The sequence below is a fragment of the Campylobacter sp. 2018MI01 genome (genome assembly GCF_018501205.1).
GTDB lineage: Bacteria > Campylobacterota > Campylobacteria > Campylobacterales > Campylobacteraceae > Campylobacter_E.
On the sequence record NZ_JAHCZE010000006.1, the window covers coordinates 1 to 55,471 of the forward strand.

52 protein-coding genes, 2 tRNA genes, 1 other RNA gene and 3 pseudogenes are annotated in these 55,471 nt (G+C 28.3%); 29 read left to right on the plus strand and 29 right to left on the minus strand.

From position 1 onward, the window contains the following. From KJQ97_RS02095 to KJQ97_RS02110, 4 genes are all read left to right on the plus strand, one after another. Window positions 1-605: hypothetical protein (locus KJQ97_RS02095; RefSeq protein WP_214119804.1), on the plus strand; the 605-nt coding region annotated here is incomplete at its 5' end. Continuing rightward, window positions 592-1,842, plus strand: a complete 1,251-nt coding sequence (locus tag KJQ97_RS02100; protein WP_214117184.1) for an adenylosuccinate synthase — start codon at window positions 592-594, stop codon at window positions 1,840-1,842. The genes KJQ97_RS02095 and KJQ97_RS02100, both read left to right, overlap by 14 nt. After that, complete coding sequence (locus KJQ97_RS02105; protein WP_214119805.1) at window positions 1,839-2,255, plus strand: flagellar FliJ family protein; 417 nt, start codon at window positions 1,839-1,841, stop codon at window positions 2,253-2,255. Before KJQ97_RS02100 ends, KJQ97_RS02105 begins: the two co-directional genes overlap by 4 nt. Before the next feature lie 139 nt (window positions 2,256-2,394). After that, a complete protein-coding gene (locus KJQ97_RS02110) occupies window positions 2,395-2,898 on the plus strand; it encodes a tyrosine-type recombinase/integrase (protein ID WP_350028217.1) in 504 nt (167 codons plus the stop codon). Between the two features lie 582 nt (window positions 2,899-3,480). Here the strand turns inward: KJQ97_RS02110 and KJQ97_RS02115 are convergent. Together KJQ97_RS02115 and KJQ97_RS02120 are read right to left on the minus strand one after the other, a co-directional pair. After that, window positions 3,481-3,556: transfer RNA gene (locus KJQ97_RS02115), tRNA-Met, on the minus strand. Between the two features lie 10 nt (window positions 3,557-3,566). After that, window positions 3,567-3,641, minus strand: a tRNA-Gln gene (locus tag KJQ97_RS02120). 152 nt (window positions 3,642-3,793) lie between these two features. On the opposite strand from KJQ97_RS02120, the gene KJQ97_RS02125 reads away from it, so the two are divergent. After that, window positions 3,794-4,783 (plus strand): bifunctional 3,4-dihydroxy-2-butanone 4-phosphate synthase/GTP cyclohydrolase II, encoded by a 990-nt coding sequence (locus KJQ97_RS02125; RefSeq protein ID WP_214117180.1) that lies wholly within the window; start codon window positions 3,794-3,796, stop codon window positions 4,781-4,783. Window positions 4,784-4,838: 55 nt separating this feature from the next. Here KJQ97_RS02125 and KJQ97_RS02130 read toward each other — a convergent pair whose 3' ends face one another. The 7 genes from KJQ97_RS02130 to glmM form a co-directional block, all read right to left on the minus strand. After that, window positions 4,839-5,132, minus strand: coding sequence for a DUF2325 domain-containing protein (locus tag KJQ97_RS02130; protein WP_214117178.1), 294 nt, complete (start codon window positions 5,130-5,132; stop codon window positions 4,839-4,841). 87 nt (window positions 5,133-5,219) lie between these two features. Continuing rightward, window positions 5,220-6,020, minus strand: a complete 801-nt coding sequence (locus KJQ97_RS02135; RefSeq protein WP_214117176.1) for an adenylosuccinate lyase — start codon at window positions 6,018-6,020, stop codon at window positions 5,220-5,222. Window positions 6,021-6,141: 121 nt separating this feature from the next. Then, entirely contained in the window at window positions 6,142-7,452 is a 1,311-nt protein-coding gene (gene dcuC / locus KJQ97_RS02140; protein WP_214117164.1) for a C4-dicarboxylate transporter DcuC, read from the minus strand. Between the two features lie 144 nt (window positions 7,453-7,596). Then, window positions 7,597-8,328 carry an IclR family transcriptional regulator gene (locus KJQ97_RS02145; RefSeq protein ID WP_214117161.1) on the minus strand — a complete coding sequence of 244 codons (732 nt, stop codon included), beginning with the start codon at window positions 8,326-8,328 and terminating at the stop codon, window positions 7,597-7,599. 160 nt (window positions 8,329-8,488) lie between these two features. Continuing rightward, window positions 8,489-8,932 carry a protoporphyrinogen oxidase HemJ gene (hemJ, locus tag KJQ97_RS02150; RefSeq protein WP_214117160.1) on the minus strand — a complete coding sequence of 148 codons (444 nt, stop codon included), beginning with the start codon at window positions 8,930-8,932 and terminating at the stop codon, window positions 8,489-8,491. Continuing rightward, complete coding sequence (gene lspA, locus KJQ97_RS02155) at window positions 8,916-9,407, minus strand: signal peptidase II (RefSeq protein WP_214119806.1); 492 nt, start codon at window positions 9,405-9,407, stop codon at window positions 8,916-8,918. Before lspA ends, hemJ begins: the two co-directional genes overlap by 17 nt. Beyond that, complete coding sequence (gene glmM / locus KJQ97_RS02160; protein ID WP_214119807.1) at window positions 9,374-10,696, minus strand: phosphoglucosamine mutase; 1,323 nt, start codon at window positions 10,694-10,696, stop codon at window positions 9,374-9,376. Before glmM ends, lspA begins: the two co-directional genes overlap by 34 nt. A 99-nt stretch (window positions 10,697-10,795) precedes the next feature. On the opposite strand from glmM, the gene rpsT reads away from it, so the two are divergent. From rpsT to sdhE, 7 genes are all read left to right on the plus strand, one after another. Beyond that, a complete protein-coding gene (gene rpsT / locus KJQ97_RS02165; RefSeq protein ID WP_214117154.1) occupies window positions 10,796-11,062 on the plus strand; it encodes a 30S ribosomal protein S20 in 267 nt (88 codons plus the stop codon). A 6-nt stretch (window positions 11,063-11,068) separates the two neighbouring features. Further along, window positions 11,069-12,136: a peptide chain release factor 1 gene (gene prfA / locus KJQ97_RS02170; RefSeq protein ID WP_214117152.1), complete on the plus strand. Its 1,068-nt coding sequence runs from the start codon at window positions 11,069-11,071 to the stop codon at window positions 12,134-12,136. Continuing rightward, window positions 12,133-13,002, plus strand: coding sequence for a hypothetical protein (locus tag KJQ97_RS02175; protein WP_214117149.1), 870 nt, complete (start codon window positions 12,133-12,135; stop codon window positions 13,000-13,002). Before prfA ends, KJQ97_RS02175 begins: the two co-directional genes overlap by 4 nt. 60 nt (window positions 13,003-13,062) lie before the next feature. After that, window positions 13,063-16,614 (plus strand): pyruvate:ferredoxin (flavodoxin) oxidoreductase, encoded by a 3,552-nt coding sequence (nifJ, locus tag KJQ97_RS02180; protein WP_214119808.1) that lies wholly within the window; start codon window positions 13,063-13,065, stop codon window positions 16,612-16,614. 647 nt (window positions 16,615-17,261) lie between these two features. Beyond that, the gene (gene sdhA, locus KJQ97_RS02185; protein ID WP_214119809.1) at window positions 17,262-19,106 is read left to right on the plus strand and encodes an 8-methylmenaquinol:fumarate reductase flavoprotein subunit; all 1,845 of its coding nucleotides are present in this window, start codon (window positions 17,262-17,264) and stop codon (window positions 19,104-19,106) included. After that, on the plus strand, window positions 19,106-20,065 hold the full coding sequence (gene sdhB, locus KJQ97_RS02190) for an 8-methylmenaquinol:fumarate reductase iron-sulfur subunit (RefSeq protein ID WP_214117140.1): 960 nt from the start codon (window positions 19,106-19,108) through the stop codon (window positions 20,063-20,065). The genes sdhA and sdhB overlap by 1 nt, the downstream gene beginning before the upstream one ends. A gap of 3 nt (window positions 20,066-20,068) precedes the next feature. Then, window positions 20,069-20,929, plus strand: a complete 861-nt coding sequence (gene sdhE / locus KJQ97_RS02195; RefSeq protein ID WP_214119810.1) for an 8-methylmenaquinol:fumarate reductase membrane anchor subunit — start codon at window positions 20,069-20,071, stop codon at window positions 20,927-20,929. A gap of 9 nt (window positions 20,930-20,938) precedes the next feature. On the opposite strand, the gene KJQ97_RS02200 is transcribed toward sdhE, so the two are convergent. From KJQ97_RS02200 to KJQ97_RS02225, 6 genes are all read right to left on the minus strand, one after another. Further along, a complete protein-coding gene (locus tag KJQ97_RS02200) occupies window positions 20,939-21,838 on the minus strand; it encodes a LysR family transcriptional regulator (protein ID WP_214117135.1) in 900 nt (299 codons plus the stop codon). 400 nt (window positions 21,839-22,238) lie between these two features. Then, a complete protein-coding gene (locus KJQ97_RS02205; protein WP_214142703.1) occupies window positions 22,239-22,880 on the minus strand; it encodes a histidine phosphatase family protein in 642 nt (213 codons plus the stop codon). After that, a complete protein-coding gene (gene serA / locus KJQ97_RS02210; protein ID WP_214119811.1) occupies window positions 22,861-24,447 on the minus strand; it encodes a phosphoglycerate dehydrogenase in 1,587 nt (528 codons plus the stop codon). Before serA ends, KJQ97_RS02205 begins: the two co-directional genes overlap by 20 nt. An 88-nt stretch (window positions 24,448-24,535) precedes the next feature. Continuing rightward, window positions 24,536-25,351: a Gfo/Idh/MocA family protein gene (locus KJQ97_RS02215; RefSeq protein WP_214119812.1), complete on the minus strand. Its 816-nt coding sequence runs from the start codon at window positions 25,349-25,351 to the stop codon at window positions 24,536-24,538. Beyond that, entirely contained in the window at window positions 25,351-26,469 is a 1,119-nt protein-coding gene (locus tag KJQ97_RS02220; RefSeq protein ID WP_214119813.1) for a 5-methyltetrahydropteroyltriglutamate--homocysteine S-methyltransferase, read from the minus strand. Before KJQ97_RS02220 ends, KJQ97_RS02215 begins: the two co-directional genes overlap by 1 nt. Next, the gene (locus tag KJQ97_RS02225; RefSeq protein ID WP_214119814.1) at window positions 26,470-27,561 is read right to left on the minus strand and encodes a DegT/DnrJ/EryC1/StrS family aminotransferase; all 1,092 of its coding nucleotides are present in this window, start codon (window positions 27,559-27,561) and stop codon (window positions 26,470-26,472) included. It lies immediately after the preceding gene. 327 nt (window positions 27,562-27,888) lie between these two features. Here KJQ97_RS02225 and putP point away from each other — a divergent pair, with 327 nt between their 5' ends. The 6 genes from putP (at window position 27,889) to KJQ97_RS02255 (ending at window position 35,264) form a co-directional block, all read left to right on the plus strand. After that, complete coding sequence (gene putP, locus KJQ97_RS02230; protein WP_214119815.1) at window positions 27,889-29,409, plus strand: sodium/proline symporter PutP; 1,521 nt, start codon at window positions 27,889-27,891, stop codon at window positions 29,407-29,409. Between the two features lie 71 nt (window positions 29,410-29,480). Next, window positions 29,481-32,021, plus strand: coding sequence for an alanine--tRNA ligase (gene alaS, locus KJQ97_RS02235; RefSeq protein ID WP_214119816.1), 2,541 nt, complete (start codon window positions 29,481-29,483; stop codon window positions 32,019-32,021). Continuing rightward, window positions 32,015-32,473, plus strand: a complete 459-nt coding sequence (locus KJQ97_RS02240) for a hypothetical protein (protein WP_214117112.1) — start codon at window positions 32,015-32,017, stop codon at window positions 32,471-32,473. The genes alaS and KJQ97_RS02240 overlap by 7 nt, the downstream gene beginning before the upstream one ends. 9 nt (window positions 32,474-32,482) lie before the next feature. Then, on the plus strand, window positions 32,483-34,426 hold the full coding sequence (locus KJQ97_RS02245; protein WP_214119817.1) for a PBP1A family penicillin-binding protein: 1,944 nt from the start codon (window positions 32,483-32,485) through the stop codon (window positions 34,424-34,426). A 9-nt stretch (window positions 34,427-34,435) separates the two neighbouring features. Next, window positions 34,436-34,636, plus strand: coding sequence for a hypothetical protein (locus KJQ97_RS02250; protein ID WP_214119818.1), 201 nt, complete (start codon window positions 34,436-34,438; stop codon window positions 34,634-34,636). Continuing rightward, entirely contained in the window at window positions 34,590-35,264 is a 675-nt protein-coding gene (locus KJQ97_RS02255; protein ID WP_214119819.1) for a hypothetical protein, read from the plus strand. Before KJQ97_RS02250 ends, KJQ97_RS02255 begins: the two co-directional genes overlap by 47 nt. Before the next feature lie 101 nt (window positions 35,265-35,365). Here the strand turns inward: KJQ97_RS02255 and KJQ97_RS02260 are convergent, their stop codons facing one another. Further along, window positions 35,366-35,983, minus strand: a complete 618-nt coding sequence (locus KJQ97_RS02260; protein WP_214119820.1) for a hypothetical protein — start codon at window positions 35,981-35,983, stop codon at window positions 35,366-35,368. Window positions 35,984-36,051: 68 nt separating this feature from the next. After that, window positions 36,052-36,801 (minus strand): histidine racemase CntK family protein, encoded by a 750-nt coding sequence (locus KJQ97_RS02265; protein WP_214119821.1) that lies wholly within the window; start codon window positions 36,799-36,801, stop codon window positions 36,052-36,054. 53 nt (window positions 36,802-36,854) lie between these two features. Here KJQ97_RS02265 and rnpB point away from each other — a divergent pair. Together rnpB and KJQ97_RS02275 are read left to right on the plus strand one after the other, a co-directional pair. Beyond that, window positions 36,855-37,179, plus strand: an RNA gene (rnpB, locus tag KJQ97_RS02270) — RNase P RNA component class A. A 9-nt stretch (window positions 37,180-37,188) separates the two neighbouring features. Further along, window positions 37,189-37,554 carry a YbgC/FadM family acyl-CoA thioesterase gene (locus KJQ97_RS02275; protein WP_214117099.1) on the plus strand — a complete coding sequence of 122 codons (366 nt, stop codon included), beginning with the start codon at window positions 37,189-37,191 and terminating at the stop codon, window positions 37,552-37,554. Between the two features lies 1 nt (window position 37,555). Here the strand turns inward: KJQ97_RS02275 and KJQ97_RS02280 are convergent, their stop codons facing one another. Then, a complete protein-coding gene (locus KJQ97_RS02280; protein WP_214119822.1) occupies window positions 37,556-38,284 on the minus strand; it encodes an ATP-binding protein in 729 nt (242 codons plus the stop codon). Window positions 38,285-38,412: 128 nt separating this feature from the next. Between KJQ97_RS02280 and KJQ97_RS02285 the strand changes: the two genes are divergently transcribed. The 3 genes from KJQ97_RS02285 to KJQ97_RS02295 all read left to right on the plus strand — a co-directional run bounded on the left by KJQ97_RS02285 (window position 38,413) and on the right by KJQ97_RS02295 (window position 41,830). Further along, complete coding sequence (locus KJQ97_RS02285) at window positions 38,413-39,693, plus strand: aminotransferase class V-fold PLP-dependent enzyme (RefSeq protein WP_214117095.1); 1,281 nt, start codon at window positions 38,413-38,415, stop codon at window positions 39,691-39,693. A gap of 24 nt (window positions 39,694-39,717) precedes the next feature. Next, on the plus strand, window positions 39,718-40,656 hold the full coding sequence (locus KJQ97_RS02290) for a glycosyl transferase family 90 (protein WP_250325839.1): 939 nt from the start codon (window positions 39,718-39,720) through the stop codon (window positions 40,654-40,656). Window positions 40,657-40,750: 94 nt separating this feature from the next. After that, entirely contained in the window at window positions 40,751-41,830 is a 1,080-nt protein-coding gene (locus KJQ97_RS02295) for an NAD(P)/FAD-dependent oxidoreductase (protein WP_214119823.1), read from the plus strand. A 32-nt stretch (window positions 41,831-41,862) separates the two neighbouring features. Here the strand turns inward: KJQ97_RS02295 and KJQ97_RS02300 are convergent, their stop codons facing one another. Beyond that, window positions 41,863-43,149, minus strand: coding sequence for an adenosylmethionine--8-amino-7-oxononanoate transaminase (locus KJQ97_RS02300; protein ID WP_214119824.1), 1,287 nt, complete (start codon window positions 43,147-43,149; stop codon window positions 41,863-41,865). Window positions 43,150-43,197: 48 nt separating this feature from the next. Here KJQ97_RS02300 and KJQ97_RS02305 point away from each other — a divergent pair, with 48 nt between their 5' ends. The 3 genes from KJQ97_RS02305 to KJQ97_RS02315 are packed head-to-tail and all read left to right on the plus strand — an operon-like array spanning window position 43,198 to window position 45,552. Continuing rightward, window positions 43,198-44,304 carry an aminotransferase class I/II-fold pyridoxal phosphate-dependent enzyme gene (locus KJQ97_RS02305; protein ID WP_250325840.1) on the plus strand — a complete coding sequence of 369 codons (1,107 nt, stop codon included), beginning with the start codon at window positions 43,198-43,200 and terminating at the stop codon, window positions 44,302-44,304. Further along, a complete protein-coding gene (locus KJQ97_RS02310) occupies window positions 44,294-44,881 on the plus strand; it encodes a pimeloyl-ACP methyl esterase BioG family protein (RefSeq protein ID WP_214119825.1) in 588 nt (195 codons plus the stop codon). Before KJQ97_RS02305 ends, KJQ97_RS02310 begins: the two co-directional genes overlap by 11 nt. Beyond that, the gene (locus tag KJQ97_RS02315; protein WP_214119826.1) at window positions 44,878-45,552 is read left to right on the plus strand and encodes an SAM-dependent methyltransferase; all 675 of its coding nucleotides are present in this window, start codon (window positions 44,878-44,880) and stop codon (window positions 45,550-45,552) included. Before KJQ97_RS02310 ends, KJQ97_RS02315 begins: the two co-directional genes overlap by 4 nt. 5 nt (window positions 45,553-45,557) lie before the next feature. On the opposite strand, the pseudogene KJQ97_RS10000 reads toward KJQ97_RS02315, so the two are convergent. The 10 genes and pseudogenes from KJQ97_RS10000 to KJQ97_RS02355 form a co-directional block, all read right to left on the minus strand. Next, window positions 45,558-46,061 (minus strand): annotated as a pseudogene (locus KJQ97_RS10000) (methyl-accepting chemotaxis protein); the annotation flags it as partial. 354 nt (window positions 46,062-46,415) lie between these two features. After that, window positions 46,416-47,246 (minus strand): annotated as a pseudogene (locus tag KJQ97_RS10005) (cache domain-containing protein); the annotation flags it as partial. A gap of 222 nt (window positions 47,247-47,468) precedes the next feature. Beyond that, window positions 47,469-48,269, minus strand: a complete 801-nt coding sequence (locus KJQ97_RS10010) for a methyl-accepting chemotaxis protein (protein ID WP_442862431.1) — start codon at window positions 48,267-48,269, stop codon at window positions 47,469-47,471. A 57-nt stretch (window positions 48,270-48,326) separates the two neighbouring features. Then, window positions 48,327-49,163 (minus strand): annotated as a pseudogene (locus KJQ97_RS10015) (cache domain-containing protein); the annotation flags it as partial. A gap of 247 nt (window positions 49,164-49,410) precedes the next feature. Continuing rightward, the gene (locus KJQ97_RS02330; RefSeq protein ID WP_214119829.1) at window positions 49,411-49,608 is read right to left on the minus strand and encodes a hypothetical protein; all 198 of its coding nucleotides are present in this window, start codon (window positions 49,606-49,608) and stop codon (window positions 49,411-49,413) included. Window positions 49,609-49,651: 43 nt separating this feature from the next. Next, the gene (locus KJQ97_RS02335; protein WP_214119830.1) at window positions 49,652-50,647 is read right to left on the minus strand and encodes a DNA adenine methylase; all 996 of its coding nucleotides are present in this window, start codon (window positions 50,645-50,647) and stop codon (window positions 49,652-49,654) included. Further along, window positions 50,644-51,771 carry an EVE domain-containing protein gene (locus KJQ97_RS02340; protein WP_214117072.1) on the minus strand — a complete coding sequence of 376 codons (1,128 nt, stop codon included), beginning with the start codon at window positions 51,769-51,771 and terminating at the stop codon, window positions 50,644-50,646. The genes KJQ97_RS02335 and KJQ97_RS02340 overlap by 4 nt, the downstream gene beginning before the upstream one ends. Then, window positions 51,768-51,998 (minus strand): hypothetical protein, encoded by a 231-nt coding sequence (locus KJQ97_RS02345; protein WP_214117070.1) that lies wholly within the window; start codon window positions 51,996-51,998, stop codon window positions 51,768-51,770. The genes KJQ97_RS02340 and KJQ97_RS02345 overlap by 4 nt, the downstream gene beginning before the upstream one ends. 47 nt (window positions 51,999-52,045) lie before the next feature. After that, window positions 52,046-52,837, minus strand: a complete 792-nt coding sequence (locus tag KJQ97_RS02350; protein WP_214119831.1) for a TRM11 family SAM-dependent methyltransferase — start codon at window positions 52,835-52,837, stop codon at window positions 52,046-52,048. Between the two features lie 9 nt (window positions 52,838-52,846). Beyond that, entirely contained in the window at window positions 52,847-53,683 is an 837-nt protein-coding gene (locus KJQ97_RS02355) for a biotin synthase (protein ID WP_214117065.1), read from the minus strand. A 53-nt stretch (window positions 53,684-53,736) separates the two neighbouring features. Between KJQ97_RS02355 and bioD the strand changes: the two genes are divergently transcribed. The 3 genes from bioD to KJQ97_RS02370 all read left to right on the plus strand — a co-directional run. Continuing rightward, the gene (gene bioD / locus KJQ97_RS02360) at window positions 53,737-54,333 is read left to right on the plus strand and encodes a dethiobiotin synthase (protein WP_250325841.1); all 597 of its coding nucleotides are present in this window, start codon (window positions 53,737-53,739) and stop codon (window positions 54,331-54,333) included. 2 nt (window positions 54,334-54,335) lie between these two features. Further along, window positions 54,336-54,896 carry a LemA family protein gene (locus tag KJQ97_RS02365; protein ID WP_250325842.1) on the plus strand — a complete coding sequence of 187 codons (561 nt, stop codon included), beginning with the start codon at window positions 54,336-54,338 and terminating at the stop codon, window positions 54,894-54,896. Continuing rightward, window positions 54,893-55,471 (plus strand): hypothetical protein (locus tag KJQ97_RS02370; protein WP_214119832.1); only part of this gene is annotated, 579 nt, incomplete at its 3' end. The genes KJQ97_RS02365 and KJQ97_RS02370, both read left to right, overlap by 4 nt.

The following is a 55,471-nucleotide window of genomic DNA, read 5'->3' on the forward strand; positions in this document are numbered from 1 at the left end:
TAGGTATATTTGATAAAGAATTTAAATGTATTAGTGCTAATAAAGAACTAAGAAATTTATTAAATACTCAAAATGTACCTAAGATATATTTAAAAGACTTGTTAGCAAAAGAACAAGATAAAATTATTGCAAATATATTAGATGGCAAAACTTGTTCTATTAAGGATATTGTTTATTTAAAAGACTTTAATAACATATTGCATCCTAATAAATTAAGCTATGTTGTAACTAAGAATTCTTTAGGTGAGAATTTATATTGTTTAATTTTTAGACAAGAATACGACCCAGCAGAATTGGATAATTTTGTTGTATTTTGTAAAAATAGAATTGTAAATAATGAGAATTTAGATATTTTGTATTGCGAATATTACTATAAAGTAATTGGCAATAGAATTAACAATAATGAATCTTTTGATAATTTAGATTTTGATAAATTCTTAAATAATATTAGAAATTTTGATTTTACTAATGAAGAATTGGCTATTAAAGCAGATTATATGAGTAGATTAGTATCTTTAGTGAAAGAAAAAAATAGAGATAAAATTATGCAAATGTATGAAAACGGAAATAATATTTTTATAGGAGATATATATGAGCAAAGCTGACATATTAGTAGGTATTCAGTGGGGAGATGAAGGTAAAGGCAAAGTTGTAGATAAATTATGCGCTAACTATGATTTTGTATGTAGGAGTGCAGGAGGACACAACGCAGGTCATACTATTTGGGTTGATGGAGTTCGTTATGCTTTACATTTATTACCTAGTGGTATTTTGCATCATCGTTGTAAAAATGTAATAGGAAATGGGGTTGTATTAAATCCTGAAGTTTTAATTACAGAAATGGCTCAATTTGATAATTTAGAAGGTAGATTATTTATTAGCGATAGAGCTCATCTTAATTTAAGCTATCATGCACAAATTGATATTGCTAAAGAAAAATTTAAAGGTGATAATGCAATAGGAACGACTGGTAAAGGAATAGGACCTTGCTACGCTGATAAGATTTCAAGAAGCGGGCATAGAGTAAGTGAGTTGCTTGAACCTGAAAAACTTTGTAATGCAATTTTGAAAGATTTTGTGATAAATAAACCATATTTTGATACTTTAGGTGTAAATGCTCCTGATGCAAATGAGCTTTTAGCTAATCTTAAAAGATATAAAGAAATGTTAGCGCCATTTATTTGTGATACTACAAGACTTATATGGAAAGCTTTAGATGAAGATAAAAAAGTCTTATTAGAGGGTGCTCAAGGTAGTTTATTAGATATTGACCACGGAACCTATCCTTATGTAACTAGCTCAACAACTATTGCTGCAGGAGCTTTAAGTGGTTTAGGATTAAGCCCTTATGAAGCAGGCAAATCAATAGGAATAGTAAAAGCTTATACTACAAGAGTTGGACACGGACCTTTCCCTACAGAAGATAAAACAGAGCAGGGCGAAAGAATAGGCGAAATAGGAAAAGAAATAGGTGTTAGCACAGGTAGAAAAAGACGCTGCGGATGGTTTGATGCAGTAGCTGTAAGATATACTGCTAGATTAAACGGGCTTAGCGAACTTGCTTTAATGAAATTAGATGTTTTAGAAAATTTTGATAGCATTAAGATTTGTAAAGCATATGAATATAAGGGCGAAATAATTGATTATGTTCCAGCTGATTTAGAAAATGTAAAACCAATTTATGAAAGTGTTGATGGCTTTGGTAAAATTTATGGAATTAGAAGATACGATGATTTACCTGTAAATGCGAAAAAATATATCTCAAAAATTGAAGAATTAGTTGGTGTAAAAATAAAAATGATTTCTACTTCTCCTGAGCGTGAAGATACAATCATTTTATGAAATTTAAACAAATATTAAGTGTAAAAAAGCAAGCTTTACAAAATGCAGAGCTTGCTTTAAATAAAGCAAAACTTAAAAAAACTGCAATTGAACAAGAATTTGAATTAGTAAAAAAAGAATTAGACACATATCCAGAACCAAAAACTATACTTGAAATAAAATTAGCAAATGAAGCGATTTTTTTTAATTTAAATAAACAAAAAGAATTACTAGAAAAAATTGGTTTATGTGAAAAAGAGATAGTGCATTTTACTCATTTGTATAAAAAAGCTTCGCTAGATTATGAGAAAATAAAATACTTACACGATGAAGAAATTAATAAAAAGAAAAAAGAATTTGAAAAAAAACAAGCATTAGAGTTAGATGAAATTGCAACAATGAGATTTTTTGCAGCTAATCAAGATATAAATTAAGTTTAAGGTTTTTAGTAAGATATTTGATAAATTATTAAAAAAGGCTGTAAATCAAAAATAGCTTTATTTTAGATATACAACCGATATTCAAAAGAATATAATTAAAGCAATTGTTAATAATAAAGATAAATATAGTAATATTTTTTTATACGGAAGAAGAAAAAACGAAGTATTAAGCCTTAAGTGGAAAGATATAGATTTTATAAATGAAAGCTATATAATACGCTCCGAAAATTGTAAAATCTCGAAAACTATGGAATATTCTTTAACCCCTTTATTAAAATATAGATTAAAAGAGCATTATAAAAATACTCTATTTAACTCACCTAAAGATTATGTATTCACAAACCCAGATACGGCAAATAAATATATAGATTTGCGTAGAGCTTGGAATAACTTTTTAAATAAAAACAATTTACCAAAAATGAGACTTCACGACATAAGGCATTTAATAGGAACTTATGCTATTAATCATTTAGGACTTAGTATGGAAAGCGTAATGCTTACACTAGGACACGCTAACATTACTACTACTCATCATTATTTAACACGCAATAAAAACCTTTCAAAAATGGTAATTAATAGCATTTTAGAAAGTATCATTATTCCTAATAATAATGATGATTTACAGAAAGCCGAGTAAATAAAAAAACTTCAATTGGGGTTATTAGGGGTTTACCCCTAATTAACAACGAACACGCCAAAGCGTGTGAGTGGAAGCATTGAAAAACGAAGTTTTTCACACTCTACCTATTCTAACGCATAAAAACGCCCTTTATTTCAAAAATCTACTAAAAACAATGATAACTCTTTCTTATCAGCCCTTAATAACTTTAAGCTTAATTACGCTTATTTAAAAGCTATATCTTAGAGTTTATAAAATATAATGCTAAATTATATAAAAAGAGCAATAAAGGGCGTGAGTTATGGCGGGGGGCTTTAGCCCAACGCCGTAACGAACCCCGCCTTGTCTTATTTATACAAATTTGCGAGATTTTAAAAATTCGCCCCTTAAATGCCTATCACATAGGCATTTCAACCTTATTAAGTTTCACTTAAGAAAAGCAATAAACCAACATAAAAAAACAACATTTTCAAAGTAAAATAAAACTAAACTATTTTAAGAATTTTTTAAGTTCAAAGATGTTAAAATTATAAACATTTATATAAAAAAGAAGTCTGATAAAGATTTATATATTAAATAAGTATTCTAATTATGCTAAAATGGTTGCGAAAGAGGGATTTGAACCCCCGTCCTTCGGGTTATGAGCCCGACGAGCTAACCACTGCTCTATTTCGCGACAAAAAAAGTGGATGGGGTAAAGGGATTCGAACCCCTGAATGACAGGACCAAAACCTGTTGCCTTACCGCTTGGCGATACCCCAATGCAAATTAAAAGCGTGATTATATATCAAAAAAATATATTTGTCAAGTAAAATTTTTAAAAAAATAATTTTTACTTATTTTTTTGTATTTCTAAACATTTATATATTATTTTTACATACACTTAATTAAAATAATTATTAAAAGGAAAAATATGTCTTTTGTTAGTATAGAAGAAGGTATAAAAGAATTAAAAAAAGGAAATATGTTGATAATGCTAGATGCTGAAGATAGGGAGAATGAAGGTGATTTGATTTTTCCAGCAGAATTTAGCACACCAGAAAAGGTGAATTTCACATTAACACATGCTAGGGGCGTTGTTTGTGTAGCACTAGATAAAAAAATTGCAGAGCATTTTGAATTACCGCTAATGGTTCCTAAAAATACTTCTAATCATGAAACGGCATTTACTATTACGGTGGATATTAAAACGGCAAGTACAGGTGTTAGTTCTAGCGAAAGAGATGCTACTATAAAATTATTTGCAAATAAAAATGCAGTTGCAAGTGATTTTGTAAGACCTGGTCATATTAATCCGTTAATAGCAAAAGATGGCGGTGTATTAGTTAGAACAGGGCATACGGAAGGAACGGTTGATATGTGTAAATTAGCTGGTCTTACTCCTGCTTGTGTAATTTGTGAAATTATGAATCCTGATGGAACAATGGCTAGGCGTGATGATTTAATAGAATTTGGCAAAAAGCACAATATAAAATTAGTAACTATTGAAGACTTAATCAAGTATAGATTACAAAATGAAAGCTTAGTATCAAAAATTAGTGAAGAAAAAACTAAATTACTATGTAAAGATGTTAAAAAGATTGTATATAAAGATTTTTTAGGAGATATTCACACTATTTTTGCTTTTGCAGGTAAAAATGAAAAAAGTCTGATTAAGTTTTATAAGAGCTCTAAAGATATTAATATTTTAAATGCTACTAAATTAGAAGAAACTTTAAAATCAATAGATGATTTAAGTAAAGAAGGTGGTATGTTAGTATTTATGGAAGGCTTAAAAAGTGATGATAAAAATTATGGCATAGGAGCACAGATTTTAAAAGATTTAGGTATTAATAAGTTTAAATTTTTAGGCAATCAAGAACAATTTGCAGCTTTAAGTGGCTTTGGCTTAATTATTGAATAATTAAAATATTTAGAATTTGAAATTAAATAATTGATTTCAAATTCTATTTTAAAACTTACTTATTTAAACCCAAAACCTTGCAGTATTCACAATACACACAACTAACAGAACGCTTAGCACATACTAAAGGAATATTTCTTTTTTTAGCTTGACTTTTTATTTTTTTCATAGTGTTATGATTTAAAAAACTTGTAAGCATAACAACACAGCCAGTATCTTGTGGAATGCTTTGACGATTTACTCTATTTTCATTTCTAGCATCCCAATGAGTGATTGTTTTTGCACCTAAGTCATGTAAAACTGCTTTAATAGGGGTAATCTCATCTGCACCAATAACCAAAACTGACATAAAACTCTCCTTAAAAATAATTTTGAGTATGATACTCAATTAACCTTTAAAGAAACTGATAATTATTATAAATTTCTAATAATTATATTAACTTACATTTTTATACAATGGTTTTAGGCTTTCATATGCGATATTTATTTCTTCAAATTTTTCTTTTAAAACTCTTTTTACTTCTTCACTTTTTTCCGAGTGAAAATCAGGATGATAAACTTTACTTAACTTAAGATATTTATTCCTTACAACATCAAAACTAGCTCCTACTTCCACTCCTAATGTTTTAAAATGTTCTTCTAAAAGCATACAAACATTTAAAAACCTATTGTCTTTTTTCAGCTCATTTTTAATTTCTTTTTTAAATTGCAAATAAGCCAATTCGCTTAGACTAAAGCTTACGCAGTAATTTAAATGCTCGTTGCAAGCACATAGTTTATCTAATAAACTTAAGGTATTTTCATCTTTATAAGTGATGATAAATTTAGTTTTTAATATTTTTATATCGTGCTCTTTAAAATAATTAGAAAGATAAATTATTAAATTTTTTTCAAGATTTGAGAAATTTAAAATTATATCTTTTCTCATAAAATCAAGCTTACAATTTATCATTGCTTTTAGGCTATTTACACTTACTAGATTTAGTTTAAATTTTTTATAATATGCGGTATTTATATTTTGAAGTTGTTCGTTATTGTATTTTTTATTCAATATTGATAGTAATTTTAAAAAATATCTTCTTTGTGGAATTTCATTTTCAACATAAAATGATATTAATTTGCTTTTCTTTCCGATATTTTGTGAAAAATTTTTATTAATTATTTCTTTCATTTCTTTAAAAAATGAAAAATCTTGAGTATTTATACTAATTGATTCTAAATTCTGTACAACTTGCATTTATAACCTTTATTAAGTTTTTTATAAATAAGCAATTTGTATTCCAAATATAATTGTAGTGATTTTCAAAAGAACTTTTGCAAAAGGAAATAATATTAATTTTCCTTTTGCAATGTAGAATTTAAATAGCGATTAATACATATACTATTGCTGCAATAATTGTTGGTATTGCATTTCTTTTAGCTAGTTCAATTGGATTAACCTTCGCATAAGTCGCACATATAATAGCAGCTCCTGCAATAGGGCTCATACTTCTTCCAAGTCCAGCTACAGCAGTTACAACAGAGCCAAGGTGCATAGGGTCTAGTCCGATATCTGCTGCTTTTATCGTTACAGCTTGATTAAATGCTATTCCGGCAGCATCTCCGCTACCTGTTATTAAGGCTAGGGCAAAAGTTCCAACAGAACCTATGAAAGTTGCAATATTTGGGTTTGATTTCATAAAATCAATTAATTGTTGAACAAATCCCATAGCTTCAAGCCCTGCAACGAATATCCCCGCACAAATAATGATTCCATATACATGTGAAAATCCTTCACCCATACCAGCACAAAATTTCTTCATAACTTCACCAGCTTTTACATCTTTAAAGCAAGTAATAAATGCTAATAATGAGCCAATAATCATTGCATGACCAATGCCAACTTTTGGAACTTTAAGTGCAAAAGTAGCTTCATACCATTCTTTAAAATGCGAATTGCTAAGAACTAAAAGTATAGCAACAGGAACAATTGGAACAATAGCTTTTATAGGATTGATTTTGAAATCTTTATCATCATTGCTTTCATCTTCAAGAACATAACCTTTATATTCTTTTAAAAGTAAGCCAACAATCATCAATCCAAAAGCACAAATTACAGCACTTACTCCAAAATAAAACGCTTCATAATGAATTACTTCCATTACATTTACTTTACTAACTTCAGCGACTATATTTGTCTGATGATAACCAGGGTTTAAGTTTGCGCTTCCATAAGTTCCTAATAAAACGGTTGAAGCAGCAAGTGCAGGATGAACCCCCATTCTCATAAGTAGCGGGATAATAACCGCACCAACAGCAGCAGAGCAACCAGCAGCAGAAGTTACTGAAATATTAATAAATGCAGTGATTAATACAGCTCCAGGAACTAGAAAAATACCTGCATATTTTAATACTTTTGACAAAGCATGAACTAAATGCTTATCGCAAGTTGTAAGTTTTAAAACATAAGCAAAACCCATAGCAGCAACTATTGGTTCAATAATGTTTGCCTTTTTTATCGCTTTAGTAAAAGCTTCTAGTGCGTCCATTGGAGCACCTGCAATAATACATAAAACAACACCACTTGTAAAAAGAACCATTCTTGATTCGTGGCGTTTAATTAAAAGTGTAATAGTAACAATTACTACTATTAACGCTAGTGCAATTTTAAGAATTGCAAAACTTTCCATATTTTCTCCTTAAATTAAGTAATAAAAATTAAAATTAATTTTCATTTATTCTAACTGAAAGTTGTTAATTTGATATAAATTATAAAAATGATAAAGCAATAATTAAAATATATTTAATATAAATATTAAATACTATTAAAATAATTATTGTAATTGCTCTTCTATAATTTTTTTATATTTTAATAATTCTGTTGTTATTAAATCCTTTTTTTCATCATTTATATGAAATTTCAAGATAGTAACACTAATTGCGGCAAATATTTGTTGGTTTTTATAAATAGGCACAGCAAAACAAGAAAAATCATCATCATATTCTCCATATTCATAAGAATAACCTAGATTTTTACAATACTGAATATTGTCGTATAAATCATTTATATTATTGATTGTTCTTGCAGTATTTTGTTCTAGAATTTGTTTTTTGAAAATACTTTTTAATTCATTTAAATTCTTATCAAACAATAATGCTTTACCAAGAGCAGTTGCGTTAGCATTGGCTACATCTCCAGCTTTTGTCTTTAGAATAATTTTTTCATTACCTTCACTTTTATGTAAGTAAATTACTTTTTTACCATTTAAAATCCCTAATTGCACGGCTAATCTTATTTTTTTAGCTAGCTCATCCATATAATAAATTATAATTTTTGTAGATTTCCTTTGTTCTAGCTCTGGATTTAGACAAAAAGATAATTTGTAATTTTTATTATCAAAACTTAAATAATCTAATTCACAAAGTGTTTTTAAAATAGGATGAAGAGTTCCCACACTGATTTTACATTCTTTTGAAATTTGTGTTATGTTAAGACCTTCATCACAATTTTTTAAAGTCTCTAAAATTTTAATAACCCTTAAAGTTGGTTGATGTAAAGTATCCAAGATTTTTCCTATTTATGTAAGATATTTTAATATATTAGATATTTCTTAATTATCTCTTAAAATTACAAGTTTTTTAGCTTAGTATTATTATTTAGTTTTTAAAAGAATTTAAACTAATAATATACATTATTGTTTAAATAGGAATATGTTGTATTCCTATTTAAAATGGTCTTATAATCATTGCAGTAATTATACCTATCATTATTATAGTAGGCACTTCGTTATAAGCTCTAAAAAATTTACCACTTTTTTTACAGGTATCATTTTTTAGTTGTTTAAGGTATCTTAAGCAATCAAAATGATAAATCAGTAGTAGAACAACACACAATAATTTAAGATGAAAATAACCAAGTTTCATCAAGGTTGAATTAGCACTAATCATTAAAATTCCAGTAAGTAGTGTAATTATCATAGAAGGTTGTCCTATAAAATAAAACAATTTATCTTCTTGAATTTTTACAACTTCAACAAATTCTTTTTTATGTGAATGTTCTTGATGATATACATAAAGGCGTGGCAAATAAAACAAAGTCGCCATCCAAGAAATAAACGCTAAGTAATGAAGCCATTTTATCCAATCATAATTGTTAGCTAGAAATTCCATTTTTCTTCCTTTTCTTAAAAATTTCTTTTAAAATTATTATAATAACGCCAAGGTTAATACACACATCAGCAATATTAAAAACAGCGAAGTTAAACCAATAATGCCAAGCTATAAAATCAATAACTCCAGGATATAAAAACCTATCATAAACATTGCTTATGCCCCCGGCTAATATGAATGATAGGGCATAATAATTATCGTTTAGGAATTTTTTTTCTTTAATTAAAAGTATTCCAGCAATTATAAGCAACATTATTTGAATATATTTTAGATATTCTTGTAAAAAACTTAGCATTGAAAAAGCAACCCCATCATTAAAAACTAAATAAAAACTAATAGGGGTAAAATGCCATTCATAACCTGCTAAAAATATATTTTTACTAAGTCTATCTAAGATTATTACAATGGCTATTATAAGACTTGAGATGATAATTTTTTTTCTCATACTAGCACACTTTGAAAGTATTTTATACATTCATTTTCCATATTTTTTAAGGTTTTTTCGTTTTCACATTCAAGTAATATTCTCATTAAATTTTCAGTTCCTGAATATCTAAATAAATAATTCACATTATTTTTATTTAATTTTTCATATAAGTTATCTATGCCTTCTAATTTATCTAAAGGTTTTTTTTCTGTGATTTTTAGGTTTGTTAAGCTTTGTGGAAATAATTTAATTTCGCTAAAAATCTCGCTAGCTTTTTTATTTAATAATAATTTTGCTACTTGAAGTGCTGCTACTATGCCATCACCAGTTTTTGCGTAATCGCTAAAAATTATATGTCCGCTTTGCTCTCCACCAAAATTATAATTTTTATCTTGCATTGCGTGTAGAATATATTTATCTCCAACATCGGTTGTAACATAAGAAATATCGTGTTTTTTAAGATAATTTAAAAATCCCATATTGCTCATTTTACTAATTGCAACACCGTTTAAATTATTATTATCTTTTAAAGCTTTTGCTAAAACCCCTAATAAAATATCTCCATTAATGATTTCTCCATTTTCATCAACTACAACCAATCTATCAGCATCTCCATCAAAAGCAAACCCAACATCAGCTCTTAATCTTTTTACTTCTTTAGCTAACATATTTGGATGAAGTGCTCCACAATTATCATTAATATTTATTCCATTTGGCTCACAAGCTAATGTTATAACATCAGCTCCTAATTCAGAAAAGACAGCAGGCGCAACCTTGTAAGCCGCTCCATTTGCACAATCTAACACAATTCTAAGGTTTTTTAAGGTTGTATCTTTTGGAAAAGAATTTTTAATATGAACTATATATCTACCTATTACATCATCAATTCTTTTTGCAGAGCCGATTTTATCCTTTATTACAAGATGCGAATTAATTAAATTATCATCATTAAATATTTTATCTATTTCAAATTCTTCGCTTTCGCTTAATTTAAATCCATTAGCATCAAATACTTTAATACCATTATCATAATAAGGATTATGAGAGGCACTTATCATAATAGCAAAATCACATCTTAAATCTTGACTTAAAAAAGCAACAGCAGGTGTAGGCATAGGGCCAATTTGCAATACATTAAAACCTACTGCATTAAGACCACTAACGATTGCATTTTCTATCATATAACCACTTCTTCTAGTATCTTTTCCAACTATTACTTTTTTTGTTAATGCTTTATTTTTAAAAAAAATTCCAATAGCCATAGCAGCTTTAAGAGCTTTAAAAGCACTTAAATCATTACCTGCAAAACCTCTAATTCCATCTGTTCCAAATATCATTTTTTTGCCTTTCAGTATGATTTTAATTTTGAATTAAGATTATTTTAACAAAACTTTACTAAAATCAGTCTTTTAAAAATTTTTACGAAGGAATTTTTTATGGCAAATCATAAATCATCAGAAAAAAGAGCTAGACAAACAATTAAAAAAACTATTAGAAACAGATTCTATAGAACAAGACTTAAAAACATTACTCGTGCAGTTCGTGAAGCAGCAGCAGCTAATGATAATGAAGCAGCAGCAGCAGCTTTAAAAGTAGCTAATAAAAAAATTCACGAAATGGTAAGCCGTGGTTTTATTAAAAAACAAACAGCTTCAAGAAAAGTAAGTCGTTTAGCACTTTTAGTAAATAAAATTGGTGCATAATTTTTAATGCTAGCAAGCAAACTTGAACCTTTCTTAAAACGCTATGAAGAAATTCAAGCGTTTTTAAGTAATATTGAAAATACTACAGATTTAGCAAAAGTTACAGCCTTATCAAAAGAACAAAAAAGTTTAGAAGATATAGTTGAGGTTGCTAAAAAATATTTAAATACGCTAGATTCAATTGAAGAAAATAAAACTTTATTGCAAGACCCTGATTTAGGTGATTTAGCTAAAGAAGAATTAAAAGAATTAGAAGAATTAAAACCTAAATTAGAAGAAGAAATAAAAATACTTTTATTACCAAAAGACCCAAATGATGATAAGAATATTTTCTTAGAAATTAGAGCTGGAACTGGTGGAGATGAAGCTGCTTTATTTGTCGGAGATTTATTTAAAGCTTATGCGAGATATGCTGAAGATAAAAATTATAAAATAGAAGTAGTTAGTCAAAGTGAAGGCAGTGCAGGTGGATTTAAGGAGATTATTTTATTAATTAAAGGTGATAAAGCTTATTCAAGATTAAAATACGAAGGTGGCACACACAGAGTTCAAAGAGTTCCTGCTACAGAATCTCAAGGCAGAGTTCATACAAGTGCTATAACCGTTGCAGTTATGCCTGAAGTAGAAGATAGTGATATTGAAATAAATCCAAATGATTTAAAAATTGATGTAATGAGAAGTAGTGGTCATGGTGGTCAGAGTGTAAATACTACTGATTCTGCAGTTAGAATTACTCATATTCCAACAGGTTTAGTTGTTGTTAATCAAGATGGTAAAAGTCAGCATAAAAATAAAGAAAGTGCTTTAAAAGTTTTAAAAGCAAGGCTTTATGAAATGCAAGAGCAAGAAAGATTAGCAAAAGAGCGAGAGAGTAGAAAATCTCAAGTTGGAAGTGGAGATAGAAGTGAAAGAATTAGAACTTATAATTATCCACAAAATAGAATAAGTGATCACAGAATAAATCTTACTTTACACAGATTAGACATAATTATGCAAGATGGTTTGTTAGATGAAATCATTGAACCACTAATAGCTCACTATCAATCAGAGGCTTTAAACGAAGCTAATTTATGAAAAAAATAATTTTAAGCATACTTGTTGTTGTATTAACAACTAGTGTGTTTTTGTATGATAATTATCAACAAGAACAAAGAAACATAATCAAGCAAAAACAAGAAATAGATTATCTAGTAAAATTACTTGAAAAATTATATATAGCAGCTAAGGTGGAATGTTCAAGTTATACTGAATGTTTTATAGAAAATGGAGTTTTTAAATATTTTAAATTCTCTAATATTTATATTAAAAACAGAGTTGCATTTTATAATTTTTTACAATTACTTGAAAAGGATTTTAAAGATTTAAAATACTCTTTTATAGAAAAGAATAATTTAGAATATTATTTTGATAAAAATAAATATTATTTTGATGATACTAGCTTGTTTAATATGAGTTCAGAATTTGAATTTAATGTTGATAATCTGAAGTTTAATGACAATGTAAAAGATGATTTAGCATTTTTATCTTGGTATTTAAATAAAACTGCTTATAAATCTATTCTTGATATGTTAAATGATATTAGTATAGATTTTAGAGTAAAATATAGCGTTGTAAATAATGCAATTGATTATTCTAAAATAGCGACTAATTTACAAATCAATCTTTCAAATACAAGTAAAATTAGTTTTAAAATAAGAAATAAAAAAATTGAGTTTAAGATTGAAAATTTTGATTTAATTAAAATTATTTTTATAGAATTTAAAGAAATCATAAAACCATTTTTAAAAAATAATGAAAATATTATATTTTTTGAAAGTTTATTTACTCATTATGATGAAATAATTAACCCTAAAATTAAATCAGTAACTTTTTTGATTGACAATATTTACAATACTAAAAATGTCCTATTTTCTAGCACTTACAAACTTGAATCAAATTAACATTTATTTATAAGCTTTGAGTAAAATTGAAACACAAATTCTATAAAAAAGGAAAAAATTATGGCAAAAGTTATGAAAACAATGGATGGTAACGAAGCCGCTGCATATGCTGCCTATGCGTTCACAGAAGTGGCAGGAATTTATCCTATTACTCCAAGTTCACCTATGGCTGATTATACAGATATTTGGGCTTCTCAAGGAAAGAAAAATATTTTTGGAATGCCTGTAAAAATTGTTGAAATGCAAAGTGAAGCAGGTGCTGCTGGTAGCGTTCATGGTTCGTTACAAGCTGGTGCATTAACTACAACTTATACAGCTTCTCAAGGTTTATTACTTAAAATTCCAAATATGTATAAAATTGCAGGTCAAATGCTTCCTGGTGTTATACATGTTGCTGCTCGTGCAATTGCTGCTCAAGCTTTATCAATTTTTGGTGATCATCAAGATATTTACGCAGCTCGTCAAACAGGTTTTGCAATGCTATGTTCAAATAGCGTTCAGCAAGCTATGGATTTAGCTGGTGTTGCTCATCTTAGTGCTATTAAAGGAAGAGTTCCATTTATGCATTTCTTTGATGGATTTAGAACATCTCATGAAATTCAAAAAATTGAAGTAATGGACTATGAAGTATTTAAAAGATTAATTGATATGGATGCAGTTCAAGCATTCCGTGATACCTGTTTAAATCCTGAACATCCAAAAACTCGTGGAACAGCGCAAAACGATGATATATATTTTCAAACTCGTGAGTTAGCTAATAAATTTTATGATGCTTTACCTGATGTAGTAGCTGATTATATGAAAGAGATTTCAAAAGTTACAGGTAGAACTTATAAACCATTTGTATATTATGGTGCTGCTGATGCTACTCGTGTAATTGTTGCTATGGGTAGTGTAAATGAAGCTTTAACTGAAGTGGTTGATTATCTAAACAAAAAAGGCGAAAAAGTTGGTGTTATGATGGTTCATTTATATAGACCATTTAGCTTAAAATATTTCTTTGAAGAAATGCCAAAATCAGTTAAAAAGATTGCAGTTTTAGACAGAACAAAAGAACCAGGTAGTATAGGCGAGCCTTTATATCTTGATATAAAAGCTGCATATTATGATAAAGAAAATGCGCCTTTAATTGTAGGTGGTAGATACGGTCTTAGTTCAAAAGATGTTGACCCTGCACAATTACTTGCAGTATATGAGAATTTAAATCAAGAAAAACCAAAAAATAATTTTACAATTGGAATTAATGATGATGTAACTCATCTTTCATTACCACTAGGCAAAAAGATTTCATTAGGAGATGAAAGCACAACTGAATGTTTATTCTACGGACTTGGTGCTGATGGAACAGTAGGTGCAAATAAAAACTCAATTAAAATTATTGGAGATAAAACTGATTTATATGCACAAGCATATTTTGCTTATGATAGTAAAAAATCAGGTGGATATACAAGAAGCCATTTAAGATTTTCTAAAAAGCCAATAACTTCAACTTATTTAGTAAGTACCCCACATTTTATTGCTTGTAGTGTTGCTGCATATTTAGACATTTATGATGTTTTAGCAGGTATTAGAGAAAACGGAACTTTCTTATTAAACTCAATTTGGGACGAACAAACTACAATTGAAAAAATTCCTAATAAAGTTAAAAAAGTTCTAGCTGAAAAAAATGTGAATTTTTATATCATAAATGCTACAAAACTTGCTCGTGATATAGGACTAGGTAATAGAACAAATACAATTATGCAAAGTGCATTCTTTAAATTAGCAAAAATTATTGATTATGAAGATGCTCAAAAATATATGAAAGAATTTGCATATAAAAGCTATGTTAAAAAGGGCGAAGCAGTAGTTGAGATGAACTATAAAGCTATTGATATTGGAGCACAAGGTTTAGTAAAAGTTACTGTTGATCCAGCTTGGGCTAATTTAGTAATAGATGAGAAAAAAGCTGATGATAAATACATAGGAACTGCTTTTGTTGAAAATATAGTTAAACCTATGAACGCTGCAAAAGGTGATGATTTACCAGTGTCAGCATTTATTGGATATGAAGATGGTAGTTTTGAGCATGGAACTACACAATATGAAAAGCGTGGTGTTGGTGTTATGGTTCCTAAATGGATTGAAGCAAATTGTATTCAATGTAACCAATGCGCATCAGTTTGCCCACATGCAGTAATACGCCCATTCTTAATTAATGATGAAGAAATGGCAAATGCTCCAGCAGGCGTGAAAGAGCATTCAATTGATGCTAAAGGTGTAAAAGGCGAAAGTCTTAAATTTAAAATTCAAGTTTCAACATTAGATTGTACAGGTTGTGAGTTATGTGTAACTGAATGTCCAAGTAAAGAAAAATCACTTGTTATGGTTCCACTTGAAGAAGAGCTAGAAAAAGGCGAACAAGATAATGCTGATTACTTATTCCATAAAGTTACTTATAAAGATAATTTTATAGCAAAAGATACTACAAAAGGTGCTCAATTTGCACAACCATTATTTGAATTCCACGGAGCATGTCCAGGTTGTGGTGAAACTCCATATATTACATTAGTTACTAGAATGTTTGGTGAGAGAATGATGATTGCGAATGCAACAGGTTGTAGCTCAATTTATGGTGGTTCAGCACCTTCTACTCCATATCGCAAAAATGATAAAGGTTTTGGACCTGCTTGGGGCAACTCATTATTTGAAGACAATGCTGAGTTTGGTATGGGTATGAGAGTTGCTACCGAGACAATTCGCCATAGAATTGAAGATATTATGATTAATACGAAAGATAAAGCTCCAAATGCAATTGCAGCTCTTTATGGCGAATGGTTGGCTAATAAGAAAAATGCTGATATAACAGCAGATGTTAGAGATAGACTAATTCCATTATTAGAACAACACGCAGAACTTGAAGGTGCTAAAGAAATTTTAGGTCTAAAAAGCTATGTAGCTAAAAAATCTCAATGGATTTTTGGTGGTGATGGCTGGGCTTATGATATTGGTTATGGTGGGCTTGACCATGTTTTAGCTAGTGGAGAAGATGTGAATGTATTAGTAATGGATACTGAAGTTTATTCAAATACAGGCGGACAAGCTTCAAAATCAACTAGAACAGGTGCAGTAGCACAATTTGCTGCAAGTGGTAAGCCAAGTCAGAAAAAAGACTTAGGACAAATTGCTATGACTTATGGAAATATTTTCGTAGCTCAAGTAAATTCAAATGCAAATTATGCTCATTTTATTAAAGCACTAATCGCAGCAGAAGCCTACGATGGACCAAGCTTAATCATTTGCTATAGCCCTTGTATAGCTCACGGAATTAAAGGTGGAATGGGCGCTAGTGGTGATCACGCAGAAATCGCAACTAAGTGTGGTTATTGGCCAATTTACACATTTGATCCAAGATTAGAAGCAGAGGGTAAAAATCCATTAAAAATTGCTTCAAAAGAACCTGATTGGAATTTATATGAAGAGTTCTTAATGGCAGAAGTTCGTTATAACTCACTAAAAAAAGGAAATCCAAAAGAAGCAGCAGAACTATATGCTCGCAACAAAGCAGATGCGCAAAGACGCTATAGACAATTAAAGCGTTTAGCAGCAGCTGATTATAGCGTTTCTGAATAATCTCAAGCCCTTTTTAGGGCTTGATTATTTTATTACTCAAATAGAATTTAAAACATTAATATAGTTTTTTAATAACTAGTGAATTATTAATTATATTAATCTTTTTATGAAGAAATAAGAAACATTATTGACGCTTATAAAAGCATTAAAATACTTTCATAGTTTTATACTCAAAAATTAAAATTATTTTTTAAGAATATATAAAAATATCATCTAATTATTATAAATTGAAGTAATTACTTAAATGGTGTTAATTTGCCTATTTAAAGCTTAATAGTATATATTCAAAATTAGCGTAAATAAAGGCAAATTAAATATTTAAAATATTAGTAAATTTATACTATAGATTTATAAGCAATGTGAAAAATTATTAATTATTAAAATACTAAAAAAGAAATTTTTTATAAGTTTATTACTAATAAATATTGATTATATTCTGTTTTTTATATTAATTTTATTACAAATTCTCTAATTCAAAATACCAAAAAATCGTGATTTTTTATATATTATAATTTTTATCTTATGAGATTATAAAAAAAATAATATTTGACTTATAATGTAATTTAGAATAATATTTTGCTATTAATTTTTTATTTTAAGAAAAAAATAAAGATTAATACCAAAATTCTTATTTAAAGGAGTTTTATATGAATGAAGAAAAATTCAATAGGCGAGATTTCATAAAATCAGCTACTATTGGTGTTGGTGCAGTAGCAGCTAGCACAAGCCCTGTATCAATTATGGCAAGTGAGCTTAAAAAAAGTGGTAAAAATACCTCACTACCAAGCGTAGATGTTTTAGTTATCGGCTCTGGTGGTGCTGGTCTTAGAGCTGCTGTTGCGGTTAGAAAAAATCATCCAAATTTAAATGTTGTAGTAGTTAATAAAGGTATGCCATCACGAAATGCAACCTGTATGGCTGAAGGTGGGATTAATGGTGTGATTGATTTTGAAAATGGTGACTCAAACAAATTACACGCATATGATACTGTTAAAGGTAGTGATTTTTTAGGCGATCAAGATGCAATTATTAAATTTGCCGAAAAAGCAACTGAAGCAATTCACGAACTTGATTATGCAGGAATGCCTTTTAATAGACAAAAAGATAAAACGGTTGCAAGGCGTTTTGCTGGTGGTGCAAAATATGAACGCTGTAATTATGCAGCCGATAAAACAGGTTCTATTATGATGCACACCTGTCTTGATGAAGCTATTACAAATGGTGTTAATTTCTTGCTTGACCATTACTTACTTGACATTGCGATTGATAATAATGAGTGTGAAGGTGTAGTTCTTTTAAATATGCAAACAGGAGATGTAGTGCCTGTATTAGCAAAATCAGTAGTTCTAGCAACAGGTGGTTATACTCGTGTGTTTTATAACCGCACTTCAACCCCATTTAATGCTAGTGGAGATGGAATTGCTGCAGCACTTAGAGCTGGACTTGCGTTTAAAGACCCTGAAATGCTTCAATTTCACCCAACAGGAGTTAGAAATGGTGGTGCATTAATTACTGAAGCAGCAAGAGGTCTTGGTGGAAAATTAATTAATAATAAAGGCGAACGCTTTATGAGTAAATACTCAAATCGTCTTGAGCTTGCTCCAAGAGATATTGTTTCTCGTTCAATTGAAAGTGAAATTCGTTTAGGCAATGGATTTGGAGAGGGAATGGGCTCTTATGTTCTTTTAGATGTTACACATTTAGGTGAAGAGCAAATTATGAATGAATTACCACAAATTCGTCATATTGGACTTTTATTTGAAGGTATAGATTTAGTAAAAGAACCAATTAAAATTCGTCCAACAGCACACTATTCAATGGGTGGTATAGAAATTGCAAAATTTGATGATATGAGTACTCATTTAGCAGGACTTTTTGCTGCAGGTGAGACAAGTTGTGCTTCAATTCACGGAGCAAATCGTCTAGGTGGAAATAGTTTAGCTGATGCGGCAGTTACAGGCAAACTTGCAGGTGAGGGTGCAGGTGAGTATGCAAATAAAAGACAAAATTATGGCTCTGGCAAACACGCTGAAGAATTAGCTCAAAAATGGAGAATTAAGCTAAAAGATATAACAAGTGGCAATTCAAAACCTAACGAGCTTTATGATTTAAGAGAAGAATTTGGACAATATAACTGGGATAATATGGGAATTTATAGAACAGGAGAAAAGCTTGAAAAACATATAAAAATCCTAGATGAGATTTGGGCTAAATATAATAATCTTAAAATTTCAAATCCAAATATGTTTTATAACACTGCTTTAATTGAGTATTTAGAATTTGGAAATCTCATTCTTTTAGCAAGATGTGCTTGTCTTGGTGCATTAAACAGAAAAGAAAGCCGTGGGGCTCATACTAGAGAAGATTATCCAACAAGAGATGATGAGAATTTCTTAAAACATAGTCTTGTTACTTTAAAAGATGACAAATTAAGCCTTAGTTATAAAGATGTAGTTATTACAGAATTTAAACCTGAAGAAAGGAAATACTAATGAAAATTTTAATTGACCGCTTTAATGGAGTTGATAAATTTGTTCAAGCATATGATTTAAGTATAGATGAAGTAAAGGGAAAAACGCTTTTAGCCTTATTACAACATATAAAACGCACTCAAGATATTTCACTAAATTTTACTTCGGCTTGTCGTATGGCAATTTGTGGTGCTTGTGGTGTGCGTGTGAATGGGCATTCATACCTTGCTTGTGATACTAAAATGGATGATTTATTAAAAGAATATGACAATCCTGAAAGCTTAAAAATCTCTCCTTTGGCAAATTTTAAAGTTCTTTCGGATTTGGTTGTAGATTGGGAGCCAAGTATTGAGAATTTAAGAAAAATAAAACCAACTATAACACCAAAAGAAGCCTTTTCTGATAAAAAAGGTTGCGTGCAAACTCAAGCTGAAGTTGATGCTATTAAAAAACAATGGGATTGTATTTTATGTGGTTGTTGTGCTAGTGAATGTAATAAACTTGAAGCTGATTCAAGTGATTATATGGAACCATTTGTATTTACTCACGCATTTCGTGCTGCTTATGATTCACGCTCAAAAGATGCTTTAAAACACTTAAAACCATCTATTGCAAATGGTCTTTGGATGTGCGTTCATTGTCAAGAGTGTGCCGACCGCTGTCCTAAAGGAATTAGTGCTGCTGATGATATAGCAATGCTAAGAGTAATGGCTATGAAAAAAGGTTTAAAAGATGGCACAGGACCAGCTCACGCAGAAGCATTCTTAAAAGACTTAGAAGATACAGGTAGATTAAATGAGATTTATTTAGCACTTCGCTCTGAAGGTGTTTTAGCAAATACTACAAAAATAGATATTGCATACAATCTAATGAAAGCAGGTAAGATGAATCCATTACATATTTTTGGTGATGAAGAAATTGAAGGTCATGAAGATTTAGTAAAAATGATTGAAGCAGCTAGAGCTGCTAATAAGGAGTAAGTTATGCAACAAAAAGATTTCGCTTTTTTCCCTGGCTGTGTTTTAAGTCAAGCAGCTAAAGAATCAAAAATGTCATTAGAAGCAATAGCTCCAATACTAGGTATAACTTTACATGAGATTAAGGGTTGGAGTTGCTGTGGTGCATCTCAAGCACAAGATGTAGACCCAATAGCAGCACTTGTAGCAAATGCTAGAAATATAGCATTAGCTGAGAATATGAATATGCCAATGCTAACAACCTGTAGCACTTGTATGCTAACTTTAACTCGTGCAAAAGCTGCTTTAGATAAAGGTGCAAAAGACCGCATAAATGAATATTTAGCAAAAGGTAATATGAAATATCAAGGAAATAATGAAATAACAAGCCTTTTATGGATTTTGTATGAGAATTTAGATACCTTAAAATCAAAAGTTGTTAAGCCACTTTCTAATCTAAAAGTAGCTTTATTTTATGGTTGTCATAGTATTCGCCCTGAAAAATCATATAACGCAAAAGAAAGTTCAACTAATCCAAAAAGCTTTGAAGCTGTAGTTAGTGCGCTTGGTGCGACAATAGTTCCGTTTGCAAAACGCTTAGATTGCTGTGGTTTTCACGCTAGTTATCCAGCAGTAAAATCGGTGCAAAAAATGTCATCTCAAATTGTTGGTAGTGCTGATAAAAATGGTGCTGATTGCGTTGTTACACCTTGTCCGCTTTGTCAAATGCAGCTTGATATTTACCAAGAACGCTATCAAGATGCAATGGGTTCTGAAATTAGAAAGCCAATAATTCATCTTTCTCAATTAGTAGGATTAGCACTTGGTCTTAGCAACGAACAATTAGGACTTGATTTAAATATAATTGATGCTACAAAATTAGCATAATTTTAGGGGCTAAGCCCCTAATTCTTTTGCCATTTTTATAAACTCAAGCTCTAAATGTGAGAGTTTTTTATCTTTTTTATAAGCTATAACTAATGTTTTAATTAAATTATTATCCTTTATATTAAATAATTTTATTTTATCTTTTTTATCATCTTTTATTAATTCGCTAATAGTAAAAGTAGCACCAACACCACTTGCTACTATTGAATTTGCAATATCAAAAGTCTCAGTTTCGCATAAAATTTTAGGAATAAATTCATTGTTTTTAAACATTAAATCAATATCTAATCTACTTCTTTGAGAAGATTTTGGCAGAATAAATTTCTCATTTTTTAGTTCTTTGATTGATATTTCTGGCAATTCTTTATTTTTATATTTTAAAGATAATTCGTGTAAAGATGGCAGTGCTAGAAAAACATTGCTGCTTTTTATTATTTCATATTTTAAATATTTTATATCAAGTGGTAAAACTAGCATTCCAAGGTCAATTTCATCATCATAAATCATTTGTTTGATTTTAAGCGTTGAAAAGATTTGAGAAATTTTAATACTAGCATCACTAAAACGCTTGCAAAATTGTGGTAAGAGATTTGGAATCATATTATAGCCATTTTGTAAGAATGCTATACGAATTTTGCCAGTTTTGGCATTGTTTAGTGCTGAAATTTCAGTATCAAGCTCTGCTATCATATCTTTTATTAGATTTGCTTTTTTTAAATATATTTCTCCTGCTTCGGTTAAAGATATTGGATTTGTGCTTCTATTAAAAAGCGTGGTTTTTAGCTCATTTTCTAATGCAAAAATACTTTGAGATAATGATGGTTGCGGTATTTTAAGCTCATTTGCAGCCTTTGTAAAGCTTTGCAATTTTGCTACTTTTAAAAATAGTTGCATATGTCTAAAATTCATCTTTTATCCTAATTTAAATTCTTTATTTTTCATATAAATATTTTATATGTTATTTGGTAATAAAATAAAAAATAGCTTTATAAAATTTTTTACTTTTAAAATTTAAATAGACAATATTTATTATAAGATTTTAAAACAAAGTAAAAATGATTATTCTAGCGTGGGTAATACCTGAATATAAGTAAAATAGCAAAAATAATATGCTAAATAATATTGACATTACAACAAATTCTACTTTAGATTAATATATCTTGTAAGAATATTTTAAAGCAAATTGAAGCTGTATTTTATGGTTTTCATATTATACAAATTTATATAATTTTTAAAGATTAATTACTAAGTAAAGCAATGATTTTAAATTCTTATTTTGTAAAAATCAAAATAAGAATTTAAATAAGTATTATAAACCTAATTGAATTTCTTTAGAATATAAATATCCTAAATGATTGGTGTTATTTAAGGTTATTATTTTTGCTAAATCATTAGATATTTCAAGGACATTAATGCAGGTATTATCTTGAGTAATGTTCCAAAATGAGCTAAGTGGTGCATTTAATAAATGAGAAATGATTACCTTATTTACTGCATCGTGAGCGAAAACTGCAATTGTTTTTCCATCATATTTTGTAATATAATCGTTTATTGCAAGTTTTACTCTATTTAAAATATCTTCTAAACTTTCTCCATTAGGCATTTTTACTAAATGTGGGGTTTGCTTCCATTTTTTTAATAAATCTTGTTCTATTTCACTTGATAATCTACCTTCCCAAGTTCCGTGATTTATCTCTAATAATCTTTCATCTTTTAAAACTTCTTTATTGTGAAATTTAGCACTTTCACAAGCTGTTTCATAAGCTCTTTTTAAAGGACTTGCTATAAAAAAATCAATTTGTATATTTTTTAAAGCAAGGGCTAATTTCTTAGCTTGCTCCTTGCCTAAATCACTTAAATCAGTATCAATTTGACCTTGATATCTACCTTCTTTATTCCAATTAGTTTGCCCGTGTCTAAGTAGTATTAGATTAATCATCGCAAATCTCACTGCAATCAATTATCTTAACTCCATGAACTCCAGCTAATTCACAAAGTTTTTTATAATCTGTTTTTAATGGTTTTTTATTAATGCTAATTGCCATTATGTTTTCACCACTTGTATTTGTTTTGCTAACTTGCATACTTAAAATATTTATTCCTGCTTCGCCTAAAATAGTTCCAATTTGTCCTATCATACCAGGCACATTATCGTGTGGCACTAACAATAATACTCCACTTGGTTCAAATTTAATATCATATTCATCAATACCACTAACATAAGCACTCTTATCGCTCATTAAAGCTCCTCTTATTTCGTGCTCACCTAATTCGCTTACTATTTTTACTTTTATTTGATTATTTACTTCATCACTTTTTTGCTCAATTAAGCTTATTCCTCTATTTTGAGCTAGAATTGGTGCATTAACCATATTTACTTTTTCTTGCAATATAGAATTTAATAATCCACATAACATTACTTGGCTTAAAGCTCTAGTATCAAGCTCTTTAAAGGCATTTGAATACTCAATGAAAACTTGTTTAATTGCTGAATTGCTAACTTCACATGCAATAAATCCTAATGCTTTTACTAGATTAAAATAAGGCTTAATTTTATTTAGCATTTCAGGACTAACTGGCACAGCATTTAAAGCACTAGCAACCATTTGACCATTTAACGCTTCTTTAATAGCAATTGCCACATCAACTGCAACTCCTTCTTGAGCTTCTATTGTAGACGCACCTAAATGCGGTGTTAAAACCACATTTTTTAAAGTTGTAATCTCGTGGTTTCCTAATGGCTCATTAGCAAAAACATCAAGAGCAGCTCCTGCAATATCTTTATTTTTTAAAGCATTTGTTAAATCATTAAGATTAATACATTCACCCCTTGCTGCATTTATAATTCTTACACCTTTTTTCATTTTAGCTATGCTATTTTTATTTATCATTTCTTTTGTTTCATCTGTTAATGGAAGGTGTAATGTAATAAAATCAGCTTCAGCATAAACTTCATCTAATTCACATTTTTTAACTTGTAAATGAATAGCTCTTTCGTTGCTAAGATATGGATCATAGGCAATTACTTTCATACCAAATGCTTGTGCTCTACTAGCAACACCAGCACCAATTCTACCTAAACCTAAAACCCCTAAAGTTTTATCTTTTAATTCAAGTCCTAAAAAGCTTTTTCTATCCCAAATACCATTTACAACGCTAGCATGTGCGTTAGGTATCATTCTAGCAAGACTTAACATTAGTGCAAAAGTATGTTCTGTAGCTGCGTTTGTATTACCATTTGGTGCATTTACTACTATTATTCCTTTTTTTGTAGCTGCTTTTATATCTATATTATCAACACCAACTCCAGCTCTACCAATTACTTTTAATCTATGAGCGTGTTCTAATACTTTTTCTGTAATTTTTGTAGCACTTCTTAAAATAACTGCATCATAATCACCAATTATTTTTAGCAATTCTTCTTCGCTAATTTTAGGATATTCACTTACTTTGCAATCTTTTTCTAAAATTTTAGTAGCTAAATCGCTAACTCCATCTAAAACTAAAATCTTGTTCATCTACTCTCCTTTAAATAAAAGCTTTATTCTAGCAATTATTTTAAAGGATTGATTAATTAATTTGTTTTAAGTCGGTATTTTTAATATCTTAATTCAAATTCTTTAGAATTTCTTGAGTATAAATAGCATCATCAACACTTGCTAAAAGCCCTAAATCATTTGTCTTGATATAATTAATAAACTCATCTTGCTCTTTTGCTAGGCTTGAATGAGTTTGAAGTGTTATTGTAGTTTCATCTTTAATTAATTTTGAGTTTAAAAAGTCTAATTCATAGCTTGATACATTTGTGTTTATAAAGGCTTTTCTAATCCTACTATTAAATTCCCAAGAAGCTAAAATATCAAGATTATTAGAATTTAGCTTAATTTGCGTGCAAGGATTATTTGTGCGATTTATTTTAAAACTAGCCTTTATCCCAAAGAAATTTGCTAAATCCAAATCATGCACGCAAAGGTCTAAATCAACCCCAACATCACTAATTCTAGCTGGTTTTTTAGATGCTCTTATAAAACTTGCATATTTTATTTCTTCGTTTTTGATATGTTTTAAAAACTCAAGGCTTACAGGGTTAAATCTCTCGCAAAAGCCAACTGCTACATTCACTCCGCTATTTTTAATAGCTAAAGCTTCATCAAGACTAAATGATAATGGTTTTTCTATTAGAATAAAATTGATTTTATCTTTAATCTTAGAAAATACTTCATAATGATATTTAGTCGGAACAACTATTATCGCTCCATCAATATCATTTTTTAATAATTCATCTAAATTAGAAAAATACTTATCATCATCAATCCAATCAGGCTTAATTAAATCAAAGCAATATAAATTTATATCCTTTTTACAAAGTTCGGTGTAGTGGTTTTTACCCATTACACCAAGACCTATTAATGCTATATTCATTAAAAGCCTTCTTTATCTAAAGTATTATTTAATTCATTTAAAAGTGCGATTTTTTCCCATTGAGTATTCATATCAATTTCATTGCCTTCTTCTGTAGAGCTAAAACCACATTGGGTGCTAAACTCAATTTGTTTTGTATCTAAGAAATTAGCTGCTTCTTTTGCTCTTTTAATTAGAGTTTGAATACTTGGATTTTCTTTAGTTTTAGTAGTTAAAAGTCCAATTACTACTATTTGATTTTTAATATATTTTAATGGTTCAAAATCTCCTGACCTATCATCATCAAATTCTAAAAAGAATTTATTTATATTAAGATTTGCAAATAATTCGCTAGCAACCTTGCTATATCCACCACTAGCACTAAAATGGCTTCTATAATTACCCCTACATATATGTATTGCACTTGTGATTGTTTTTGGCATAGTTGCTAGGCTTTTGTTTAAATACTCTACATATTCTTTAGTGCAATTATCAGCGTTATAGTTGTTTTTGATTAGATTTGCTCTAAAATCTTCATCACAAAACGAGCCAAAGCTAACATCATCAAGTTGTAAATAAACTCCGCCTAATTTTTCAAATTCTAAATAAAAATCAGCATAGGCTTTTAAAATATCTTCTTTTAATTTTGCATAATCTTTTCCGTAGTATTCAAATTCTACATTAAATCCACCACGGATAAATAACATATATAAAAGCATTGATGGGCTAGGAATTGTTAATTTTAAGCGATTTGTATCAATGCCTAATTCTTTTGCAATTTTTACTAAACTTGCAAAATCTTTTAAGAAAGGATGGTCTTTACACTCTATTTTATTAGTTATTTTAATACCTTCAGCTCTTGTTTCTATACCTTTAAAAACATAGCCTTTTTCTTTAATAATTTTGCTAATTCCACTAAATCCCCAATAAAAATCTAAATGCCACCAAGAGCGTCTAAATTCTCCATCACTTAGATAATAAACATTGTTTTTATCACACTCAATGAGTAGTTCTTTTATGCACTCATCTTCAATAGCTCTTAATTCGTCTTTACTGATTTTTGCGTTTGCATAATCACTTCTTGCAGCTTTTAATTTAGCTGGTCTTAAGAATGAACCTACTTGATCTAATCTTCTCATTTATTCTCCTTTATTAAAAATTTCAATGATTTTTTCTTGGTCTAGTGTATCTAAAAATGCAGAAAATGGCAAAGATAAAATCTCATTCGTTACATTTTCGCATACTTTAAAATCACTTGCTTTATAATCTAAATATTTAAAGCAAGGTTGCGAATATAGTGCTATTGGATAATGAATTGCGGTTGGGATATTGTTTTCACTTAGTTTTTTTACTACTAAATCTCTATTTTTAACCCTTACGCTATATTGAGCCCAAACGCTCTTATATCCTGATTTTACCTTAGGTGTAATGCAGTTTTTAAGGTTTTTTGTATAAATGTTAGCAATTTCGTTTCTTTTAGCAATTTCTTCATCAAAATATTTTAATTTTACATTTAAAACTGCAGCTTGTATGCTATCAAGTCTTGCATTTAAGCCTATTATTTCGTGTTTATATCTCATTTCGCTTCCGTGATTTATAAGTAATTTTACTTTTTTTGCTAATTCATCGCTATTTGTAAAGATAGCCCCACCATCTCCATAACACCCAAGTGGTTTTGAAGGGAAAAAACTTGTCGTGCTAATATCGGCAATATTACAAGAGATATTGCCTAAATCATCTTTTGCACCAAAGCTTTGAGCTGCATCTTCAATCAAGTATAAATTATGTTTTTTACATATATTTTTTATGGAATTTAAATCAGGCATTTGACCAAAAATTGAAACTGCCAAAATAGCCTTAGTCTTAGGTGTAATTAGGCTTTCAATTTTGCTTATATCAAGGTTATAATCTACTTCGCTTATATCAACAAAAACAGGTTTAGCTTTAATTAAAGCTATCATTTCAGAACTTGCAATGAAAGTAAAAGGAGTTGTAATTATCTCATCACCTTCTTTAATCCCTAAAGCTTTTAATGCTACATATAAAGCCGTAGTTCCGTTTGAGCAAGAATATGCGTATTTTGCTTTTGTATAATTTGCTAAATTACTTTCAAGCAAAGAAACTTCATTTCCACCTATAAAACTTGTATTATTTAATATATTTTGAATTCTTTCATCTATTTCGTTTTTGTATTTTAAATATTGAGATTTTAAATCACAGAATGCTAACATTGATTATCCTTAAAAAATAAAAGGCTAATTGTATTTGCTTTCATTTAATACATAATTATTTAAGGCTTTATTGTAATCTTTATAATAAGCTTTTTTAAAATATAAATTTATAAAAATTATTTAAAATGATATTGAATGTGATAAAATAGGATATTTAAAAGCTTTTATTTATAAACAAGTAGCAAATACTCAAAAACTATAGCTAGTAATAAATCTATTTATTAATAAAATATTTGAATTATTAAATAATCTTATTTTATAGTATTTTATTATTATTGGAATTTAGGTGCTAGAGTTTTAAAAGTTAGTCTATATAAAAGGATAAAAATGAATGAATTAGAAAAGGTGCAAATTAGTTTGCCAATAATTTTAGATTTTGTATTCTATAGCGTATTAATGCTAGGAATTGGGTTTTATTTTTGGAAGAAAAATAAAACTTCAGAAGATTATTTTATAGGCGATAAAGGTATGGGTCCTATAGTATCAGCACTTAGTGCTGGAGCGTCTGATATGAGTGGTTGGCTTCTTATGGGATTACCAGGGGCTGTTTTATTATATGGCTTAGGTAAAACTTATATAGCAATAGGGCTTAGTATTGGTGCTTTAATTAATTGGATGTTTGTTGCTAAAAGGCTTAGAATTTATACTGATGTTAGAAAAGATTGTATAACTATTCCTGATTATTTTGAGACTAGATTTAGCGATGATAGTCATACCTTAAGAATAATTTGTGCTATTGTGATTTTAATATTTTTTACTATTTATATATCTAGTGGTTTAGTAGCTGGTGGAAAGCTTTTTGAAGAATTATTTTCAGTTAAATACGAACAAGCAGTAATTACAGGAACTATATTAATAGTTGTTTATACTTTCGTTGGCGGATATAAGGCAGTTTGTTGGACTGATTTGATACAAGGCTTATTGATGATGGGGGCTTTAATTATTGTTCCATTGGTTATGATTAATGAAATAGGTGGATTTAGCGAAGCTATTAATATAATAATTAAGCTTGGAGAAGAAAGTCAAAAAGATTATATTTCTATGAGTAAAAATCTAACTTTAGTAGGGATAATTAGTTCTTTAGCTTGGGGACTTGGGTATTTTGGTCAGCCACACATAATAGTAAGGTTTATATCTATAAAAAGCACAAAAGACATTCCAATTGCTACTTTTGTAGGTATTTCTTGGATGGTAATTAGCTTAATTGGAGCTATTTTAATAGGATTTATTGGTATTGCTTATTTATATAAGTTTAATATAGACTTATTAGATAAGGATAGAATTTTTATAGTAACTAGCCAATTATTATTTAATCCTTGGATTTCTGGAATTTTATTAAGTGCGATTTTAGCAGCGATTATGAGTACGGCAAGTTCGCAATTATTAGTATCTAGCTCAACTTTAGCAGAAGATTTTTATAGAAAAATTTTTAATAAAGGTGCTCCTGCTAAGATAGTAATGAGAGTTTCAAGACTTAGTGTTTTGGTTGTTGCTATTGTTGCTTTTATAATTTCTGCTGATAAAAACACTAGCATTATTGATATTGTTGGATATGCTTGGGCTGGTTTTGGTGCTTCTTTTGGTAGTGTGATAATTTTTTCTTTATTTTGGAAAAATATGAGTAGATTAGGTGCGATTTTAGGTATGAGTTTTGGTGCTTTAGGAGTGATTTTGTGGGAGCATATTGATTATTTTAATATTGCAAAAGAAGGTATATTTGAACTTTATTCAATAATACCAGGATTTTTACTAGCTTCAGTATTTATAATAATAGGCTCAATAATACAGCCAGTAAGACAAGGAACAAAAAAAGCTTATGATGATATGCTAACTAAATTAAAGCTCTAAAAATTAGAGCTTTATTATCTTTAGTTTAAAACCTTTTTGATATGATTTAAAAAATTTTCAAGGATATAAAAATGGATATAAGAAAAGAATTTTTAGAGTTTTTTGCTAGTAAAGGTCATGAAATTACCCCATCAAGCCCACTTGTGCCTGATGATGCGACTTTGCTTTTTGCAAATGCAGGAATGGTTCCTTTTAAGAGTATTTTTACAGGTGAAGTGCCAAGCCCAAATCCACCTAGAAAAACAAGCTGTCAAACTTGTATTCGTGCAGGTGGAAAGCACAATGACTTAGATAATGTTGGTTATACTGCAAGACATCATACATTTTTTGAAATGTTAGGAAATTTCTCTTTTGGTGATTATTTTAAAGAACAAGCTATTGCTTATGCTTGGGAATTTGTAACTGAGATTATAAAATTACCTAAAGATAGGCTTTATGTAACTGTTCATGAAAACGATGATGAAGCTTATAATATGTGGCAAAAACATATTGCAAAAGAACGCATTTATAAATTTGGAGATAAAGATAATTTCTGGCAAATGGGTGATACTGGCCCATGTGGTCCTTGTAGTGAGATTTTTTACGACCAAGGTGAAGAAAATTTTAAAAGCGATGAAGATTATATGGGTGGAGATGGAGATAGATTCCTTGAGATTTGGAATTTAGTTTTTATGCAGTTTGAAAAACACCCTGATGGAACTATGACAAAACTACCAAAACCTAGCATTGATACGGGTATGGGGCTTGAGCGTGTAAGTGCTATTAAAGAAGGTAAATTTAGCAATTTTGATAGCTCATTATTTATGCCAATAATTGAAAAAATCGCAAGTTTAGCAAACTTAAAATATGAATATAAAAGTGGTGCTAGCTTTAGAGTAATTGCTGATCATATTCGTTCAGCTACATTCTTACTAGCTCAAGGCGTAACATTTGACAAAGAAGGGCGTGGATATGTTTTACGCCGTATCGTAAGAAGAGCTTTAAGACACGGATATTTATTAGGATTTAAAAGTGCATTTATGTATAAATTAGTAGATATTGTTTGTGAATTAATGGGAGAGCATTATACATATTTAAACGAGAAAAAATCTTTTGTAAAAGAGCAATTATTAAGCGAAGAAGAGAGATTTTTAAATACTATTGAAAAAGGTATGCAAATCTTTAATGATGAATTAAACAATACTAAAGATATTTTTAGTGGAGAAGTTGCGTTTAAATTATATGATACTTATGGCTTTCCACTTGATTTAACTCTTGATATGTTAAGAGAAAAAAATCTTAAAATTGATGAAGACAAATTCAATGAACTAATGGCTAAGCAAAGAGAATTAGCTAAAGCAAATTGGAAAGGTAGTGGGGATAAAGCAACTCACGGAGATTTTAAAGAATTATTAGATAAATTCGGTCTAAATGAGTTCGTTGGATATGAAAACACTGAAATTAAAGCAAAATTATTAGCTGCTTTAGATGAAGAATTTAAAATTGGAATTAAAAGCAAAAAAGCTTGGCTAATGTTTGATAAAACTCCACTTTATGCAACAAGTGGTGGGCAAAATTACGATTTAGGTAGTATTTATAAAAATGATAAATTAGTTGCAAATGTGCTTGAAGTTGAGAAATTTTTTGATATTAATTTAGCTTTAGTTGAAATTCTAGGTGATTTTAATGTAAATGATGAATTATTAATCAAAATTGATACCGAAAGAAGAGCAGAAATCGCAAGACATCATAGTGCTACTCACTTGCTTCATTATGCATTAAGAAAGGTTTTAGGAGAAAATGCAACTCAAGCAGGTTCATTTGTAGATTACAATAGAATTAGATTTGATTTTAATTTTACCCGTGCATTAAACGAAGATGAGCTAAAGCAAATTAGTGATATTGTAAATGATATGATTTATAAAGCTACAAATTCAAATATTCAAATAACTGATATTGAAAGTGCAAAAAAATGCGGTGCAATGGCGCTTTTTGATACAAAATATGGCGATAAAGTAAGGGTATTAACTTTAGGAGATAGTATTGAGCTTTGTGGTGGAACTCATGTTAGCAATACTTCAGTAATTGGCGATTTTATAATATTAAAAGAAAGCGGAGTAAGTGCTGGTGTTAGAAGAATTGAAGCAATAGCAAGTAAGGCTGCTAAAGAATACTCAAGGAATTTGATTGCGGAATTTGAAAATATCAAAAAAAGTCTAAAAACAAATGATATTTTAAAGAGTTTTGAGAATTTAAAAAATGAAATAAAAGAACTAAAAGACGCTTTAAAAAATGGTGCTAATAATTTAAATAGTGAGATTATTAACGGCATTAATGTTTGCGTTAGTGAATATAACGGGCTTGATATTAAAGCTAGTATAGATGAGTTTAAAAATAAATTTGATAAAGCTGTCATTGTTTTAATCGCTTGCAAAGACGATAAAGTAAGCATTGCGGTTGGCTCAAAAAATACTAGCGTTAAAGCAGGAAATTTAGCTAAGATTGTAGCTCAATTTTTAGGCGGAAATGGCGGCGGTAGAGATGATTTTGCTACTGCTGGTGCAAAAGATATTAGTAAAATCAACGAAGCTTTAGCTTTAGCAAAAGATGAAATCAAGAAGGTAATATGCTAGGGCTTGATAGCTTAGTTTTACCTTATATACATTTATTAGCCGGTATTTGCTTTATTGGTCTTCATTTAGGCATTAGAGCAAATGCTGGTTTTTATTTATGTGAAGATGAAGAGAATTTACAAAAAGCACTAAGGATATTAAAAAAGCAGCTTTATGCGTTTTTTGTTTTAATGGCTGTTATGGCTTTTAGTGCTATATATGTAATGATTAATAATAGTTCTGACCCATTGTTTAATACTTTAGCATCTACGCAATGGTCGCTTTATGCTTTTGCTACTTTAAATTTATTATATATTTATTATCAATTTATTTTATGTGAGAAAGAAAAAGAAAATAAATTATTGGTTTGTAATGAAAAAATAGCTTTAATTGTTTATTATTTTATCCCGTTAAATATTTTGATTTCTTGTATTGGTGTGCTATTTGCTTTACTCATTAGCACTATGATTTAAGGAGATTTTTTGAAATACATTATTTATTTTATAGCTGTTTGTGGAATTTTAGGCTGTGTTGTTTTAGGATATTTTTTAAATGTTGTTGAAAATAAAGATATTGATTATAAGGAATTTGATTTAGACCTTACAACTCAATTTTATGATAGAAATGGCACTTTACTTGCAAATGTTTTTAACGAAAATAGAGCTTATGCTAGATTTGAAGAAATTCCACCAAGACTAATTGAAGCATTAATTGCCATTGAAGATACGAGTTTTTTTGAACACGAAGGAATTAATATTGATGCTATTTTTAGAGCAATTATTAAAGATATTCAAAAAGGTCGCTTAGCAGAAGGTGCTTCAACTCTTACTCAACAACTTGTGAAAAATCATTATTTAACAAGTGAAAAAAGTATTAAAAGAAAAATAAATGAAGCAATAATTAGTTATGAAATTGAAAAAAATCTAACAAAAGAACAAATATTAGAAAGATATTTAAACTTTATATTTTTAGGGCATGGATATTATGGGATTAAAACAGCTGCTGCTGGGTATTTTCATAAGGAATTAAACGAACTTAGCCTTAAAGAAATGGCTATGCTAGTTGGCTTACCAAAAGCTCCTAGCACATATGATCCTACAAAAAGAATTGATTTATCGCTTTCAAGAGCTAATGCAGTTTTAAAAAGAATGTATGATTTAGGCTGGATTAGTGAAGCTGAATATAAACAAAATGTAGCTTTAAAACCAATTGTTTATGATGAGAGTTTAACTCAAAATAAAGCTCCTTATGTAATAGATGAAGCTATTAGACAATTACAAGCTATGGGAATTGAAGACATTAAAACAGGTGGTTATAGAGTTGAACTTAGTGTTGATTTGAATACTCAAAAAATAGCTGAAGAAGCTATTAAGTTTGGATATGATGAACTTATTAAAAGAGATAAAGATATAGATTTAAACCAAATCAATGGAGCTATGATAGTTACAGAGCCTAGTAGTGGGGATATTTTAGCTTTAGTTGGTGGGGTTGATTATTATAAAAGTAATTTTAATCGTGCTACTATGAGTAATCGTCAAGTGGGTTCAAGCTTTAAGCCATTTGTATATCTTACAGCTTTAAATCTTGGCTATTCACCTGCTAGCGAGATTGCTGATATTGCAAGAGTATTTGAAACTCGTGATGCACAGGGTAAGAAAATGATTTGGAAGCCTAAAAATTATGGAAAAGATTTTAATGGTTTAATCACTCTTAAAGAAGCACTTACAAAAAGTAGAAACCTAGCTACAATTAACTTATTACTTGATACTAGCCTTAGTTTTGTTCATCAAACAATTACTAAATTTGGTTTTACAAATGTTCCACAAGATTTATCAATAGGATTAGGTTCTTTTGGGGTTAGTCCTTATAATTACGCTGAACTTTATAGCATTATTTCAAATTATGGAACAAAACAACCTATTAGATTGATTACAAAAGTTACTGATAAATTTGGTAATGAAATTGAGTTAAAAACCAAAGAAGCAGAAGAATTTGTAAAACCTGAACAAGCTTATTTAATGATTGATATGATGAAAAATGTTGTTGCAGCCGGAACTGGTGGTGCAGCAAGAATTGCAGGACTTGAAGTAGCTGGAAAAACAGGGACATCAAATAAAAGTATAGATGCTTGGTTTGTAGGTTTTACGCCTAGTATTCAAGTAATAACTTGGTATGGTAATGATAATAATAAGCCTATGAAATATTATGAAGGTGGTGCTAGAACGGCTGCTCCTGTATTTAGATATTTTATGCAAAAATATTTAGCAGAAAATCCAAATATTAAAAGAACTTTTGATATACCAAAAGGCGTTTATAAAAGAGTGATTGATGGTAAAACTTGGTTTTATACAGATAAGTCACCTTTACCAAAAGCAAGTAGAAATGACATATTAAAACAACAAGAAGAAGATGGATTAATGTTTTAAGGAGATTAAATGAATATTTATAATAAACATATAAGAAGTTGCTTAAAAAGAAAGCATGAATTTTTATCATTATTTGAACCAAAGCCAAAGGATATAAATCCTTGGGCTTTTATAAGAGCATATAATGAAATAGAAACTATTAATATTACCTTAAATACAATAGTTGGGGGGGGGTATTACAAGAGGAATTCTAGGCTATCACTTAGATGAATTTGGTAAAGACGATGGAACTAGTGAAGTAATTAAACAATTTTGTAAAAATAATCCAAATTTTACTCCTTTAGAGTATCCTTACAAAGTAATTCCTGCAGGGAAAGAAAAATATAAACAAAAAATATCAAAAGAATTTAGACTTGATACTTATTATAATTTTGTGCTTAATAAAATTCCACTTAATAATTGGTTGATTAAAATTGATTGTGACCATATTTATAATGAGATTGCATTAAGTAAAGCCTTGTTACAGCCAAAAAACATTATTGATAGTATTTATTTGCCTGCTCTTAATATGCATTATAGTGATGGTAAATTATATTTTTTAAAGAATTTTTATAAAGTAGGAGATGATCATTGGGTATTAAACAAAGATAAGTATACCCATTTTTATATGGATTATAATCAAGGTTATGAGTCTTTGTATTCTTTAAATAAATGGAAAAAAGCAGAAAATATAATAAGTCTTCATTTTCCGTTAATGAAAAAATCTCGTATTCATTTAGCAACTAAAGATAATTTAATTCCTTATGATGAATTTGATTTTTCACAATTAAAAATGACAGAGATTGATAAAGAATTTATTTTAAACAAAGAAAAAATTTTAAGTTATTTTAATTCCTAAGTATTTTAAATTCTAATTCAATTTAAAATCTAGGATTTAATTATATATTACTATCAAATATATAGCTATATTTTATAAAGTTGAAATATTAAATTATTCACTTATTTTAAACTTTTATAATTTTTAAGAAAATATATCAAAATAGTAGCAAAACTAGGGATTAAAAATGCAAAATTTAAAAAAGTTAAAAAACTAATATAATCAATTCCGTATCCATATTTTATAAATTTTATATCAGGCGGGAATATAAATGCTATAAAAATTAAAAAACAAATGGCTAAAAGCCTAAAAATTAAAGATTTTTTATTTAATTTTATATTAAGATTTGTAGAATTTATATTAAAAATCATAATAATAACATATAAAATAAATATTAATATTATATAAAATACCCCAAAAAATACAAGTAAAACAAATAAAGGTATCAAAAATAAACCAGCATAAAATAACCAAGATTTGCAAGAATTTGCCTTATAAATAAGACTTAAAAATAATATGCTAAAAAATGGTAGTATCAATATATCTATAAAATATGCTTGAAAAGTAAAAATACTTTTAATTACTCCCATTTTAAACATTAAAAAACCAAAAAATATATAAGAGCTTAAAATTAAAAGTAAAATGCCCCAAAATTTAAAAAAATCTGCTGTGCTTAAACTTACATTATAATTTAATAAAAATATATTTAAAAGAGTTTTTAAAAATATATTTTTAAACATTTTTATCCTTTAGATTTGATATTTGTTATTAAATTGATATATAAAATATATGTTAATATGATATTAATTTACAAAATATCTTTAATAATTGAGCTAATTTCTATAAAGCCATCAACTTCTCTTAAAAACAAATACTCATTTGAAGGTTGTTTTAGTGCTAAATAATTTTTACCTAAAACTTCATTACAATATAAATAACTAGCAAAACTCCCACTCCCACAAGCGCTCTCATAAAATAAAGTCTTAATATCTCTTACCCAGACAATAGGCTCAAGACAATCATCTTGTAAATACATAAAAGCACTTGCTTTTTTGTCTAAAAAATCATTATCTTTTAAATATGAATATGCAAATTCTTTTAAATTAATTTTAGATAAATCTAATTTTTTCGTATAAATAATATGAAAAATATCTCCTAAATCTACATAATATATATCATCATCAAGCTTATTTAATTTATATTCATTTTTAAATCTTAAATAAAAAAAAATATCTTCTTTATATAGTTTTTGAATATTATTATCTTTTATAAAATCACTATTACTAATACCGCATAAATAATCTTTATCATTTAGTTTAATTGTTGTAGTTTTTAAATTATTAGTATCTAAAAAATACTTTCCCGCACATCTTAAAGCATTAAAACAAATCTCTCCACCTGCCATTTTTAATTCATAATCTTGCACAAAGCCAACTTGTTCAACATCTTTATGCTTAGCTAAAATCTCATTATTTATACTTTTAAAATCTAAGTTATTAATGCCAATAACCAAAGCTGTAGTATTTCCCGCTGGATAATATAAATTATATTTATACATTTTTTACTCCTTTAATTTTCTTTATCTTAAACAAGCTTAGTTAAAATGGCGTAAGAGTATGGTGGATAATCGCTTTTAATTAAGAGGAAAGTCCGGGCTGCAATAAGATGAGGTTCCATCTAACAGATGGCTAGAGCAATCTAAGGGAAAGTGTAACAGAAAATAAACTTCCTAATTTTAGGTAAAGGTGAAACGGCGGGGTAAGGGCCCACCAGTGATTATGCGAGTAAAAGCAATTCAGCTTATAAACCCAACCTGCAGCAAGAAGGGGTGGTTTTTATCTTATATTTTAAACCCTTCGCTAGAGTGCTATTGTGAAATAGTAAGTAGATAAATGATTATCCAAGACAAAACCCGGCTTATAGCCATACTCTTTTAAGGATTAGGATGCAAATTAGAGTTTATTATGAAGATACTGATTGTATGGGGATTGTCTATCATACAAATTATTTAAAATATTGTGAAAGAGCTAGGAGCGAATGGTTTTTCGCTAATGAGGGAAAAGATTTATTAAAAGAAAATCCTTTTGCATTAAGAGAAATTAAGGCTATTTATAAAGCACCTGCTAAATTAGGAGATATTTTAGAAGTTAAAAATATTCTTGTAGGATTTGATAAATATTGTTTAGAATTAAAGCAAATAATTTATAAAGATGATAAAGCTATTTTTGAAGCTTTTATAAAATTAGTTCATATAAAAGATGGCAAACTATCCCCAATTAGCGAAGAATTAAAAGAATATTTGAGTAAATAATTTATATAAATTCTTTAAAATTTTCGTGATTAGCTAATATTAGTCTTTTATCATTTAAAGCTAGAAGTTTTTTGCTAAAGCCGTTTTTGCTAAAAAGTATAAAATAATCAGGCTCAAACCCTAAATATCTAGCCTTTTGAATGAGTTTTGAATACGAGCTAATACACATTTTTTTGCCATTAAATTTCACTTCGCCCAATAAAGATATTTCGTAATTATCATAAAAAATATCACATTCATAATCTTTGCCCCAAATACTCTTAATGCCTTTTATATTAAATCTCTTCTCGCACCACTCACAAGCAATTTGCTCGTAAATAAACGACTGATATTCATAAAATTTCTCATTAATTAATTTTAAGGCTAATTCTTTATCTTTTAAAATGATTTTTTCCATTGCTTTTAAAAAATAAAAATAAAATCTAGTGTAATTAGAATTAAAAATAACTTTATTTTGTGGATAAAATCTCTTAAAACTCAATAAATCATTATTTAATTCAAGTCTTAAAAAACCACGATTAATCAAGGAATGAAAGCTATTTCTAGCTTTAAATCTTGAGCCGTATTTGTTGATAGAAAACTCCAAGCGAGATTTTCTAGCGTAGTGAATTAGTGCCTTGCATTCGCTTTCATTTATTTCAAATTCGTAAGGATTATATGTATTTACTAGCTCGTTTATATAATAATTAATATCATTTAAACTAGGTTTAAAACTCTTATCTCCAAACACAGAATAAAAGTCTAACGCTTCGTCTAAATAAAAATGCGGATATCTTTTAATAAAGTCTAAAAATTCTATAACTACCCCTTAATTTTTTTGTGCTAATTTTACTTTAATTATTTTTACAAAGGGCAAAAATGCAAATTAGTGAGCTAAAAAGCGACATAATTTTAGATGAAAATACAAAATATTTTGATTACACAGCAAGTGCTTTAGCACTAAAATCAATTGAATTAAAAATGCAAAATATTTTAAAAACATACGCCAACACTCATTCAGATAGTGCAAAAAATTCAAAAATAACAAGTAAATACTATAAAGACGCAAAAAGCTATATCAAAAAAAGCTTAGGATTAAATTCTAATTATAGCTTGATTGCTTGTGGGAGCGGCTCAACTGCGGCTATTAAAAAATTTCAAGAATTACTAGGAATATACGTTCCACCGCTTATTAAACAGCGTTATTTTAATGATATTGCTAAAAATACTTTGCCTTTAGTAATTGTTAGTGCTATTGAACACCATTCAAATGAGCTTAGTTTTAAAGAAGGTTTATGCGAGTGCATTAGGCTAAATCATAGGGATTTTAATAGTGATTTATACGAGCTTGAAAGAATTTGCAAAAAGAACGCTAATAGAAAAATAATAATGAGTTTTAATGCCGTTAGCAATATCACAGGAGTTAGAGCAAACCTTACAAAAATCAGCGAAATTGCGAAAAAATATAAAGCGATTTTAGCAATTGATGCAAGTTCGGCTATACCTTATGAAAATATTGAAATTCCGTTTGATGCTTTGTTTTTTTCAGGACATAAAATGCTAGGTGGAGTTGGCACGAGTGGATTTTTAGCTATTAAAAATGAGCTTATTGGCAAAATTCCTACATTTGCAGCTGGTGGGACGGTTGGCTATGTTAGTAGGAGTAATTATGAGTTTTTAGACGATGCTGAAAGCCTTGAAGAGGGTGGAACTCCTGCGATTTTACAAGTTATTAAAAGTGAATTAGCTTTTAGACTTAGAGATGAAATAGGGCTTGGAGTGATTAAAGAAAAGGAAAATATCTTAAAAGAATATTTTTTAAACGCAATTAAAAAAGTGCAATTTAAATACAAAATCACACTATACGCTGCAAATATTAAGGATAGATTGCCTATATTTTCACTAAATTCTACAGGCGTTAGCCCTTATGATTTAGCTAGGGTCTTAAGCGATGATTATGGGATAGAAACTCGTGCTGGGTGTGCTTGTGCTGGTCCTTATGCGCATGATTTATTAAATTATGTGGATAATCAAAATTTCAATGCTAAGCCTGGATTTTTAAGAATAAGTTTGCATTATACTCACGAATTAAGCGATATTGATTATTTGATTAACGCACTTTGCAAAAGCATAGAAAAGCTAAATAAGAATTTAAAATAAGGAATATTTATTAGCAAAGTAATTATGAATTTAAAAGGACTTGGTGCTTTAAGTATTCCAAGAGTGTTTTTTAATATGCAATTAATTTCAAAATTAAATGCTTTAAAAAAGTTAAAAAATGATGAGATTTTACATATAAAAAATAGATTGAATTATTACAATAAAATTAATGATTTTTTTGAGCTAAAAAAGATAGAAAATGTAGAGCATTCTAAATTAGGCGAAAACTTATTAAAAAATACTTCATATTCTTTTGATTTTTACAAGGTTAGCAAATATTTTCATAAAGATTTAAAGATAAATAAATTCTTTTATGATTGTTCTAGCGAGTTTTTAAATACCATAACAAAATCAAGACCAATTGATAGTAAAAATGTGATTTTAAAGCTTGATAGCAGAAGACATTTTTGTTTTTTAAATGATAAAAATGATTTTAAAGATAAAGTGGATTTGGCTGTTTTTAGGGGTGCTTGTGTTCAGCAAAATAGAATAGATTTTATTAATAAATTTAAAGATTGTAAAAGACTAAATCTAGGTAATGTAAATAAGAAAAATAGGTCAGGTTATTTAAGCAAGGAAGAGCAGCTTAAATATAAATTTATAATCTCTCTTGAAGGTTGGGATGTTGCTACAAATCTTAAATGGATAATGAGTTCAAATTCTATCGCAATTACTCCAAGATTAAAATATGAAACTTGGTTTATGGAAGGAAAATTAATTCCTAACGAGCATTTTTTATTAATTAAAGATGATTTTAGCGACATTTTAGATGTAATGGATAATGCTTTAACTAATGATAAATTAGTAAAAAAAATTATTAAAAATCAAAATGAATATATACAACAATTTTTAAATCCTAATATAGAAGAGTTGCTTGGTATTTTGGTTTTAGCGAAGTATTTTTATTATTCAAATCAAATTAAATTAGATAATTTTGTAATTGAATTATTTGATGGAATTTAAAATATATAAATTTTATTTTAAACTCTATTAATATTTAATATGAATTAAAGTAAAAATAATTTAATATTTATTAAATATTTTTAAAGGAGGGTTTATGAGAAAGATTGTATTTTTAGGTGCTGGGTATGCAAATTTAAGTCTAATTAAAAAGATAAAAAAGAAAAATCTAAGAAAAGCAGAATTTATACTAATAAACAATAATTCTTATCATTATAAAACGACAGAACTACATAAAATTGCAGCAAGAGAAAGCGAAAAAGACATAGTAATAAATCTAAAAAGCATACTGCCTAAAGATATAACCTTAATTTGCGATAATGTAAAAAGTATTGAAAATGACAAGGTTATTTGTGAGAATGCAAATTATGATTATGATGAGCTTTATGTTGGGCTTGGTGCGAGTGTAAATACTTTTGGCATTGCTGGACTTGATGAATGCTTAAATATTATAAATTATAAAAACGCTTTAAAAACTGCTGAAACACTTTATAAAAATCTTGAGCTTTATGAGAATAAAAATGTAATTATTTGTGGTGCGGGGCTTAGCGGGGTAGAGCTTTGTGGCTCAATCGCTACAACTTGCAAAAATCTAGGAATTAGCATTAATTTATATTTGGTTGAAGCAATGGATGAGATTTTGCCTGTTTATACTAAAGATTTAGCTAAAAAAGCTAGAAATTATTTAGAAAATCTAGGCGTAAAAGTTCTAAGCTCTCATAAAATAATCAAAAAAGTTGATGATAAATTATTTTTAAACGATGAAAATAATTATATAAAAGCAAAAACTATAATTTTTACAGCTGGCGTTAAGGGTAGCGAAGTAATTGCAAATAGTGGCTTTAATCACAAAAATAATAGAGTTTTAGTAAATGAATATTTAATGGCACCTAATTTTGATAATTGTTATGTTTTAGGAGATTTAGCGATTGTTTCAAATTTTGCACCTACTGCACAAATTGCTTGTAAGCAAGGAAAATACCTAGCAAAAAGACTAAATGCAAGACTTGAAGGAATTGAGTTTAACGAACCTTTTAAATACAATGATAAAGGTAGCATTTGCTCGGTTGGAAAAGACTATGCAATAGGCGTTATTTTAGGTAAAACTTATAGTGGTTTTATGGCAAAAAGTCTTAAAAAATTAACCGAAATAGAATGGAGTGAAACTCTAAAGTAAAACATTAAAACAATTTTAAGAATTTGAAATTCTCATTTCAAATTCTTAAATCTCAAAATCTCTTTTATACTATTTATTACATAATTTATCTCATCGTTATTGATTACATAAGGTGGCATAAAATAAATCGTATTGCCAAGTGGTCTTAAAAGCAACCCATATTCAAGTGCTTTTAGATACACTTCAAGCCCAAATCTAGGATTAAAATGCTCTATATCAAATGCAAACACCATTCCTTGATGCCTAACATTTCGCACACTTTTAAATTCAGCAAATCCTTGCCAAAGTGAGTTTATATACTCGCTTTTAATTTTATTTTGATTTATAACATTATCTTTAGTAAATATATCCAAAGTTGCATTCGCAGCAGCACAAGCAAGTGCATTTCCTGTATAGCTATGCGAATGCAAAAACGCCTTGTATTCGCTATATGGAGCATAAAATTCATTATAAATTTCATCATTTGTAATTACTACACTAATTGGTAAATACCCACCGCTAAGCCCTTTGCTAAGGCATAAAAAATCAGGCACAATTTCACACTGCTCTAAAGCAAACATAGTCCCGCTTCTTCCAAATCCAACGGCAATTTCATCAAAAATTATATCAATATCATAAGATTTTGCTAACCAACAAGCCTTTTTGATAAACTTAGCTGAATACATATTCATTGAACCTGCACACTGAATTAAAGGCTCAAGGATAAAGGCATTTATGTTTTTATGCTCTTTTTCAAGTAATTTTTCAAGCTCTTTTAATTCATTTTCATAATCTAGCCCACTTGGTGCAGGGGTGTTTAAGCATTCAAGCAAAAGTGGTTTATAAGTCTTTTTATAAAGTTCAACATCGCTTACGCTTAGTGCAGCTATCGTTTCTCCGTGGTAAGAATTACTAAGTGATAAAAATTTGCTTTTTAATTTTCCTTGCAAAAGATTTTTATGAAAACTCATCTTAAGTGCTACTTCAACAGCACTTGAGCCATTATCAGCATAAAAGCATTTATTAAGCTTAGTCGGTAGTAAATCAGTAAGCCTTTTTGATAATCTTATAATGCTTTCGTGAGAAAATCCAGCCATTATGATATGCTCTAAGGTGTTTAATTGCTCGTGAATTTTACTATTTATATAATCATTGCTATGTCCGAAAAGATTTACCCACCAAGAGCTAACGCAATCAATATATGATTTATCATTAAAATCATATAAATACACACCTTTTGCCCTTTTTATAGGGATTAATGGCACAAATTCGTGCTCTTTCATTTGTGTGCAAGGGTGCCAAATATGTGCTAAATCAAGTTTTACTAATTCTTCTTGCATTTATAACTCCTTTATAAATTTTAATTAAAATTATTATAAAGGATAAAAATGCAAAACTTATTAAATGAATTAAAAAAAGAAAATAATTTTAGAGAACTAAAAAGATTTAAAAATGATGGTAAATTTGTGATTTTTAATGATAAAAGACTGCTTAATTTTGCTAGTAATGATTATTTAGGAATTGCAAGTAGCGGTGAGCTTGAACGAGAATTTTTAAACACTTACAAAAATCAAAGCCTAAGTTCAAGTGCTAGTAGAAGTCTTGGTGGCGGTGGAGATGAATACTTTTTGTTTGAAGAATACTTATCGTCTTTATATAAAAATGAAGCGCTTTTATTTAGCAGTGGGTTTTTACTAAATTATAGTTGTTTAAGTGCTTTAGCTACTTTAAAAAATACGCTTTTTTTAGCTGATAAAAAAGTTCATGCAAGTATCATTGATGGCATAAAGCATTCTAATTTTAAACGCTTTAAACACAATGATATAAATGATTTAGAAAAATTATTGCAAACGAATTTAAGTTATGAAAAAATCATAATAATTTGCGAGAGTTTATATAGTATGGATGCAGATTTTGCACCACTTGATAAGCTTTTAGAGCTTAAGAAAAAATATAAAAATATTATGCTTTATGTTGATGAAGCACATAGTATTGGCTCACTCGGCATTAATGGGCTTGGACTTGGATACTTAAAAGACATTGATTTTTTAGTTCTTACATTTGGTAAAAGCATTGCTAGTATGGGTGCTGCGATGATTTGCTCAAAAGAAGCAAAAGATTTTTTTATAAACAAGGCTAGGGGGCTAATTTATTCAACCGCTTTACCGCCTATTAATGTAGCTTATTCGCATTTTGTGTTTTCAAAATTAGCTAATTTTGATAAATTAAGAGAGCATTTACAAAATCTTAGCTCATATTTAAATGAATTGCTAAAAGATAAAATAAAGGGCGTTAGTTATATAAAAATGATAGTTTTAGGAGATAATGAAAAAGCTAATTTTTACTCGGCAAAACTTATGCAAAAAGGCTTTTTTGCTCCAAGTATAAAAACTCCAACCGTGGCTGCTAAAGATACAGGAATAAGACTATCAATAAATGCTAGTATGGATTTTAGCGATTTAGATAATTTTGCTAAGGCTTTTTATGAAATTTGAGTTTTTACATAAAAATAATTCTAGTGATTTAGTGCTATTTTTTGGTGGTTTTGGCTTTTTACCGAGTGCTTATAATTTAGCTTCTAAAAATGATGTTTTAATGGTTTATGATTATTTGGAATTTGATTTAGGATTTTTAGAGATTTGTAAAACTTATAAAAGCATTAAACTAATCGCTTTTTCAATGGGTGTTATGGTGTCTTGCAAGTGCGATTTAAGTTCGCTTAATATCGTGCAAAAAATAGCGATAAATGGCACTATAAAAGGTATTGATGATGAGTTTGGAATTAGCGAAAAGCTTTTTAAAATTACGGCTAAAAGATTTGATAAAGAAAGCTTTTTAAATAATTGTGGCGGGATAAATAAGGCATTTAATCAAAATCCTAAAGATGAGCTTTTAAGTATTATAGAAATTTCTAAAAAGCCTTGTATTTGGCAAGATTATGATTTGGCATACTCATCAAATGATGATAAAATTTTCCCACAAAATGCACTTTTAAAAAGCTTTAAAAATATTAATAAAATCAATGCTTCTCATTTTTGCTTTGATGAGTTTTTAAGCTGGGATGAAATATGAAAAGTTTTTTAAGAGCAAAAGATACTTATTTTAAAAATGCTATCGTGCAAAATGATATGAGAGAAGTTTTGCTTAGCGAAATAAATGGGCGTTTTGATAGGGTGCTTGAGCTTGGCTCAAATAGGGGTGAGTTTAGCAAAATGGTAGCTAAAAAGATAGAATTTAGTGAGTTTTATTGCGTGGATATTAATGATTTTAGCTGTGATTATGGCAAGGAATTTATTTTCGTAAAGCACGATTTAAGAGATTTTGAAAACTCATTTTTAGCTAAAATGGATTTTGATTTAGTTATCTCAAATGCGTGTTTTCAGTGGCTTGATTTAGCAAAATTAATAAATGAAATTTCTAAATCAAATTCTAAGCTAATTTTTAGCACTTTTGGAGTGAATAATCTTTGGCAAATTAATGAGCATTTTGGCGTAGGGCTTGAGTATTTAAATATTAATGAAATAGAGCAGATTTTAAAGCCGTATTATAAAAATATAAAGATTTTTGAGAAAGATTATGAGCTAAATTTTAGCTCAAGTATTGAGCTTTTTAGGCATTTAAAGCTTAGTGGAGTAAATGCCTTTAGCGGGGTATTTTTAGGTAAAAATGATTTAAAAATCTTTAATGATAAATATCACAATACCTTAAACTACCACGCCATTTTCGTTAGTGCTAGCAAATGATTTACTCAAGTTCTAAATTCATTTAGTTTTGAGTTTAATTTTTCTGTAATGTTACTAAGATGATTTGCTGCTCCTGCTATTTCTTCTACGCTTCTTGCGTTTTCGTGAGTTATTTGATTTATATTATCCATACCTAGCAATATATCATCCATTGCTTTGCTAGTATTTATGTAATCATTTACCGTGTTATTAGATATTTCAATAACCATATTCATAGCATTATTCATATCTTTCATAATTTTTTGTGTATCTTCAGAAAGATGGGTTAAATCGCTAATTTGTTTAGCATTTATACTCATTTGCTCGCTTGCATCTTTAATACCTTGAACTATAACGCTTATTGTTGCATTTATTTCACTAAGGCTTTTTTGAGTTCTTTCTGCTAGGCTTCTTACTTCATCAGCTACTACGGCAAATCCTCTACCATGCTCTCCTGCTCTTGCAGCTTCTATTGCAGCATTTAGTGCAAGTAAGTTAGTCTGGTCTGCTACATCGTTAATTATTTCTAAAATAGATTTAACATTATCAGCATCGTGGCTAAGTTTGATAATTTTATCTGATACTTCTGATTCTAAATTTGCACTTTGAATAATTTTTGTATTTAATTCTGAAATAGATTTATTTACATTATTAATGTATGTAATTGCATCAACTAATTTTTCTTTACCATTACTAGCAGCATTTACACCACTATCTAATGCTTGTTTTGTAGTATCGCCTTTATTTGCTATATTTTCAACAATATTAGCACTTTGCTCAACACTTTGACCTGTATTTAAAGAACTTTGAGAAAGCTCATTTGCTACACTAGCATTTTCGCTACTTATATTTTTAGCATCTACGATTAATAATCTAACTTTTTCTATAAAATCATTAATGGCTTTACTTGTTGCTGCTATTTCATCTTTACCATTTACAGGTAATTTTTGAGTTAAATCTCCATCTCCACTACTTAATTCAGTAGCTCTACTTGTAAGATAATTAAGTGGTTTAGATATTTGAAATAATACAAAGAAAATTAATATAGCAAGTATTATTATCCCAATAATTACTGCGTATGTTATGAATTTAATTCCAAAACTACTGATTTTATCATTCATACCTTTATTGATTGTATTGATTTTTTGCATACTTTCACTTAAGCTTATGCTACAAGCATAGATAATTCCCATACCTGTATCTTTTTGAGCGTATATTAAAACTTCTTTTTCTTTATCTAAAGCTTTATCAAAAAAAGTTGTCCTAACAAAACCACCATCTTTATCTTGAGCAGCTTTAATAATATCTCTTATGTAATAATCTCCATTTTTTCCTTGAGCATCATAGTTGTTTTTGCCTATTCTATCTTGGATATAATGAACTAGATAATTTCCCTTTTCATCCATAGCAAAAAAATTTACTAATTTATTATGCAAATCCATATCTTTTAAATAAATCAGCGTATTTTGGTAAGCTTCGTTTTTACCCAAACCTTTTGAAATCGCTTCTGTATAAATATTATCAGTTATATGATTTATAGCATAAATAATACTTTTAGCAGTGTTTTGTGCATCATCTAAGACTAATTTTTCAATAGATACATCAGTATCATCGCTAATTGATTTCATCGCACTATTTGATAAATAAATCATACTAGAGCATAAAATCACTAAAGACACAGCAATTATAATTGCTAATTTTTGAGATATTTTCATTTTACTCTCCTAATAATTTTTATTACAATGAAAATATTATCAAAAAATTAATTTTTTATTCTTAAGACTTTATATATCTATACAATAGTAGTTAAATATGTGTCAATGGGGGGGGGGTATCTTAAATTGTAATATGTATGAATAATGTCATTTATTAAAATTTTAATAAATAAATAAATTTTTAATATTAAAAAGTAAGCAAAAAATGCTTACTTTATTTACTCAAGTTCTAAATTCATTTAGTTTTGAGTTTAATTTTTCTGTAATGTTGCTAAGATGATTTGCTGCTCCTGCTATTTCTTCTACGCTTCTTGCGTTTTCGTGAGTTATTTTATTGATATTATTAACTCCTGATAATATATCATCCATAACCTTGCTAGTGATTATATAATCATCTACGGTTTGATTTGAAATTCCTATTACATTATTCATAGCTTCATTCATATCGTTCATAGTTTTTTGAGTATTATCAGCTAATTTTGTCAGTTCCCCAATGCTTTTTGCATTTAGGCTCATTTGACCACTTGCATCTTCTATACCTTGTGTTATAACACTTATTGTTGCGTTAATTTCTACTAATGAATGCTGGGTTCTTTCTGCTAATTTTCTTACTTCATCAGCTACTACGGCAAACCCACGCCCATGCTCTCCTGCTCTTGCTGCTTCAATTGCAGCGTTTAGTGCAAGTAGATTGGTTTGGTCTGCTACATCATTTATCATTTCTAAAATAGATTTAACATTATCAGCATCTTGACTAAGTCTTACTATCTTATCTGATACTTCAGCTTCTAAATTCGCACTTTGCATAATTTTTGTATTTAATTCTGAAATAGATTTATTTACATCATTTATATATTTTAGAGCATTTACTAATTGGTTTTTACCATCTTCTGCAGCTTTAACTCCGATTGCTAGAGTAGAGTTTGCACTATCTCCTTTATTAGCTACATCTCTTACTATCACTGAGCTTTGCTCAACACTTTGACCTGTATTTAAAGAACTTTGAGAAAGCTCATTTGCCACACTAGCATTTTCGCTACTTATATTTTTAGCATCTACTATTAATAATCTAACTTTTTCTATAAAATCATTAATGGCTTTACTTGTTGCTGCTATTTCATCTTTACCATTTATAGGAAGTTTTTGAGTTAAATCTCCATCTCCACTACTTAATTCAGTAGCTCTACTTGTAAGATAATTAAGTGGTTTAGAGATTTGAAATAATACAAAGAAAATTAATATAGCAAGTATTATTATCCCGATAATTACTGCGTATGTTATGAATTTAATTCCAAATTCATTTATGTGAGAGTTCATATCATCGTTAATTTTTTGAATTTCTTTCATACTTTCATCTAAATCTACTATACAAGCATAAATTATCCCCATACCTATATCTTTTTGAGCGTATATTAATACATTTTTTTTAGTATTAGTTTTTGGGTCAATATATGTGGTTTTTACATATCCACCATCTGGATTTTCTGATGATTTTATTAAATCTTGAATAAAGTATTTGCCATTGATATCTGTATCATTATAATGGTTGTTTCCAACGCTTTCTTTTAATTTATGGACAATATAAGTTCCATCTTCATCCATTGCGAAAAAATTCACTAATTTATTATGTAAATCCATATTGCTTAAGTATTTTATGGTGTTATTGTATGATACTTCTTTACTAATGCCTTTACTTTTTAAATCTAAATATAACTGGTCTGTCATATGATTTACACTATATACAACGCTTTGAGCAGTTTTTAAAGCATCGTCTAAGACTAATTTTTCAATAGATACATCAGTATCATCACTAATTGATTTCATCGCACTATTTGATAAATAAATCATACTAGAGCATAAAATCACTAAAGACACAGCAATTATAATTGCTAATTTTTGAGATATTTTCATTCTCATTCTCCTATTGATAATAATTTCTAAATTAAGCTCCTTATATTAGCATAAAATTTACTTTTTATTCTTAAGCCTTTAAATATCTATCTAGCAATGCTTTAATATGTGTCAATGGGGGGGGGTATCTTAAGTTGTAACAAATAAAATAAATATTAATTTAATAGTATTTTTAATTTTTTAAAAAAAATATAAAAATTTTTATATAAATTATTTATGGAATTTGGATTAAAATTCAAATTCCATAAAATTTTTAGCAACTCTTAGCTACTTCATAGCCACTTTTTAAGATGAGTTTTACATCTTTATGTTTTTCTTCGCCTTTTGTAGTCAGATAATCTCCTAGCACGATAGCGTTTATCCCTGCTTCAAACATAGCTTTGCTAGCCTTTGATTTATAGTGGTTTTTAAGTAAAAATGATTTAAAAATCTTTAATGATAAATACCACAATACCTTAAACTACCACGCCATTTTCGTTAGTGTTAGTAATTGTTTATCTACTTAAAATATGTAAATATTCTATAGTATTATTTTGCTTTTGCACTCTATTGCTATCTGCTTTAAACCTTTGATAATCCTTGCTTATATAAGAATATTCCCCGTATTTAGAAAAGATATTTTTAATATCATCAAAACTCAATAAACCTTCATCGTTATAGCTCAAAAAAATATATTTAAAATTAGCATTTTTAATAAGCTCTTCTAATTCATCATAAACTTTAGCTTTTTTACACCAATTTGAGCGAATATAATCTCTTAGCCCAGTTTTACCTTTTGGAATAAATTCATCATATTTTGCAATGGTATTTAGTAGATGATAATTAGCTCCATATTCACGAGAATTATAAGGTGGGTCAAGGTATAAAATATCTCCTTTTATTGTCTTTATAAGTTCATTTGCATTTTTATTAAATACTAAATTGTTTTGATTTGTGGGTAAAAAATCAGCTTTTTCTATAACTAAATCCTTTAAGGCACTTTTTTTAATTTTTTTTAAAAATGCACCATAAACTGATGCTGTATTTGCTAATTTATCAGCACTTTCAAGCAAAGATGTTAGTAAAAAATAATATTCTTGATTATTAATATATGAGTTTTTAAGCCATTTTTCTATTGTTATTCTAGCAGTGTCAATTTTGGTAGCATTTTCGTTTGTGAAATATTGTCTATTTGCAAATTCTGAATAATTATCATAAATAAACCCTTTTAACGAAGTTTTTAAAATTACTTGGTTTAGCTCCTTGATAAGTAAATCTGCTCTATTTTTATCAAAGTTATTTCCAATGTAATTTTTAGCTAATACAAAGCTATAAAACTCAATATCATTTGAAATGACTTGTTTTATGTATGGCTTAAAAGTTCTTGCTACAATGCTTGTCCCACTAAATAAATCACAAAAAACGCAATCTTTTAAATCCATTTTGATAGTGTTTTTAACTTCATCAAAAATAAAGCTTGATAATTTTAATTTTGAACCTATGTAATTCACGCGAAAATTATCTCATTATTTTTAAAATTAAATTTAATATGCTTCAGAGGATAACATGTATAACCATTATATTGATTAAAATCTTGTTCATATTGTAAAAATAATTGATCGTTTTGAATGTTATAATTTGTATCTCTATACAAAATAACTGGTAAAATTTTACATGTTTTATTTACTCTTAAATAATAGCAATTTAACCAATCTACATATCTTTGCATTTGTATAAGTATGCTGTGATTTACAGCATGGGATTTTAGCTCGATAGGAATTACTATCCTTTCATTATTTACGATAACAGAGATCATTATATCTATTCTTTGCATACCAACGCCGCACCCAACTTCATTTCCAAGCCATTCTAATTCGTATGAGCATTGAAATATTTTCTCCAAAACAATATCTATATTTTGTAGTATATAAGCTTGTAAATGGGTTTCAAACTGTTTGTCGTTTAAATATTTGTTATACATTCTAGGATATATATTGATTAACTCTTGTTTTCCTGTATATTGATAACTAGTATTAGAACAAATTATACTTTGTGTCTTGCAATCAAAACTATATCCAGTCGTGTTGTTTAAAAACCAATTCTGATTTTTTTGTTTAATTAAGTTAATTAAATAATCACTTTCATATAAAGTGATCATCGTATTACCACGATTTCCCTTAAGCTTTCTATAAATTAAGCTCCATATCATTTCATCAGGTCTTTTCAATTGAGTAATATAATCTAGCGCCTCCCACTCTGTTACTCCTAATGGATACACACAATATGGTTTTATTAAACACCTTAACATAAGCGATTTACCTAGTTCACTTGATAAATATTGATTAGATCCGCCATTATCTAAAAATACTTGACTTGCAACTTGAAATACACCATAAAATTTACCTTCTCCTGTATTTTGTGATTGCTGAAGATAGAAAATCACCAAATCGCCTTCCTTTATTCTACAAAAATCAGCGATCATAGATATTACACTATTTTCTGTAGAATGATGCAGATAGGTACTTGAGTTATTATTAAAATCAATAGTTGATAAATTACCCCCAGTTCCTATAAAAAGAAATTCTAAGTGATATTTAAGTGTTCTCTCGTTAACAATCAATACATGTGTTGTCATTTTAATTTCCTATGTGTTGTAACTCTTTCACATTTACTACAAAACATAGATATTCCATTCTTATACCGTCTTACCATATTTTGATCACTATTGCAAAATTTAACTCCTTGTTCTGCCAAATCTCTTACAATAGCAGCGGATTGACTCGATATATGATTTAAATCACATATAACACAGTGCCACTGTTTATCGTCTAAAACATTAATAATATCTTGCTTTTTACTCATATATCTCTCCTAATTATTTATTTAACGGTTATTGTATAATACATATCTTATTCTTTTTTGAATACAAAAATATATTCATGTTTAAAGATGTAATAATCACTTCTAATTGCACGATATTGCCAAATAGAATTAACTCCTAATTTACCACGATTTCCTTCTATGTTTTTTACGATAATTCCTTTTAATTTTACTTTAAAGCGCTTTTTAATCTCATTCATAAGCAAAAATCCCAAAGGCTTTACTTCACTTTCTTTATAAACATCTCCTATAACTAAAGCAAAATATCTATTTTTATCTAAAAATTGCAAAGTATTTTCGCAAGTTTTTAAAAATGTTTTTATAAAGGTTTTTAAATCACTTATATTACTTAAGTCGTTGTTGTGATTTGTAAATTTTACAATATCTAAATAGGGTGGATGAAATATTATAAATTGTGCTGATTTTGAATTTAAATTTTGTAATTTTTCTTGGATTAAATGAGTTATATTTTCATTTGTATTATCATAATTTATTAGGCTATATCTTAAATTATCAAAATCATTTCCCATAGTATTTAAAACATATTCATACATTTTTTCGTTAATATCAATTCCTAAAAATTTTCTATTTAGTTTTTCACATTCATATAAAGTTGTCCCACTTCCAAAAAATGGGTCTATTACTAACTCATTTTCTTTAGTATAACGCCTAATTAGCTGATTTGGAATTTGTGGGATAAAATTGCCATGATATATATTTTTATGTTTGCCAGAATTATCTCTATTTTGTATAAGCCATAGGCTATTTACATCAATATTTACATTCTTCCAATTGCTTAAATCTACATCATTAAAATTCATAATTACACTTTAGCAACTCTTAGCTACTTCATAGCCACTTTTTAAGATGAGTTCTACATCTTTATGTTTTTCTTCGCCTTTTGTAGTCAGATAATCTCCTAGCACGATAGCGTTTATCCCTGCTTCAAACATAGCTTTAAAATCATCTTTAAATGCAAATTCTCTACCACCTGCAGCCATTAGTCTTGTATTTGGTAGTTTTTCTTTTGCAAGTTTTATTATATTAATAGCTTCTTCTTTGGTGATTTCTTTAGCCTTGATTTTTAAAGCTTCATTTTTTATATAAAAATTAATTGGACTTGTGTGCGGCTTTAAAGTCGCAAGAGCGTCAAGTAATTCAGCTCTTTGCTCATCACTTTCGCCTAAGCCAAAAATCCCACCACAGCAAATGCCAAGTCCAGCATTTATAGCGTTTTGATTAGTTTCATATCTTTCTTCATAAGTATGAGTAGTGCAGATATTTTTAAAATTGCTTTTGGCGGTTTCTAGGTTGTGATTATAACTATCTATTCCATGCTCTTTTAAAAATACTAAATCCTTATAACTAGCTCTTCCATTGCAGCCAATTAGGTGTAAATGCAAGCCACTTTCTTTAATAGCACTTGCTGCTCTTGCAATAAAATCTAGCTTTTTACTATCAATTCCACGACCAGAAGTAACAAGGCAAAATCCTAAAGCACCAGCTTCACTAGCTATTTTTGCTTCGTTTAAAATAGTATTAATATCCTTATAATCATATACATTAATATTTGTATTATAATGCTTACTTTGGGTGCAATACGCACAATCTTCGCTACAATTTCCACTTTTTACATTGCAAATTGAACATAAAAATATTTCTTTCATTTTATATCCTTTACTTGTTAAAATACAATTTATTCTAACTAAAAAGGATAAAAATGTATATATGTGGCATTCATACTGACGCTGGTAAAACTCATTTATGTGTTGCTTTGTGTAAAGCTTTTAATTATTCTTATTTTAAAATAGTTCAAGCAGGTTGTAATAAAGATAGCGATATTTTAAGGCGTTTTGTAAAGAATGTAAAAGTTCATAAAGAAGGGATATTTTTAAATACTCCTGCATCACCACACATAGCAAAAAAGGTTGATAATATTGAATATTCTATAAATGATTTAATCTTGCCTAATGATGATAAAATGATTATTGAATTAGCTGGGGGTCTTTTTTGTCCTATTGATGATAATTTAACTATGATTGATTTTATGAAAAAACATAAGCGTAAAGTAATTTTAGCTGCTAGGAATTATTTGGGTATGATAAATCATACGATTTTAAGTATAAAAGCATTGCAAGATAATGGTTTTGATATTGTTTGTGTTGTGATGATTGGTGAGATTGATACTAGACTTGATGAGTTTATTTATAATTATACGGGCGTAAATATAGCTCATTTAGAGTATTTTGATGAGTTTAACATAGATGAAAAGATACAAGAATTTAAAAATGAAATTGAAAAATATTTAAGGAGTTAGTTTTGGAAATAATTTATGTGATTTTGGCTATTTTGTTTTTAGTAATTATTATGGTTATTTTTACTTATAATTCTTTAATAGCAAGAAGAAATGATGTAAAAAATACTTATTCAAGTATTGATGTTGAACTTCAACAAAGATATGATTTAATACCTAATTTAATAGCTTCTATAAAAGCTTATTTTGAATACGAAAAAGATACTTTAGAAAATATTGTAAAACTTAGAGAAAATGCTATGTATTCAAATAATACTAAAGAAAAATTTGCTTTAAATAACGAACTAAGCAAAGCTTTAGGGAATTTAAATATAAAACTTGAAAATTACCCTGATTTAAAGGCAAACTCAAGTGTTAATAATCTTTTAAGTGCTTTAAAAGATTGTGAAGAGCAAATTAGTGCTGCTAGAAGAGCTTATAATTCGGCAGTTACAAGTTATAACAATTATTGCGAGAGTTTTCCAAATAATTTAATAGCTAATGCTTTTAATTTTATAAAAGCTGATTTTTATGAAGTAAAAGATGAAATTAAAAGCAATCCTAATGTAAAAGATTTATTTAAATGATTAAAACATTAAAACTTATTTTTATAGTTTTAGTTGTTTTTGCATTTTATAAATTATGTTTAGCAATAGATGATTATTATATTAGTAAGGATATGAATTTAATTCATTTTAGTCATTTTTTATATTTAGCGGTATCTTTAATATTACTTGCTTTATTAATTTATACTCTTAATCTTTTTTTATATGTATTGCCGTTTTTTTATAAACATAATTTCGTTTTGATTGAAGATAAGGAAAAATATAAAGATACATTAATAGCTTCTGATAGGGCTTATATTTTTAATGCTTATAGAAAAAATGGTTTAGATATTTTGTTTTGTTCTTTTTTAAAAGTTGATAGTATAGGTATGTTTGATGTTAAGATTAAGTATTTAAGTATTGATTTTTTTGGAACTTATATAAGGGTTAAGAAAAAAATTCATAATAATTTTGGTATTTTTGCTAATAGGAGATTGTTATTTTTATATTTTAATAATGGAATTTTATTTAATCAAAAGATTAGTTATTTGAGTGATAATGTAGAATTTAATAAAAAATTTATTTTATATCCTAGTGATATGGTTAAGGATTTTAAA

Excerpts from the sequence above, each read along its gene's own strand:
- KJQ97_RS02200 (WP_214117135.1), bottom strand. The coding sequence starts at position 21,838 with ATGAATTTTAGACATATGCAACTATTTTTAAAAGTAGCAAAATTGCAA.
- KJQ97_RS02225 (WP_214119814.1), bottom strand. The coding sequence starts at position 27,561 with ATGTTAGCATTCTGTGATTTAAAATCTCAATATTTAAAATACAAAAAC.
- KJQ97_RS02240 (WP_214117112.1), top strand. The coding sequence starts at position 32,015 with ATGCTAGGGCTTGATAGCTTAGTTTTACCTTATATACATTTATTAGCC.
- KJQ97_RS02295 (WP_214119823.1), top strand. The coding sequence starts at position 40,751 with ATGAGAAAGATTGTATTTTTAGGTGCTGGGTATGCAAATTTAAGTCTA.
- bioD (WP_250325841.1), top strand. The coding sequence starts at position 53,737 with ATGTATATATGTGGCATTCATACTGACGCTGGTAAAACTCATTTATGT.
- rpsT (WP_214117154.1), top strand. The coding sequence starts at position 10,796 with ATGGCAAATCATAAATCATCAGAAAAAAGAGCTAGACAAACAATTAAA.
- KJQ97_RS02130 (WP_214117178.1), bottom strand. The coding sequence starts at position 5,132 with ATGTCAGTTTTGGTTATTGGTGCAGATGAGATTACCCCTATTAAAGCA.
- KJQ97_RS02300 (WP_214119824.1), bottom strand. The coding sequence starts at position 43,149 with ATGCAAGAAGAATTAGTAAAACTTGATTTAGCACATATTTGGCACCCT.
- KJQ97_RS02135 (WP_214117176.1), bottom strand. The coding sequence starts at position 6,020 with ATGCAAGTTGTACAGAATTTAGAATCAATTAGTATAAATACTCAAGAT.
- KJQ97_RS02355 (WP_214117065.1), bottom strand. The coding sequence starts at position 53,683 with ATGAAAGAAATATTTTTATGTTCAATTTGCAATGTAAAAAGTGGAAAT.
- serA (WP_214119811.1), bottom strand. The coding sequence starts at position 24,447 with ATGAACAAGATTTTAGTTTTAGATGGAGTTAGCGATTTAGCTACTAAA.
- KJQ97_RS02125 (WP_214117180.1), top strand. The coding sequence starts at position 3,794 with ATGTCTTTTGTTAGTATAGAAGAAGGTATAAAAGAATTAAAAAAAGGA.
- KJQ97_RS02305 (WP_250325840.1), top strand. The coding sequence starts at position 43,198 with ATGCAAAACTTATTAAATGAATTAAAAAAAGAAAATAATTTTAGAGAA.
- KJQ97_RS02285 (WP_214117095.1), top strand. The coding sequence starts at position 38,413 with ATGCAAATTAGTGAGCTAAAAAGCGACATAATTTTAGATGAAAATACA.
- sdhE (WP_214119810.1), top strand. The coding sequence starts at position 20,069 with ATGCAACAAAAAGATTTCGCTTTTTTCCCTGGCTGTGTTTTAAGTCAA.
- KJQ97_RS02260 (WP_214119820.1), bottom strand. The coding sequence starts at position 35,983 with ATGTTTAAAAATATATTTTTAAAAACTCTTTTAAATATATTTTTATTA.
- KJQ97_RS02290 (WP_250325839.1), top strand. The coding sequence starts at position 39,718 with ATGAATTTAAAAGGACTTGGTGCTTTAAGTATTCCAAGAGTGTTTTTT.
- prfA (WP_214117152.1), top strand. The coding sequence starts at position 11,069 with ATGCTAGCAAGCAAACTTGAACCTTTCTTAAAACGCTATGAAGAAATT.
- KJQ97_RS02265 (WP_214119821.1), bottom strand. The coding sequence starts at position 36,801 with ATGTATAAATATAATTTATATTATCCAGCGGGAAATACTACAGCTTTG.
- putP (WP_214119815.1), top strand. The coding sequence starts at position 27,889 with ATGAATGAATTAGAAAAGGTGCAAATTAGTTTGCCAATAATTTTAGAT.
- KJQ97_RS02315 (WP_214119826.1), top strand. The coding sequence starts at position 44,878 with ATGAAAAGTTTTTTAAGAGCAAAAGATACTTATTTTAAAAATGCTATC.
- KJQ97_RS02350 (WP_214119831.1), bottom strand. The coding sequence starts at position 52,837 with ATGAATTTTAATGATGTAGATTTAAGCAATTGGAAGAATGTAAATATT.
- KJQ97_RS02275 (WP_214117099.1), top strand. The coding sequence starts at position 37,189 with ATGCAAATTAGAGTTTATTATGAAGATACTGATTGTATGGGGATTGTC.
- KJQ97_RS02220 (WP_214119813.1), bottom strand. The coding sequence starts at position 26,469 with ATGAGAAGATTAGATCAAGTAGGTTCATTCTTAAGACCAGCTAAATTA.
- sdhA (WP_214119809.1), top strand. The coding sequence starts at position 17,262 with ATGAATGAAGAAAAATTCAATAGGCGAGATTTCATAAAATCAGCTACT.
- alaS (WP_214119816.1), top strand. The coding sequence starts at position 29,481 with ATGGATATAAGAAAAGAATTTTTAGAGTTTTTTGCTAGTAAAGGTCAT.
- KJQ97_RS02345 (WP_214117070.1), bottom strand. The coding sequence starts at position 51,998 with ATGAGTAAAAAGCAAGATATTATTAATGTTTTAGACGATAAACAGTGG.
- KJQ97_RS02250 (WP_214119818.1), top strand. The coding sequence starts at position 34,436 with ATGAATATTTATAATAAACATATAAGAAGTTGCTTAAAAAGAAAGCAT.
- dcuC (WP_214117164.1), bottom strand. The coding sequence starts at position 7,452 with ATGGAAAGTTTTGCAATTCTTAAAATTGCACTAGCGTTAATAGTAGTA.
- hemJ (WP_214117160.1), bottom strand. The coding sequence starts at position 8,932 with ATGGAATTTCTAGCTAACAATTATGATTGGATAAAATGGCTTCATTAC.
- KJQ97_RS02100 (WP_214117184.1), top strand. The coding sequence starts at position 592 with ATGAGCAAAGCTGACATATTAGTAGGTATTCAGTGGGGAGATGAAGGT.
- KJQ97_RS02215 (WP_214119812.1), bottom strand. The coding sequence starts at position 25,351 with ATGAATATAGCATTAATAGGTCTTGGTGTAATGGGTAAAAACCACTAC.
- nifJ (WP_214119808.1), top strand. The coding sequence starts at position 13,063 with ATGGCAAAAGTTATGAAAACAATGGATGGTAACGAAGCCGCTGCATAT.
- KJQ97_RS02105 (WP_214119805.1), top strand. The coding sequence starts at position 1,839 with ATGAAATTTAAACAAATATTAAGTGTAAAAAAGCAAGCTTTACAAAAT.
- glmM (WP_214119807.1), bottom strand. The coding sequence starts at position 10,696 with ATGATATTTGGAACAGATGGAATTAGAGGTTTTGCAGGTAATGATTTA.
- KJQ97_RS02340 (WP_214117072.1), bottom strand. The coding sequence starts at position 51,771 with ATGACAACACATGTATTGATTGTTAACGAGAGAACACTTAAATATCAC.
- KJQ97_RS02175 (WP_214117149.1), top strand. The coding sequence starts at position 12,133 with ATGAAAAAAATAATTTTAAGCATACTTGTTGTTGTATTAACAACTAGT.
- lspA (WP_214119806.1), bottom strand. The coding sequence starts at position 9,407 with ATGTATAAAATACTTTCAAAGTGTGCTAGTATGAGAAAAAAAATTATC.
- sdhB (WP_214117140.1), top strand. The coding sequence starts at position 19,106 with ATGAAAATTTTAATTGACCGCTTTAATGGAGTTGATAAATTTGTTCAA.
- KJQ97_RS02310 (WP_214119825.1), top strand. The coding sequence starts at position 44,294 with ATGAAATTTGAGTTTTTACATAAAAATAATTCTAGTGATTTAGTGCTA.